Annotated in this window: 45 protein-coding genes (2 of these 45 cut by a window edge); 28 read left to right on the top strand and 17 right to left on the bottom strand. The window is 71.3% G+C overall.

The genetic code is table 11. The annotated features are described in order from the left end of the window. Positions 1–465 carry the start of a LacI family DNA-binding transcriptional regulator gene (locus ACFQVC_RS36445; protein WP_381838844.1) on the bottom strand. Its footprint begins 549 nt before the window's first position, so the window shows 465 of its 1014 coding nt (coding positions 1–465); it begins with the start codon at positions 463–465; the stop codon falls past the left edge of the window. A gap of 269 nt (positions 466–734) precedes the next feature. On the opposite strand from ACFQVC_RS36445, the gene ACFQVC_RS36440 reads away from it, so the two are divergent. Beyond that, positions 735–3332 (top strand): PA14 domain-containing protein, encoded by a 2598-nt coding sequence (locus ACFQVC_RS36440; RefSeq protein WP_381838842.1) that lies wholly within the window; start codon positions 735–737, stop codon positions 3330–3332. A gap of 114 nt (positions 3333–3446) precedes the next feature. Here the strand turns inward: ACFQVC_RS36440 and ACFQVC_RS36435 are convergent, their stop codons facing one another. From ACFQVC_RS36435 to ACFQVC_RS36425, 3 genes are all read right to left on the bottom strand, one after another. Next, positions 3447–3788 carry an SH3 domain-containing protein gene (locus tag ACFQVC_RS36435; RefSeq protein WP_381838840.1) on the bottom strand — a complete coding sequence of 114 codons (342 nt, stop codon included), beginning with the start codon at positions 3786–3788 and terminating at the stop codon, positions 3447–3449. Positions 3789–3985: 197 nt separating this feature from the next. Beyond that, the gene (locus tag ACFQVC_RS36430; RefSeq protein ID WP_381838838.1) at positions 3986–5524 is read right to left on the bottom strand and encodes a serine/threonine-protein kinase; all 1539 of its coding nucleotides are present in this window, start codon (positions 5522–5524) and stop codon (positions 3986–3988) included. Next, on the bottom strand, positions 5521–6372 hold the full coding sequence (locus ACFQVC_RS36425; protein WP_381838836.1) for a serine/threonine protein kinase: 852 nt from the start codon (positions 6370–6372) through the stop codon (positions 5521–5523). Before ACFQVC_RS36425 ends, ACFQVC_RS36430 begins: the two co-directional genes overlap by 4 nt. Positions 6373–6756: 384 nt before the next feature. Between ACFQVC_RS36425 and ACFQVC_RS36420 the strand changes: the two genes are divergently transcribed. Next, a complete protein-coding gene (locus ACFQVC_RS36420) occupies positions 6757–8202 on the top strand; it encodes a wax ester/triacylglycerol synthase family O-acyltransferase (RefSeq protein WP_381838834.1) in 1446 nt (481 codons plus the stop codon). 183 nt (positions 8203–8385) lie between these two features. After that, positions 8386–9870, top strand: a complete 1485-nt coding sequence (locus ACFQVC_RS36415) for an SDR family NAD(P)-dependent oxidoreductase (RefSeq protein WP_381838832.1) — start codon at positions 8386–8388, stop codon at positions 9868–9870. A gap of 44 nt (positions 9871–9914) precedes the next feature. Here the strand turns inward: ACFQVC_RS36415 and ACFQVC_RS36410 are convergent, their stop codons facing one another. The 3 genes from ACFQVC_RS36410 to ACFQVC_RS36400 all read right to left on the bottom strand — a co-directional run bounded on the left by ACFQVC_RS36410 (position 9915) and on the right by ACFQVC_RS36400 (position 12369). Beyond that, complete coding sequence (locus ACFQVC_RS36410; RefSeq protein WP_381838830.1) at positions 9915–10805, bottom strand: NAD(P)-dependent oxidoreductase; 891 nt, start codon at positions 10803–10805, stop codon at positions 9915–9917. A 151-nt stretch (positions 10806–10956) separates the two neighbouring features. After that, a complete protein-coding gene (locus tag ACFQVC_RS36405; protein WP_381838828.1) occupies positions 10957–11745 on the bottom strand; it encodes an SDR family oxidoreductase in 789 nt (262 codons plus the stop codon). 33 nt (positions 11746–11778) lie between these two features. Then, on the bottom strand, positions 11779–12369 hold the full coding sequence (locus tag ACFQVC_RS36400) for an inositol oxygenase family protein (protein ID WP_381838826.1): 591 nt from the start codon (positions 12367–12369) through the stop codon (positions 11779–11781). Between the two features lie 395 nt (positions 12370–12764). On the opposite strand from ACFQVC_RS36400, the gene ACFQVC_RS36395 reads away from it, so the two are divergent. The 3 genes from ACFQVC_RS36395 (at position 12765) to ACFQVC_RS36385 (ending at position 15399) form a co-directional block, all read left to right on the top strand. Further along, positions 12765–13250, top strand: coding sequence for a hypothetical protein (locus tag ACFQVC_RS36395; protein WP_381838824.1), 486 nt, complete (start codon positions 12765–12767; stop codon positions 13248–13250). 384 nt (positions 13251–13634) lie between these two features. Then, on the top strand, positions 13635–14861 hold the full coding sequence (locus ACFQVC_RS36390) for a polysaccharide deacetylase family protein (protein ID WP_381838822.1): 1227 nt from the start codon (positions 13635–13637) through the stop codon (positions 14859–14861). Between the two features lie 367 nt (positions 14862–15228). Continuing rightward, positions 15229–15399, top strand: a complete 171-nt coding sequence (locus ACFQVC_RS36385; protein WP_381838820.1) for a hypothetical protein — start codon at positions 15229–15231, stop codon at positions 15397–15399. Between the two features lie 129 nt (positions 15400–15528). Here the strand turns inward: ACFQVC_RS36385 and ACFQVC_RS36380 are convergent, their stop codons facing one another. Beyond that, positions 15529–16869, bottom strand: a complete 1341-nt coding sequence (locus ACFQVC_RS36380) for an amidase (protein ID WP_381838818.1) — start codon at positions 16867–16869, stop codon at positions 15529–15531. A gap of 212 nt (positions 16870–17081) precedes the next feature. On the opposite strand from ACFQVC_RS36380, the gene ACFQVC_RS36375 reads away from it, so the two are divergent. Together ACFQVC_RS36375 and ACFQVC_RS36370 are read left to right on the top strand one after the other, a co-directional pair. Next, entirely contained in the window at positions 17082–18977 is a 1896-nt protein-coding gene (locus ACFQVC_RS36375; RefSeq protein ID WP_381838816.1) for a family 20 glycosylhydrolase, read from the top strand. Positions 18978–19012: 35 nt separating this feature from the next. Continuing rightward, on the top strand, positions 19013–20638 hold the full coding sequence (locus ACFQVC_RS36370) for an alpha-L-fucosidase (RefSeq protein ID WP_381838815.1): 1626 nt from the start codon (positions 19013–19015) through the stop codon (positions 20636–20638). Positions 20639–20919: 281 nt separating this feature from the next. Here ACFQVC_RS36370 and ACFQVC_RS36365 read toward each other — a convergent pair whose 3' ends face one another. Both ACFQVC_RS36365 and ACFQVC_RS36360 read right to left on the bottom strand, forming a co-directional pair. Further along, positions 20920–22596 (bottom strand): amidohydrolase, encoded by a 1677-nt coding sequence (locus tag ACFQVC_RS36365; RefSeq protein WP_381838813.1) that lies wholly within the window; start codon positions 22594–22596, stop codon positions 20920–20922. Positions 22597–22655: 59 nt separating this feature from the next. Beyond that, positions 22656–24140, bottom strand: a complete 1485-nt coding sequence (locus ACFQVC_RS36360; RefSeq protein ID WP_381838811.1) for an APC family permease — start codon at positions 24138–24140, stop codon at positions 22656–22658. 126 nt (positions 24141–24266) lie between these two features. Between ACFQVC_RS36360 and ACFQVC_RS36355 the strand changes: the two genes are divergently transcribed. Further along, positions 24267–25004 (top strand): TetR/AcrR family transcriptional regulator, encoded by a 738-nt coding sequence (locus ACFQVC_RS36355; protein WP_381838809.1) that lies wholly within the window; start codon positions 24267–24269, stop codon positions 25002–25004. 25 nt (positions 25005–25029) lie between these two features. Here ACFQVC_RS36355 and ACFQVC_RS36350 read toward each other — a convergent pair whose 3' ends face one another. Then, positions 25030–25698, bottom strand: a complete 669-nt coding sequence (locus ACFQVC_RS36350) for a FadR/GntR family transcriptional regulator (protein WP_381838807.1) — start codon at positions 25696–25698, stop codon at positions 25030–25032. A gap of 368 nt (positions 25699–26066) precedes the next feature. On the opposite strand from ACFQVC_RS36350, the gene ACFQVC_RS36345 reads away from it, so the two are divergent. Genes ACFQVC_RS36345 through ACFQVC_RS36310 form a run of 8 tightly spaced genes read left to right on the top strand, consistent with a single transcriptional unit; the run spans position 26067 to position 34177 of the window. Beyond that, a complete protein-coding gene (locus ACFQVC_RS36345; protein ID WP_381838805.1) occupies positions 26067–27125 on the top strand; it encodes a sugar ABC transporter substrate-binding protein in 1059 nt (352 codons plus the stop codon). After that, entirely contained in the window at positions 27122–28693 is a 1572-nt protein-coding gene (locus ACFQVC_RS36340; protein WP_381838803.1) for a sugar ABC transporter ATP-binding protein, read from the top strand. Before ACFQVC_RS36345 ends, ACFQVC_RS36340 begins: the two co-directional genes overlap by 4 nt. After that, positions 28686–29726 carry an ABC transporter permease gene (locus tag ACFQVC_RS36335; protein WP_381838801.1) on the top strand — a complete coding sequence of 347 codons (1041 nt, stop codon included), beginning with the start codon at positions 28686–28688 and terminating at the stop codon, positions 29724–29726. The genes ACFQVC_RS36340 and ACFQVC_RS36335 overlap by 8 nt, the downstream gene beginning before the upstream one ends. 27 nt (positions 29727–29753) lie before the next feature. Beyond that, a complete protein-coding gene (locus tag ACFQVC_RS36330) occupies positions 29754–31151 on the top strand; it encodes an L-fuconate dehydratase (protein WP_381838799.1) in 1398 nt (465 codons plus the stop codon). Next, positions 31148–31906: an SDR family NAD(P)-dependent oxidoreductase gene (locus tag ACFQVC_RS36325; RefSeq protein ID WP_381838797.1), complete on the top strand. Its 759-nt coding sequence runs from the start codon at positions 31148–31150 to the stop codon at positions 31904–31906. The genes ACFQVC_RS36330 and ACFQVC_RS36325 overlap by 4 nt, the downstream gene beginning before the upstream one ends. 59 nt (positions 31907–31965) lie before the next feature. Beyond that, a complete protein-coding gene (locus ACFQVC_RS36320; protein ID WP_381838795.1) occupies positions 31966–32988 on the top strand; it encodes an aldo/keto reductase in 1023 nt (340 codons plus the stop codon). Beyond that, positions 32985–33338 (top strand): L-rhamnose mutarotase, encoded by a 354-nt coding sequence (locus ACFQVC_RS36315; RefSeq protein ID WP_381838793.1) that lies wholly within the window; start codon positions 32985–32987, stop codon positions 33336–33338. The genes ACFQVC_RS36320 and ACFQVC_RS36315 overlap by 4 nt, the downstream gene beginning before the upstream one ends. After that, positions 33323–34177, top strand: a complete 855-nt coding sequence (locus tag ACFQVC_RS36310) for an amidohydrolase family protein (RefSeq protein WP_381838791.1) — start codon at positions 33323–33325, stop codon at positions 34175–34177. The genes ACFQVC_RS36315 and ACFQVC_RS36310 overlap by 16 nt, the downstream gene beginning before the upstream one ends. A 25-nt stretch (positions 34178–34202) precedes the next feature. Here ACFQVC_RS36310 and ACFQVC_RS36305 read toward each other — a convergent pair whose 3' ends face one another. After that, positions 34203–35633 carry a lipase maturation factor family protein gene (locus tag ACFQVC_RS36305; RefSeq protein ID WP_381838789.1) on the bottom strand — a complete coding sequence of 477 codons (1431 nt, stop codon included), beginning with the start codon at positions 35631–35633 and terminating at the stop codon, positions 34203–34205. Positions 35634–35781: 148 nt separating this feature from the next. Between ACFQVC_RS36305 and ACFQVC_RS36300 the strand changes: the two genes are divergently transcribed. The 4 genes from ACFQVC_RS36300 to ACFQVC_RS36285 all read left to right on the top strand — a co-directional run bounded on the left by ACFQVC_RS36300 (position 35782) and on the right by ACFQVC_RS36285 (position 40908). Further along, positions 35782–37086: a DUF6777 domain-containing protein gene (locus ACFQVC_RS36300; RefSeq protein ID WP_381838787.1), complete on the top strand. Its 1305-nt coding sequence runs from the start codon at positions 35782–35784 to the stop codon at positions 37084–37086. A 119-nt stretch (positions 37087–37205) separates the two neighbouring features. Further along, on the top strand, positions 37206–37847 hold the full coding sequence (locus ACFQVC_RS36295; protein ID WP_381838785.1) for a trimeric intracellular cation channel family protein: 642 nt from the start codon (positions 37206–37208) through the stop codon (positions 37845–37847). 88 nt (positions 37848–37935) lie between these two features. Then, entirely contained in the window at positions 37936–40020 is a 2085-nt protein-coding gene (locus ACFQVC_RS36290; RefSeq protein ID WP_381838783.1) for a SpoIIE family protein phosphatase, read from the top strand. Between the two features lie 24 nt (positions 40021–40044). Next, positions 40045–40908: an Fpg/Nei family DNA glycosylase gene (locus tag ACFQVC_RS36285; RefSeq protein ID WP_381838781.1), complete on the top strand. Its 864-nt coding sequence runs from the start codon at positions 40045–40047 to the stop codon at positions 40906–40908. Here the strand turns inward: ACFQVC_RS36285 and ACFQVC_RS36280 are convergent. Beyond that, positions 40891–41103 (bottom strand): zf-HC2 domain-containing protein, encoded by a 213-nt coding sequence (locus tag ACFQVC_RS36280; RefSeq protein ID WP_381838779.1) that lies wholly within the window; start codon positions 41101–41103, stop codon positions 40891–40893. The genes ACFQVC_RS36285 and ACFQVC_RS36280 overlap by 18 nt on opposite strands. 119 nt (positions 41104–41222) lie before the next feature. After that, entirely contained in the window at positions 41223–41747 is a 525-nt protein-coding gene (locus ACFQVC_RS36275; protein ID WP_381838778.1) for a hypothetical protein, read from the bottom strand. Between the two features lie 479 nt (positions 41748–42226). Between ACFQVC_RS36275 and ACFQVC_RS36270 the strand changes: the two genes are divergently transcribed. After that, positions 42227–43420 (top strand): CapA family protein, encoded by a 1194-nt coding sequence (locus ACFQVC_RS36270; RefSeq protein ID WP_381838776.1) that lies wholly within the window; start codon positions 42227–42229, stop codon positions 43418–43420. Between the two features lie 111 nt (positions 43421–43531). On the opposite strand, the gene ACFQVC_RS36265 is transcribed toward ACFQVC_RS36270, so the two are convergent. Further along, the gene (locus tag ACFQVC_RS36265; protein WP_381838774.1) at positions 43532–46549 is read right to left on the bottom strand and encodes a glycoside hydrolase domain-containing protein; all 3018 of its coding nucleotides are present in this window, start codon (positions 46547–46549) and stop codon (positions 43532–43534) included. Positions 46550–46707: 158 nt separating this feature from the next. Between ACFQVC_RS36265 and ACFQVC_RS36260 the strand changes: the two genes are divergently transcribed. The 4 genes from ACFQVC_RS36260 (at position 46708) to ACFQVC_RS36245 (ending at position 51662) form a co-directional block, all read left to right on the top strand. Then, positions 46708–47859: an ROK family protein gene (locus tag ACFQVC_RS36260; RefSeq protein ID WP_381838772.1), complete on the top strand. Its 1152-nt coding sequence runs from the start codon at positions 46708–46710 to the stop codon at positions 47857–47859. A gap of 332 nt (positions 47860–48191) precedes the next feature. Then, positions 48192–49061, top strand: a complete 870-nt coding sequence (locus ACFQVC_RS36255; protein WP_381838862.1) for an ABC transporter permease — start codon at positions 48192–48194, stop codon at positions 49059–49061. Continuing rightward, positions 49058–49978, top strand: a complete 921-nt coding sequence (locus tag ACFQVC_RS36250; RefSeq protein WP_381838770.1) for a carbohydrate ABC transporter permease — start codon at positions 49058–49060, stop codon at positions 49976–49978. Before ACFQVC_RS36255 ends, ACFQVC_RS36250 begins: the two co-directional genes overlap by 4 nt. Before the next feature lie 34 nt (positions 49979–50012). Further along, on the top strand, positions 50013–51662 hold the full coding sequence (locus tag ACFQVC_RS36245; RefSeq protein WP_381838768.1) for an extracellular solute-binding protein: 1650 nt from the start codon (positions 50013–50015) through the stop codon (positions 51660–51662). A gap of 20 nt (positions 51663–51682) precedes the next feature. Here the strand turns inward: ACFQVC_RS36245 and ACFQVC_RS36240 are convergent, their stop codons facing one another. Further along, complete coding sequence (locus tag ACFQVC_RS36240; RefSeq protein WP_381838766.1) at positions 51683–53110, bottom strand: amino acid permease; 1428 nt, start codon at positions 53108–53110, stop codon at positions 51683–51685. 110 nt (positions 53111–53220) lie between these two features. Further along, positions 53221–53682, bottom strand: a complete 462-nt coding sequence (locus tag ACFQVC_RS36235; RefSeq protein WP_381838764.1) for a universal stress protein — start codon at positions 53680–53682, stop codon at positions 53221–53223. A gap of 90 nt (positions 53683–53772) precedes the next feature. Here ACFQVC_RS36235 and lysX point away from each other — a divergent pair, with 90 nt between their 5' ends. Together lysX and ACFQVC_RS36225 are read left to right on the top strand one after the other, a co-directional pair. Next, positions 53773–57120: a bifunctional lysylphosphatidylglycerol synthetase/lysine--tRNA ligase LysX gene (lysX, locus tag ACFQVC_RS36230; RefSeq protein WP_381838762.1), complete on the top strand. Its 3348-nt coding sequence runs from the start codon at positions 53773–53775 to the stop codon at positions 57118–57120. Positions 57121–57281: 161 nt separating this feature from the next. Next, positions 57282–57671, top strand: partial view of a polysaccharide deacetylase family protein gene (locus ACFQVC_RS36225; protein WP_381838760.1) — the 5' portion only. It continues 453 nt past the right edge of the window; only the first 390 of its 843 coding nucleotides appear in the window; it begins with the start codon at positions 57282–57284; its stop codon lies beyond the right edge, outside the window.

The following is a 57671-nucleotide window of genomic DNA, read 5'->3' as shown; positions in this document are numbered from 1 at the left end:
GTGGTCGTACGGCAGGTCGTACTGCCGCTCGCCGAGCAGCACGAGCGGCACATCGTCCTCACGTCCGCTCAGGTCCGAGGCCTCCAGTTCGAGCGGGCTGAGGATCAGGCCGTCGATCACCCGGGCCCGGAAGCCCTGGCTGACCAGGACCTCCTGCTCGCGCTCTCCCCGGGTGTGGTCGAGCAGCACCGTGTAGTCGTGCCGGGCGGCGGCGTCGATCACAGCGCCCGCGAGCTCGGCGAAGTACGGGTTGCCCAGCTCGGGGACGGCGAGCGCGATGATTCCCGTACGTCCCTTGCGTAGGTGACGGGCCGTCAGGTTCGGGCGGTAGCCGAGCTCGTCGATGGCCTGCTGCACCCGGGCCCGCATCGTCGGGGTGACGTGCTGATAGTTGTTCACCACGTTCGAGACGGTCTTGATGGAGACGCCCGCTCGCTCGGCGACGTCCTTGAGGCTCACCCGCACTGCATCTCCTTCAGCGTCCTTCGCGCCCCGTTCACCGGGCTGACTGTCACGACCCTGGACAGAGAGCGGAACCCCGTGCTCTCATGCCAACTGCCGTTCCTTCCAACGTTGTACAGACTCGGGGAACGAGCCGCCACCCTTCCTCGCACCTTCCTCGCACCTTCCTTGTGAAGCGCCAGGCCCTTGCACGGCGTACCACGACGTACTCACGAAGGACGTACTCACGAAGGACGTACTCACGAAGGACGTACTCACGAAGGAGGAGAGCCGTGCGTTCCAGATGTCATCCGGGACCCCTCGCCTTACTGCTCGCCGCCCTGCTCGCCCTCGCCGGCCTCACCGCCGTCGGCCCCGCCGCCACCGCCACCGCCTTGGCGGAGCCGGTCGAAGCGCGCGGTCTGAAGGGCGAGTACTACAGCCAATCGGCCCCCGGCGCCTTTGACTTCGCGGAGCTCAAGGCCACCGGACTCGACCGGAACATCGACTTCGACAACCTCGACCCGCGTCTGACCACCGCCACCGGCAGGGGCGATGACGCCACCGTGCGCTGGACCGGCCAGCTCGTGCCCGAACGCACCGGCGCGCACACCTTCACGATGATCGGTGACAACGGCTTCCGGCTGTGGATCGACGGCAGGCCCGCCATCGATCACTGGGTGGACGACTGGGACAAGGAGCAGACCTCCGCGCCCGTCGAGCTGACCGCCGGCACGGAGTACGACATCAAGGTCGAGTACTTCGAGCACTACGGCGGCTCCAACCTGCACCTGAACTGGATCCAGCCGGGCCGGGACAAGCAGCCGGTGCCGCAGTCCGCGTTCCGGCTGCCCGACGGCTGGGACTACGACGGAGCCCTCGCCGCCACCGTCCTCAAGGACGGCCGTACCCTGCGCCTGGACTTCGCCCAGGAGCTCGCCGCGCCGCCTGCCGGACTCGGCGAGCACATCGAGGCCGTCATCGGCGGCGCGACCTGGCCGCTCGGCGCGATCAAGGCCGACCCGGACGACGCCCGCCGCCTTCTCGTCGAGCTCAACGAACCCGTCGTGGGGCAGGGCGGCACCGCCGATCTGCGCTACGACGGCGAGGGCGCCCTCAGCAGCACGCAGGGGAAGCAGGTCGGTGCCTTCTGGAGCAGCGGCGACAACACATCCGAGTACCAGCTGCGCACCGAGTGGGCCGAAGACGTCGGCCCCGGCACCGCGCACCGCGAGTACCCGCGCCCCCAGCTCACCCGTTCCGCGTGGCGGAACCTGAACGGCAGCTGGCAGTTCCAGGCCGCCGACAAGGGCGAGGCGCCGCCGGTCGGCAAGCGGCTCAAGGAGAAGATCCTGGTGCCGTACCCGGTGGAGTCCCAGCTCTCCGGTGTCACCCGGCACGAGGACCGGATGTGGTACCGGCGCACCTTCACCGTCCCCGAGGGCTGGAAGATCGGCTCGGGCAAGCGCCTCAAGCTGAACTTCGACGCCGTCGACTGGCACTCCGAGATCTATGTCAACGGCAAGAAGGTCACCGAGCACAAGGGCGGCTACGACCGGTTCAGCGCCGACATCACCGATGCGCTGAAGCCGGGCGGCACGCAGGAACTGATCGTCGGTGTCCACGACCCGACCGACTCCAGGGACGGCGAGAACCCGCCCGTCGGCAAGCAGAGCCTCAACCCCGACGTCATCTGGTACACCGCCTCCTCCGGTATCTGGCAGACGGTGTGGATGGAGCCGGTCGCGGCCGATCACGCCGACTCCCTCAAGGTCACCCCGGACGTGGACAAGAAGGAGGTCTCCGTCCAGGCACGCGGCGTCAAGGACGGCCTGCCGGTCACGGCCACCGCGTACGACAAGGGCACACCGGTCGCCACCGCCACGGGCAGCACCGGCACCCCGCTCACCCTGAAGATCGACGAGCCGCGCCTGTGGTCACCCGACGATCCGTTCCTCTACGACCTGAAGGTGAGCGTCGGCGGTGATCGCGTCGGCAGCTACTTCGGGATGCGGAAGATCGAGGTCAAACAGGTGGACGGCGCACCCCGCACCGTCCTCAACGGCACACCGCAGTTCCTGATGGCCACCCTCGACCAGGGCTTCTGGCCGGACGGACTGCACACACCGCCCACCGACGAGGCCCTCGCGTTCGACCTGAAGAAGCACAAGGAACTCGGCTACAACTCCGTGCGCAAGCACATCAAGGTCGAGTCCGACCGCTGGTTCTACTGGGCGGACAAGCTCGGCCTGCTCGTCTGGCAGGACATGCCGTCCACCACACCCGGCGGCACCTTGAACGGCGCCGTGCAGCGGCAGTTCGAGCTGGAGCTGAAGGAGATGATCGACCAGCACGACTCGCATCCCTCGGTCATCATGTGGGTGCCCTTCAACGAGAGCTGGGGCCAGTACGACGTCGCGCGCATCGCCGACCAGGTCAAGAGCTGGGACCCGACGCGCCTCGTCAACAACCAGAGCGGTATCAACTGCTGCGGCTCCGTGGACGGCGGCAACGGCGACATCGCCGACGCCCACGGCTATCCCACGCCCCAGCTCCCCGCACCGGACGGCAGACGCGCCCTGGTCAGCGGCGAGTACGGCGGCCTCGGCCTCGCCGTCCCCGGTCACGCCTGGCCGGTGCGGCACACCTACGTCGGCGTCGAACGCGACAAGTACACCGACGAGTACCTCGCCCAGCTGGGCCGTGTCCGTGAGCTCACCTGCAAGGGCGGCAACGGCGCCGTCTACACCCAGATCTCGGATGTGGAAGGCGAGTTGAACGGCCTGCTCACGTACGACAGAAAGGTCATGAAGCCGGACGCGGCCCGTCTGAAGGCGGCCCACGAGAAGCTGATCGAGGAGGCTTCGGACCCGGGCTCGATGCGGTGCTGAGAGCGCTGTCACGGTCACCAGTGACGAGTCACGGAGCGCCGGTCCCGTGACGCGGCCGTGGCCCGCACCCCAAGGGGTACGGGCCACGGCCCGGTCGTGCGGCAGGCTCTGCCGTCAGCAGTTGTCCAGGTAGGCGGTGTGGATCCAGACACCGGTGTGCCCGCCCCACAGGTTGCCGTGCACCCAGTTGCCCTGGACCCCGATCAGGTCCATGTTCTGGCCCTTGTTGACCTGGCCGAGCACCGGGTACTCGGGGCCGGGGCCGCCGCGGAAGTTGACGCCGTTGTCGTTGACGGTGCAGACCGCGGCCGCCTTGGCCTCCTGAGCCGCGGCGGGCTTGGCCTGTCCGGCCGGAGCGGACGCCTGGGCGGAGCCGCTGGTGGCCGCAAGGGCCCCGGCCGTGGCCGCGGCCACGGCGAATCCTGCGAGAGCCTTCTTGATGCCGGTGTTACGCATGATGGTGGTTCCTTCCCCGTGGAAGAGTTCCCCGTTCCTGAGCCCCCGCGGGCCACTCGGACCTCGACGGGCGCTCGTCCTTACGCACTCCACTTTCGGCCCCGGGAGTGGCCGGTGGTACCTGACGTATGTCAGGGGGGAACTCCGGTACGGGTCACGGGCCCGCCCATGGGCGGCGGCGCCGGGGCCGGAAGGCCTCAACGCGCGTACTCCACCAGGTACTTCTTCACCCGCTCCGTGTGCCGCCGGGTGCGCTCGGGTACTCCGCCCTCCGCCAGGACGACCTTGCCGCTGGTGCGGTAGGCCGCGGCGAGGACGCCGGGGAGGTCGGTGGCCAGGTCGTGTTCGCGGAAGTAGCGGGCGAGATAGCAGAGGTAGGAGCCCATCGTCGCGATGGCGTCGGGCGGTTTCCTGTAGTCCGTGGTGCCGTTGCCGTCGCCGTCGGTGGCCCAGTCCGCGAACACCTTCGGCGTCCACATCGCGATGCCGTACTCCTCGATCGGGATGCCGTCCTTGCCCTTGCGGACCCGGTGCGCAGCGGCGTCGAAACCGCTCTCCGCCTTCAGCATCGCCGCGATCAGGGCCGGAGTGACGGCTTCGTCGGCGCAGCGCATCGCCGTGTTGGTGATGTACGGGCGCAGCGCGGCGGGGACATCGGCGTGTGGGCCGAGTTCCTGGGCCGCGGCCGGGGGCAGCGAGGGCGTGGCCGCCGCACCGGGAGTGGAGCGCTCTCCGATGGCGCCGGTGGAGAGCAGCAGTGCGGAGCCGGTCGCCGCCGCAAGGAGTGTCGCGAGCGCCGCGAGCAGGATCGCCGGCCGCCGTCTGCGCACCCGGCCGGGATGTCTCGTCAACTCGCCCACACGGGTGGCGAGTCGCTCGCCGGTCAGCTCGGCTCGCGAGGCATGGTCGGGCCGCAGGCAGCGGGCGATCAGCTCCCGCCAGCCCTCCGGCACCGACTCGTCGAGGCGCAGCGGTGCCCCGCCGCGGGCATAGGCCTGCGCGGCCAGGGCCCGCGCCCGTGCCGTGGAGCCGGGGAAGGGGTGCAGACCGCCGGTGAGCACCTGGTGCGCGAGGACCCCGAACGCCCAGATGTCCGCGGTCGGACGGATCCTCGTACCGCTCGCGCCGGTGCGCTCCGACCACCACTCGGGCGGCACGTGGTCGAGCGAGCCGAGCGGCGGCACGTAGGCGTGCGTGCCTTCCAGCTCGGCGGTCAGACCGAAGTCGGCCAGCCACACCCGACCCCCCTCCGCCAGCAGGACGTTGGCGGGCTTCAGGTCGCCGTGCACCCAGCTGCGCCCGTGGAGGTAGGCGAGTCCCGCCGCCACGCCGTCCAGGATCCGCGGCCCGAGGGGGAGGGGCCGGCCGGGACCGGCGGCGAGCAGCTCCTGCAGGTTGTGCTCGGCCCGGTCCATGACGAGGGCCGTGAGCCCGTCGAGCGCCGGCCGGCGCGGGTCGCGCACGGTGTGCACCGCGTGGGTGCGTACGACATGCCGGTGGTCGGCCTCCAGGCTGAACCGCGCCTCGCGCTCCACCTGCTCGCTCACCCCGGTGCGCTGTCCCGGCGTGAGCAGGTCGGTGCGCAGGAACTTCACGGCCGCCCGCGCACCGTCCTCGATGTGCTCGGCGGCGTACACGCTGCCCCAACTGCCCGCCCCGATGGGCTCGGTGATCCGCCAGGGCCCCACGCGGTAGCCGGGTGGAACGGCGATCGCGGGAGCGCTCTCACGGCTCATCCCCGGCCGGCCCCCGTGGCCGCCGCGGGCCCGGAGCCGCGTGGGTCGGAGCCGCGTGCGACATAGCCGTGCGGGGCGGGGGAGGTCCGGGTGAGCAGGTCGAGGTGGTGCTCCCGCACCAGGTCGAAGCGGAGCGCGAACGCCACGAGTTCCTCGCGCTTGCCGCCGACCTGTGCGGCCTCGGCCATTCCGTCACGGTCCTCGCGCAGCCGGAGCTTCACCGACGCCAGATAGTCGATGTGGTAGTTGACGGCGGAGCGGCTCAGACCGTCGCAGCCCGGTACGTCACGCAGCCGTTCCAGGACCTCGCCGACACCGGGCACGGCCGCGCTCGACGCCTGCCGCAGCCGTGGTTCGCACAGTGCGAGCAGCACGAGGAAGTACTTCGACGTCGGGTCGAGGGCGAAGGGACTGGTCGTCGGTTCGCCCCGGTGCGGAAGCTGTTCCTCCGAGTCGAGGTAGGCGTGTTCGGGTGCGAAGACCTTGAAGCAGGCCTCGCCCTCCGTGCCCGGCAGCAGCACCCGCGAGAACTCGAAGGGCACCGGAGCGCCGACCCGGCCGGGCGCGACCTTGACGTGCTCGCCCGCGCCTTCGAGGTTCTCCACGACATACGTGGAGTTCTGGCTGAAATTGGACAGCCGCCAGTAGTCCTCGGCGGCCGTGATCTGGCCCGCGCGGCGCGATACGGCCGGGTCGAACAGCGGCACGGGCAGGGGGCCGCCGTCCGGGGCGCCGCGACCGAACTCCGCTGTCTCGCCCGGTCCGAGGCGCAGCAGCCGGGGCTTGCCCGGACGGTCCCTGGGGCGTGTTCCGGGCGGTTCGGGCAACTGCACGATGACGGTGTCCATGCCGTCCCTCCCCCTGTTCAGGCAACTCCCGAGTCTAGGACTCCAAGGGCGGCGGCACGGTTGCTGCAGCGACGAGGAGCGCATGGTTCCGGCCCCCGTCCCGGCCCCGGGCCCCGCCGGAGTGAACGCGTCCGGCGCCTTGACGTACGTCGCGGGTGCGTGGGTGCGCGGGTACGTCGGCGGTGCGTCGGAGTCGGCCACGCTCGACGGCGCCGCCCGCACTCGGCTGACGGGCCGCACCTGCCCCATGGCTCCCGTGCCGCGTGGGAGCCATGGGGCAAGCCTTAATGTGCTCGTAACGGTATGTGTTCTTCAGGTGCTTGACCGTAGTCGTCAACGGGATATTGACTTCTGGCTTCCCCGTCGTCGACGCGAGAGCAAGCCATGACTACTGACCTGCTCGCACCACTCGACCTGGCGTTCTGGAACATCGAGACCGAGCGGCACCCGATGCACCTGGGGGCGCTCGGTGTCTTCGCCGCCGACGCGCCAGGCGCCGCCCGGCACGCGGCCGAGCTGCTCACCGCCCGGGCCGTGGCCGTGCCCGGTCTTCGTATGCGGATCCGCGGGGTCTGGCTGCCCGTCGGCGGCGCCGCACGCGAGCCCGTCACCGACTTCGACCCCGCCCGGCACGTCCAACTGGCCTGTGTGGCAAGGGACTTCCACGCGGCGGCCGGTGAGCTGATGGAGCGGCCCCTGAACCGGGCGCGGCCACCGTGGGAGGCCCATGTGCTGCCCGGCGAGGACGGCACGTCCTTCGCGGTCCTGTTCAAGTTCCACCACGCGCTAGCCGACGGACTGCACGCGCTCACGCTCGCCGCCGGGGTGATGGACCCACCGCCCGCCCGCGCCCCACGCGCGCGTGCCGACGTGCCCGCTCCACGCGCGCGTGGCGACGTCCCTGCTGCACACACGCGTGCCACCGATGACGTCGCCCCTGCCACCGATGACGTCGCGCGTGCCGGCGATGACGCCGAGCGTCCGGTCCGCCGGGGCTTCGGCATCCCCGCCCTGCCGGACCCCCGCGACCTGCCCAACCCTCTCGCGCCCGTCCGCCGCCGGATCGGCGCGGCAGCCCGTGCCCTGGACATCGGGGTGTCCGTCGCCCGCGCCACCTGGGGCGTCCGCAGCACCGCCGCCCTCACGTCGGACGCCACCGGGACCCGGCGCACGGCCGGTGCCGTCATCGACATCGACCAGGTGCACCGGATCCGCAAGAAGACCGGCGGCACGGTCAACGACGTCCTCATCGCCGCCGTGGCCGGCGCCCTGCGCCGCTGGCTGGAGGAGCGCGGCGAGAGCGGCGACGGGGTCGGCCCCCGCGCCCTGATACCCGTCTCGCGGCGCCGCCCACGAGGCGCCGAGCCGGACGGCAACCGGCTCTCCGGCTATCTCATCCGCCTCCCCGTCGGCGAGCGTGACCCGCTGGAGCGGCTGCGCACCGTACGCGGCGCCATGGACCGCAACAAGGACGCGGGTGCGCACCGCGGCGCGGGTGCCGTCGCGCTGCTCGCCGACCACGTCCCGCCGCTCGGCCACCGCATCGGCGGGCCTGTCGTCGCCCAGGCCGCCCGCCTGCTCTTCGACATCCTGGTCACCAGCGTGCCGCTGCCGAGCCTGGGCCTGAAGCTCGCCGGCTGCCCGCTCACGGCGGTCCATCCCTTCGCCCCGCTCGCCCGTGGCCAGTCCCTGGCCGTCGCCGTCTCGACGTACCGGGGCCACGTCCACTACGGCCTGATCGCCGACGCGGAGGCCGTGCCCGACCTGGACCGGCTCGCCGCGGCCCTGCACGCCGAGATCGCCGCCCTCGGGGCGGCGGCACAGGCGTAGAAGCGCGTCCAGGAAGCGGGCGGGAAGCGCGCGTACGCAGGCGCAGGGCGCCGGAAAATCGAGGGCCGGATCCCGGGCCGTTTGGTGTGCACCGCCCGGCCTACGTAAAGTTTCGTGTTTGGAATCTCCCTGCGACCCTGCGCACGCGCGCGTGGGGCATGAGCGAGCACGAGGAACACCGCGATGACGGTTGCCAACGACGAGGCGACGGAACCCCAGACGTTCGGCCCCGGCATCGACCCGGAGCGCCTGGCCGTATGCCTCAGCGTGCTCGAAGAGCTCGACAAGCTGGAGGTCGACCACCCCGACGCGATCGCCGTACGGCGCGCCACGGCGGGCATCTACCGCACCGTGAAGCAGCGCCGCCGCCAGGAGCGCAGGGCCGCCAAGACCGCCCATGACAAGGCCGTCACGCACGCCACCGCGACCGGCTCGGCCGAGCGCATCGACGACGAGACGCAGGGCCTGCTGCCGTCCACGTCGACCGTCGGAGAGATCGCGGGGATACTCCAGCGCCCGCGCTCCTGCTACATCTGCAAGACGCGGTACGTCGAGGTCGACGCGTTCTACCACCAGCTGTGCCAGAAGTGCGCCGCCGAGAACCGCGCCAAGCGTGACGCCCGCGCCGACCTGACCGGCAAGCGCGCCCTGCTCACCGGCGGCCGCGCCAAGATCGGCATGTATATCGCGCTCCGCCTGCTGCGTGACGGCGCCCACACGACGATCACCACGCGCTTCCCCAAGGACGCCATCCGCCGCTTCAAGGCCATGGACGACTCGGCGGACTGGATCGACCGCCTCGAGGTCGTCGGTATCGATCTGCGCGACCCGGCCCAGGTCGTGGCCCTGGGCGAGCAGGTCGCCGCGCAGGGGCCGCTCGACATCCTGATCAACAACGCGACCCAGACGGTGCGCCGTCTGCCCTCCGCCTACGCCGCCCTGGTCGAGGGCGAGAGCGCCCCGCTGCCCGCCGGTGAGCTGCCCGCCCACCACGTCATCGGCGCCTTCAACTCCGGCGCGGTCGACGGCCTGACCGCGCTCCCCGCCGGCGTCAGCGGCCTCGACGCCCAGAAGGTGGCCGACCTCGCCCTGGTCGCGGGCAACGCCAGCGTCGCCCGGCACCTCGACGGCACCGCCATCGACGCGGGCGGCCTCGTCCCCGACGTCGTCGACAGCAACACCTGGGTGCAGAGCATCGAGCAGATCTCCCCCGTGGAGCTCCTCGAGACCCAGCTGTGCAACTACACGGCACCGTTCATCCTGATCAGCGCCCTGCGATCGACCATGGCCGACGCGGCGAAGAAGGCCACGAGCGGACGTGCCTACGTCGTCAACGTCTCGGCGATGGAAGGCGTCTTCAGCCGCGGCTACAAGGGGGCGGGGCACCCCAACACCAACGCCGCCAAGGCCGCGATGAACATGGTGACGCGCACCAGCGGCCAGGAGATGTTCCAGACCGACGGCATCCTCATGACCTCGGTCGACACCGGCTGGATCACGGACGAGCGCCCGCACTACGACAAGCTGCGCCTGGCCGAGGAGGGCTTCCACGCCCCGCTCGACCTGATCGACGGCGCCGCCCGCGTCTACGACCCGGTGGTGCGCGGCGAGGCGGGCGAGGACCTGTACGGCGTCTTCCTGAAGGACTACGCACCCGCCAAGTGGTAGCCGCCCCCCCGCGGGCAGCGTTCCGCGCCCCTTTGCGCGGGCGCTCAGTCCTTGCCGGACCGCAGATGGCGCACCGTGACCGGGGCGCTCCACTCCTTGTGGCCCGCGGCCAGCAGCGCCTTGAGTATGGCCGTGCCGGGCGCCAGCTCCGCCGTGCTGACACCCGCCTCCCGCGCCGCCTCCCGGATGTTGACGTCCGCGGCGAGCTGGACGTCGAGGCCCTGTGTGATCGCGGGCTCGGCGCCCTCGCGCCGGTCGGCGTCGACGTCCGCGGCGAGGGCGGGCAGCACCTTCGCCATGTTCGTCAGCCATGTCACGAGCAGCTCCGTGAACTCCACGGCACTGGCGCCCTCGCGGGACAGGACCATGGCGACGGAGTGGTGGAAGCCGTTGAACAGAAAGCCCATGCCGTCGAGCAGCGCCAGGTCGTACAGGGAGGCGATGCCGATGTCGGCGCCGAGGTACTTCGCCGCTCCGAACACCTCGAACGTCTCGCGGTGCGCGGCGAACACCCGCTCGTCGCCGCTGTAGAGGACGAACGCCTCCTCGGTGGCGATGGTCGTCGGCACGGCCATGATGCCGCCGTCCAGATAGTCCGCCCCCTGCCCGGCGACCCAGGCCGCCAGCTCGGCGGCCTGCGCCGGGCTGCCGTTGGTGAGGTTGACGACCGTCCTGCCGCGCAGCCGTTCCGCCACAGGTTCGAGGGCCGCGCGCACCGTGGCGTAGTCCAGGAGGCAGACCACCACCAGCGGGCTCGCGGTCACGGCGTCGGCGACCGAGCCGGCGCGGACGGCGCCCCGGCCGGCCAGCTCGTCGGCCTTGGCGGCCGTCCGGTTCCATACGGTGGTGGGGTGGCCGGAGCCGAGCAGGGCGCCGGCCAGGGCCTGCCCCATCTCGCCCAGGCCGATCACGGTCACCGGTGTCTTGCTGTTCATGTCGACTCCTGTCCGCAGGGCCGGGGACCGGCCCGCAATCGGACGGGCTTGGGGGATCACTCCGGCCCTGTCAGCCTGGTCGAGCCCGTGACCTGCGACAAGTACGCACAATTTAGTGCGCACGCACCAAAAGGTAAGCAGGCGGCGGCAGTTACGCGGGCCGGGCGCGGCGGACCCGGGTGCCGCCGTCCACCAGGAGATCGGCCCCCGTGACCCACGCCGCGGCGTCGGACACCAGCCACAGCACGGCGCGCGCGATGTCCACGGGCTCCCCGAGCCTGCCGAGAGGAAGGCCCGCGGCGAGCGCGGGCTCGGCGCCGTCCCACACGAAGCGCGCCATCTCGGTGCGCACCAGGCCGGGGGAGACCGCGTTGACCCGTACCGACGGGGCGAGTTCGCCCGCGAGCTGCTGGGTGAGCCGCAGCAGGGCGGCCTTGCTGGTGAGATAGGCGCCCAGATGCGGCCCGACGTGAGTGGCGCCCTCGGTGCAGATATTCACCACGGCACCGCCGTGCTCGCGCATCCAGGCCCGCCAGGCCGCTTGGACGAGACGCAGCGGCGCCTCCACGTTGACGGCGAACGCGGCGCTCCAGTCCTGTGGATCGGCCTCCATCAAGGGGCCGTAGGGCGTGTTGGTGCCGGCGTTGTTCACCACGATGTCGATGCGGCCGAACTCCGCCGTCGTCCGCTCCACGCACGCGTGCAGATGTGCGGGATCCGCCACGGAGCCGGCCACACCTACCGCGCGCACCCCCGTGTCCCGCAGCCGTCCCACGGCGGCCCGCAGCGCTTCGGCGTCGCGGGCCGTGACGCACACACCGGCGCCGGCGGCGCCCAGCTCCTCGGCCACGGCGAGCCCGATCCCGCGCGAGGCGCCGGTGACCAGAGCGGCCCGGCCGACGAGTGCACCATCTGCGCCATCTGCACCGTCAACTCCCATGCAGCCACACTCTCATGACGGAGTGTCAGAAAGTTAGGGGTGTGCGGGGTGGGTGTACTCCCGGGGCACCGTCGCGTGCGCCGCGGCCACGAGTTCCAGGACCGAGCGCCAGTCCTCGAGTACGCCCGCGTCGAGCCCCACCACCTTGCCCGCGTCATCGGCCTGGCGCAGCGTCACGGCATCGTCGGCGCAGGGATCGGCAAGGAACGCCTCGGCCTCGGCCGCGGTCATCACGCCGCCCTGTGCGCGCAGCGTGAGAGCGCTCTGCGGGGACAGGCCGCGGCCGGGTTCGACGGCGGCCAGATACCGCTTGGCGGGAACGTGTAGACGTACGAGCCGTGAGACCCGCTCTCCGAGCAGCGGCCGCACGGCGTCCGCGGCGTGGTCGGCGTGCCCGGCGTCGTCCCCGGGGCGCAGCAGATGACCCAGGTCATGGACGAGCCCCGCGATCTGCAGCTCTTTGTCGCTGGGGTGGGAACGGCGTAGGAGTGCCGCGGTCTGCAGGGCGTGATCGTGCAGGTCGACCGGGTCGCCACTGCGGTCGGGGGTGTCCCACGCGCCGCGGCAGGCGTGCAGGAGATCCATCAGCTCGTCGACGGTGCGCGGCGCCCTCTGCGGCGCCATCCATGGCTCCATGCGCGGCTCCCTCCGGGCCTCGGTGCCGGTGCGTTGCAGCAGATCATGGCCATCTGACGGTTCAACCAACGCGGTGTTAACCGTGCACACCGGGCGAGCGGACCAGGCGAGCGAGCGAGCGATCGGGCAGGCAAGCAGGGCGGGCAGGCAGGCCGGGCAGACAGGTCGGGCGGGCAGGGCGGGCGGGCAGGTCGGGTGTGCGCGCACCGGGCGGAGCCCGGCCCCCGTCGGCGCGGCGGCCATCCATGTGGAGTACCGCGTTCCCGTCTGGCCCTCTCCACAGCGCGGGACTCCACGGTGCCACTTAGCGTTTCTCGGCGTCGGGAGCATTTCTGATGAAAGCTCAGAAATGCCATCTGCGCTGATAAAAAGGGGAGTTGTTGATGCAAGCGATAGCACGGGCCTCGGCGGGTGTGGCGGCGGCGTGTGCGCTGACCGCGGCCACGGCGACGTCGGCGGCAGCGGCCGACACGTCGTGGCAGGTGAGTGTGGAGCCGCGGACGGTGGCGCCCGGCGGGACGGTGACGCTCACGTCGAGCGGCTGCCAGGTACCGACGGTGACCGCGGACGCGGGTGTGTTCGACACCACCGAACTCAACGAGGGCCACTCGGCCACGGCCAAGGTGTTCGAGGACGCCAAACCGGCCGCCGAGTACGACGTGACGTTCACCTGCAACGGTCAGACCAAGAGTGCCCCGCTGATGATCGCCGATCACGGCAGCGGAGTGCACAAGGGCGTCAAGGCGGGCGGGGGCGGTTCCTTCGCTTCGTTCAGCGTGACGCAACTGGCCCTGGGTGGCGCCCTGGTGGCGGGAGCCCTGGGTGTCGCGGTCCACTACGCACGCCGCCGAGGCTTTGACGAGAGCTGAATAAAGGAACTGGTCGCACGAGGGCCGGTGCCGCGTCCGTACGACGATGCGGCACCGGCCCTCGGCTGTGCGCGCCCCTTTCGTATCCGTCCAAGTGGGTGGTGGCGGCACCCTGCGCGCCCACGCCCTGCGGCACGCTCCGCCGTCAACTCACCTGACGCACCGTTACCTCACCGGCTCTCAGTTCCGTTCGTCCTCCCTCACTTTCCGCCCTCGCGGGCGCGGAGGGACCCGAGATGCCTCACGCACTGTGATCAGGCGCCACGGCACTGCCGCGCGGCGGAGCGGAACCGCGCAAGGCAATGGGCCCGCTTTATGTGATTAAGAGAAGTTTCTCCCGTCTACAGATGGGGCGACCGGGCGTCGAGTGAACGGAGCGGTTGCATGCGGGCTGTGGGGCGAAGGCACCTTCTGGGGCTGGGACTCGGGGCGGCGGCGGGTGCGGGTCTCGCCGGCTGCGGCACCGAGACGGCGTCCCCGGGGCACGGGGCCGGCGGCCACGACAGGACCGCGGGCCGGCAGGGCCGGCAGGGCGGGCACGGAAGCGGGAAGGTCAACCGGCCGATCGGGGACGGCTCCACCGCGTTCACCGGCGTCCAGCCGCGGCAGCCCGACCGTCCGGTGCCCCTTGAACCGGGCCAGACTCCGCCGCAGTTCGTGGTCTTCTCCTGGGACGGCGCCGGCGAAGTCGGCAACGGACTCTTCCCGCGCTTCCTCCAACTCGCCCGCGACCACGGCGCGCACATGACGTTCTTCCTCTCCGGGCTCTATCTGCTGCCCGAGTCGAAGAAGCGCGTCTACCGCCCGCCGAACAACCCCGCGGGCGCGTCGGACATCGGTTACCTCACCGACAGCCACATCAAGGAGACCTTGCAGTACGTGCGCCAGGCCTGGCTCGAAGGCCATGAGATCGGCACGCACTTCAACGGGCACTTCTGCGGCGGCACCGGTTCCGTCGCCAACTGGACGCAGCGGGACTGGCGCAGCGAGATCGACCAGGCCAAGTCCTTCGTGAAGAAGTGGCGGACCAACACGGGCTGGAAGGACCTTCCCTCGCTGCCGTTCGACTACGACAAGGAACTCGTCGGCGGCCGCACCCCGTGTCTGCTCGGCCAGGACAATCTGCTGCCCGTGGCGCGCGAGCTCGGCTGGCGCTACGACGCGTCCTCGCCCGGCGGGCTGCAGCGCTGGCCACGGAAGAAGCTGGGCGTATGGGATCTGCCGCTGCAGGCCATGCCGTTCCCGGGGCACCGCTTCGAGGTCCTGTCGATGGACTACAACATCCTCGCCAACCAGTCGAAGAACTCCACCCGCGCTCCGGCCCACAACTACCCGGCCTGGCGCCGGCAGGCCACCGAGTCCTATCTCGCGGGATTCCAGCGCGCCTACGAGACCAACCGGGCGCCGCTGTTCATCGGCAACCACTTCGAGCAGTGGAACGGCGGCATCTATATGGACGCCGTCGAGGAGACCCTGAAGACCGTCGCGGACAAGAAGGACGTACGCCTGGTCTCCTTCCGGCAGTTCGTGGACTGGCTCGACGCCCAGAAGCCAGAGGTGCTCGCCGGGCTGAGCGCGCTCCAGGTGGGGGAGCGCCCCGTCCGCCGCTGAGCCCGACGGCTCAGGCCGGAGTCCTGACACCTCTCCTCCCTGACGCTGACGCCTCTCCTCCCGGGAGAGGCGTCGATCATGGCTGAATAGCGGCGACGAAGGCTGATAAATCGGGCAGCTTTCGGCCCCATCGAGCAGGGAGCCGCTCATTTGGTTACCCTAGATGGGACGGACAGCCAATTTGGGTCCCACCAACACCCATGGCCCGTCCCGGGGCAAAGCCGGTCACCACGGCTGCGTCCCGTTTGCGTACCGGCGCCACCGCGTCCGAACTGCCCAGATCGAAGCCCTCGTCCAGCGGCTCGGCGCCCGGTACCGGGACGCGCCGCGAGCGACCGGGGGTTACCCGACACATAAGGAGTGCGCGGTGACACCAGAGAAGTCGAAGAGCGATCAGCACCCGAAGGAGCGCGGAGAGCGCAAGGGCCGGCCCAAGGAGCTGGGCAGTCTCGACGTGTGGGCCAGGTCGGCGCCTATCAGACTCGCGGGATACGAAGACGATCTCGCGGAGCCGCACATCCTGCAGGGCATCGACTAGCAGGGCATCGACTGATCGAAGACGGCCCCCGCGGACACCGTCCGCGGGGGCCGTTCTGTCTGCCCGCCCGTCCGGCAGCCCGCCTCCGTCTGGCCGCCCGCCTGCTCGTGGGCGTGGCGCGGGCGTGCCTCAGCGTGGCGCCGGTGCCGTGCGCTGCCAGGGCCTGCGCTCCTCCAGCTCGGCTGCCACGGCGAGCAGTTCGTACTCCTTGCCGGGCGCGCCCACCAGCTGCACCGCACACGGAGCGCCCGAGGACAGATAGCCGAACGGCAGGGTGAGCGCGGGCCAGCCGGTCAGGTTCCAGGGCGGAGTCAGCGGCGAACAGCGGGTGTTGGTGAGCAGATTGCGCACCCAGCCCCGCTCGTGCCAGGGCCCGGCGTGCGGGCCGCGCCGGGCGAGCGCCGGAGTGAGCAGTACATCGTGCGCGGTGAAGAACGGCTCAAGGCGGCGGCGCAGCTGTTCGCGGCGTTCGCCCCGTTCCACCGAGCCGACCATGCGCGCGCCCATGGCGGCGTGTTTGCGGGTGCGCGGGGCGAGCCGCTGCGGATCGAGTCCTTCGGCGTCCCTGTGCGTACCGGCCGTCCAGTGCGCGAGCGCGACCGCACCCAGCCACACCGGGTACGGCGGATCGGCGGCCGCGACGCGGTGACCCACCCCGGCCAGCACCTTGCCGGCCTCCCGCGCAGCCGTCGCGTACGCATGCGTGACCGGGACTCCCGCGAGCGGGCTGCGGGTGGAGACCGCGATCCGCGGCGGGGCCGGTGAAGCGCCGGGCGGCGGGGTGTCCGCGAGGACCGAAAGCATCAGCCGGGCGTCCTCGGTGGTCGTCGCCAGTGGGCCGTTTTCAGACATTCCGAACCAGCCGCCGCCGAGGTCGCGCGGCACCGTGCCAGGACCCGGCTTCAGGCCCACGAGGCCGCAGTTGGCGGCCGGGATGCGCAGTGAGCCCATACCGTCGTTGCCGAGGCCGAGCGCCGCCATGCCCGCCGCCACCGCGGCCGCGCTGCCCCCGGACGAGCCGCCCGCCGTGCGCGTGGTGTCCCAGGGGTTGCGGGCGGTGCCGTGCACCCCTTCGGTCGTGCCGAAGACACACAGTTCCGGCACGTTGGTCACGCCGATGACGAGCGCGCCCGCGGCCCGCAGCCGGGCCACCGTCACATGGTCCTCCGGCGCGGGCTCGGTTGACGTGGCCGCCGAGCCGTTGAGGGTGGCCTCACCGCGGACCGGCAGATTGTCCTTGACCGCCACCGGCACGCCCGCGAGCGGCAGTTCGGCCAGATCGGCGCGTGCGGCGAGCTCGTCGGCCTCGCGCAGCGTCGCGGCCGCGCGCACCGTGCGGAATGCGCCCACCCGGGCGTCGAGCAGCTCGATCCGCGCGAGATGGTCGGACACCACCTCGCGCGGTGACACCTTCCCCTCGCGTACGGCGGCGGCGATTTCGGCGGCGGTACGGCCGGCCCAGCTGGTCACGGTGGCTCCTCGGCGCGAAGTGCTGACGACGTACGGGGCAGATTACGCGGCGAGCCCGTGCTCGTCGGCCCCAGGACAGAGCCGTGCCGCCTGGTCATCGGATGACTTTCCGAACTCCCATCCGCGCACCGCCCATTGACACCGCACCACCGCCCCTCAATCATCAGACATCCGATGAATCTCGACGCGAGGCCGCTCTGAGGGAGTGCTGCATGCGTACGTCGTTCACCGCTGTGCCGCGGCTGTTCGGAGCCCTGGTAGTCCTGGTCGTCCTGGCGCTGCTCACCGCCCTGCCGGGGCCACTCGCGCGGGCCGCGCCGGCCGCCGGAGTGCCCAAGGTGCTGCCCGCGCTCGGCAACTGGTCCCCGTCGCAGGGCACGTACCGGTTCGAGGCGGACCGTACCCGGATCGTCGCCGAGGGCCGCACCGCACGGCGTACCGCCGAGACCCTCCGCGAGGACCTGCGCGCCGCCGAGAAGGGCCGTATCCCCGTGGTCGGCGGGGTCACCCCGCGCCCCGGTGACGTGGTGATCGGTGTGGCGGAGGGCCGCAAGGGCGAACTCCGGGACGAAGGCTACGAGTTGCGCACGGCGGGAGGCGTGGCGCGGATCACCGCCGCCACCGAAGCAGGCGCCTTCTACGGCACCCGCACCCTTCTGCAGCTTCTCGCCCAGGGCGACAGCGTGCCCGCGGGCACCACCGTCGACATCCCGCGTTACAAGGAACGCGGAGTCGGTGTCTGCGCGTGCTACATCCACATCACGGCCGGCTGGCTGGAGAACCTGGTGCGCGACATGGCGTACCACAAGCTCAATCACCTCCTCCTGGAACTGAAGGTGAAGAGCGAGCGCCACCCCGAGGCCAACTCCTGGGGCTACTACACCAGGCAGGAGATCCGCAGGCTCGTCGCCGTCGGCGAGAAGTACCACGTCACGATCGTCCCGGAGATCAACTCCCCGGGCCATATGGACCCCTGGCTGGAGCACAGGACCGATCTGCAGCTCACCGACTCCGACGGCAAGGCGCAGCCCTCCCGCCTCGACGTCACCAAGGACGAGGCCTTCGCCTACTACAGCAGCCTCGTCGACGAGTACGCCGAGGTCTTCAAGGCCCCGTACTGGCACATGGGCGCCGACGAATACATGCTCGGCTCGGACTTCGCCAAGTACCCGCACATCCTCGAGTACGCCCGCGAGAAGTACGGGCCCGGCGCCACCCCGCAGGACGCCTTCATCGACTTCGTGAACCGCGTCCACGCCCACGCCGCGTCCAAGGGCAAACGCCTGCGCATCTGGAACGACGGGCTCACCGGCGACCACACCGTCCCCGTACGTCCCGGCACGACCGTCGAGCACTGGCTGAAGGTGAAGACGACGCCCGGCCAACTCCGGGCCCAGGGCTACCCGTTGATGAACGCCTCGTACTCCCTCTATCTCGTCCGCGGCGGCTTCCACATGGACACCGCCAAGCTGTACGGGCAGCAGTGGGACCCGCGCAGCTTCGAGGGCGAGAAGCTGGACTCGGCCGCAGGCATCACCGGCGCGAAGATCAGCCTGTGGCCCGACAACGGCCGTGCCGAGACCGAGAACGAAGTCGCCGCGTCGCTGCGGATGCCCCTGCGCTTCCTCGCCCAGACGACCTGGGGCGCCGCCCGTCCCGACCCGGCGTACGCCGCTTTCACCGCCCGCGCCGGTGCCGTCGGCTCCGCGCCCGGACTGCGTGACCTCACCCGGGTGCCGGTGCCCGACGGCACCTACACGCTGCGGGACAGCGAGGGGCGGATCCCCGCCGCCGACTGGACGGTGACCCGCACCCCCGACGGCTACGCCACGCTCAAGAACGCCGCCACCGGCCGCTGCGCCGAGACCCGCAGCGGCAGGCTCACCCTCAACACGCCTCTGGAGCCCGGCAGTTCCGTCACGCAGGAGACCTGCGACCCGGCGAACACCCTGCAGCGCTGGGACCTGGAGCGGGCCGGCGGCGGCCTCCGACTCACCAACGCCCTGACCCGGATGTCCGTGCACCTCGCCGACGACGGGCGGCTCGTGCAGTACCCGTCCGACCAACGGCCGCCCGCCGTCTGGAAGTTCACCCCCACCGCACGCTGACCCCGCCCCCCCCCACAGACCCCGGAGGCCCGCCCATGGCCGTCAGCCGACGCCTCTTCCTCGCCGCGACCACGGCGACCGCGCTCGCCGCGTCCAGGCCGTCCCTCGCCCTCGCGGACGGCGGGACCGCCGCGGCCGCGCCGCCCGCCGAGCCGTACTACCGCATTCCCGTCAGCCCCGCCGACACCCCGAGGGAGATCGTCGAGAAGGCCGCGCGGGTACGCCCGACGGAGCGTCAGATAGCGTGGCAGAGGCTGGAGAAGACGGCGTTTCTGCACTTCGGCGTGAACACCTTCACCGGTCTCGAATGGGGCACCGGCGACGAGGATCCCGAGGTCTTCCAGCCCGTGGGCCTCGACACCGACCAGTGGGCGCGCGCCCTGCGCGACGGGGGCTTCGAGCTTGCCATCCTCACCGTGAAACACCACGACGGCTTTGTGCTCTACCCCTCGCGCTACACCCGGCACAGTGTGAAGTCGAGCAGCTGGCAGGGCGGCCGTGGCGATGTCCTGCGCTCCTTCGCGGACTCCATGCGGCGCCACGGGATCAAGGTCGGCGTCTATGTCTCGCCCGCCGACGAGAACCAGTATCTGCACGGCGTGTACGCCAACGGCAGCCCCCGCGCGGCCCACACCATCCCCGCCCCGGTCGAGGGCGACGACCGCACGGACCCGCGCACCTTCACCCTCGACGCCACCGACTACGGCGCCCACATGCTGAACCAGCTCCACGAAGTCCTCACCGAGTACGGGCCCGTCGACGAGGTCTGGTTCGACGGCGCCCAGGGCCGGATCCCGCCGGACAAGGTGGAGAAGTACGACTGGGACAGCTGGTACACACTGATCCGCGCCCTGGCCCCCGACGCCTCGATCGCGGTGTCGGGACCCGATGTCCGCTGGGTCGGCAACGAGGGCGGGCTCGCCCGTGAGGACGAGTGGAGCGTCGTCCCCGTGAAGGAGCAGGACTACGGCCGCACCGACTACGCCCTCGCCTACGACGCCCCCGACCAGGGCAGCCGCGACGCCCTGGTGAAGGCGCGCGAGGTGGCCACGCATCTGCAGTGGTGGCCCGCCGAGTGCGATGTGTCGATCCGGCCCGGCTGGTTCTATCACGAGGACCAACAGCCCAAGTCCGTCGACCAGTTGACGGATATCTGGTTCCGCTCCGTGGGCCGCAACTCCGTACTGCTGCTCAACATCCCGCCGGACAAGCGGGGCCTGCTGCCGGACGCGGACGTGGCCCGGCTGCGGGAGTTCCGCGCACGGGTCGAGGCGGAGCTGCCCGCGGACCTGGCGCGCGGCGCACGGGCCGACGGCGACGGCTCGGGCGCGGCACGCGCCGTCGACGGCGACCCGGACACCGCATGGTCCGCGCCCGCCCCCGGCAAGGGCACCCTGACGCTCGACCTCGGCGCGGAAACCGAGGTGGACCGGATCCGGCTCGCGGAGGACATCCGGCACGGCCAGCAGGTCGAGAAGGTGGCGGTCGAGGCCCGGATCGCGGGCGCCTGGCGCACCGTGGCGGAGGCAGGCGTGGTGGGAGCCGGCCGCATCCTGCTGCTGCCCGCGCCGGTGACGGCGCGGTCGTGGCGGCTGCGGATCACGGGCTCGCGGCGGGCGGCACGGATCGCGGAGTTCGGCCTCTACCGGTCGCGGGTCTGACGGCGCACGGTGCGGGAGCGGGCGGGGCGGCCGTCGCCGTAGCGGTGCCGGACCTGTGCCGGTGTCGGAGCCGCGCTACCCGCCCTCGCACCGGTTTCGGAGCCGCCGCATCCACCCCTGTACCGGTGTCGGAGCCGCGCTACCCGCCCTTGCACCGGTTTCGGAGCCGCCGCATCCACCCCTGTGCCGGTGTCGGAGCCGCGCTACCCGCCCCCGCACCGGTGTCGGAGCCGCCCCGTCCGTCCCTGCACCGGTGTCGGGCCGCCCGCCCCGTCCGTACCTCACCCGGCCGCGTACACCCGCTGTCCTTCCACGAAGGTCTGCTCCACGCGTGTCGCCCCGATCTCGTCCGCGGGACCCGCGAACGGGTCACGGTCGAGGACCACCAGGTCCGCGAGGTATCCCGGCGCGATCGTGCCGGTCTCCGCGTCCAGGTGGTTCACATAGGCACTGCCCGCCGTGTACGCGGCCAGGGCCGCGCCGAGGTCGATGCGCTGCTCGGGCAGGAACACCCCGGTGCCCTCGGGTGCTCCGGGCAGCCGGCGGTTGACCGCGACATGGATGCCCTGCAGCGGGTCGGGGCTGCTCACCGGCCAGTCGCTGCCCGCCGCGAGCGTCGCACCCGAGCGCAGAAGCGCCCCGAACGGGTACTGCCAGGCGGTGCGTTCGGGCCCGAGGAACGGAATGGTCAGCTCGTCCATCTGCGGCTCGTGCGCGGCCCACAGCGGCTGCATGTTCGCGCTCGCCCCGAGCTGCCGGAACCGGCCGATGTCATCGGGGTGCACGACCTGCAGATGGGCCAGATGCGGGCGGGTGTCGGAGAAGCCGTTGGCGAGCCGCGCCGCCTCGACCGCGTCCAGGGCCTCGCGCACGGCCCGGTCGCCGAGCGCGTGGAAGTGCACCTGGAAGCCGTGCGCGTCCAGCTCGGTGACGTACTTCCGCAGCTCGTCGGGCGGTACGAAGCTGATGCCGCTGTTGTCCGACGTACAGCCGCAGCCGTCGAGGTACGGACCGAGCAGCGCGGCCGTGCCGTTCTCCGCGACACCGTCCTGCATGATCTTGACGGTGGTGCAGCGGAGGCGGCCCCGTGCCCCCGCCTCGCGGCGGGCGATCAGCTCCTCGATCTGTTCCGTGCCGCGGGCCCGGTCCCACCACAGGGCGCCCACGACGCGCGCCGTGAGCCGGCCGTCGTCCGCCGCCGCGAGATAGGCGTCCGTGGGGTCGGTCAGATTGGCGTGCTCGCCGAGAATCGCGTCCTGCCAGGCCGTGATGCCGAGCGAGTGGAGCAGCTCCTGGGCGCGCAGCAGACCTGCGGTCTTCTCGCGCAGGGTGACGGGCGGAAGCAGCCGGCCGATCAGGTTGGCCGCGCCTTCCTGGAGCATCCCGGTCGGGGCGCCGGCGGGGCCGCGCTCGATCCGCCCGTCGGCCGGGTCGGGGGTGCGCGCGTCGAGCCCGGCGCGTTCCAGGGCACGGGAGTTGACCCAGGCGCCGTGGTGGTCGCGGTTCACGAGGTACACGGGCCGGTCGGGTATCAGCTCGTCCAGCTGCGCGGCCGTGGGAAGCCCGCCGGGGAACGCCTCCATGGCCCAGCCGCCACCGGTGATCCACTCCAGACCGGGGTGCGCCTGCGCGTAGGCGGTGATCCGGCGGCGGTACTCGTCCAGGGTGGTCGCGCCGCTCAGGTCGCACTGGCCGAGTTCGAGGCCGCCGCCGACCGGGTGCGCGTGCGCGTCCTGGAACCCGGGGATCAGCAGCCTGCCCGCCAGGTCGACCACTTCCGTACGGGGGCCGGTCAGTTCGCGCACCTCGTCGTGGCCCACGGCGACGATACGGCCGCCGCGGACGGCCACCGATGTCGCGCGGTGGCGCGCGGGGGAGAGGGTGTGGACCGGGCCGCCGGTGAAGACCAGGTCGGCGGGGGCGGAGTCGGCGGGGGATGCGGGGGTGGTGCCGGGCATGCGGTGGCTCCTTGCGGGGTGCGGTTCTCGGAATGTGCGTGGATACGGGCGTACGCAGGTCAGACGGTCTCGGGTGCGGGCTGCTCGGCCGCCTCCTCCTCAGCCGTGCCCCGGCCGTGCGTGAAGTACGCGGAGCGCCGCCCGTACTTCGCCCACGCCGCCATCAGCAGGCCGGAGACGACGACGGCGGTGGGCACGGTCAGCATGAACCAGCCGTTGTCCGGGCTGAGTTCGAAGTGGTCGCTCCTGGTGAGATACGAGTGGCCGAGGTAGCCGCCGATCCCGAGCAGCGCGAACCCCGAGACGGCGGGCGCGACCACGGCCCGCAGCGCCTGCGCCGGGCGGGCGCGAAGGAGCGGCCGGAACCGGGCGGCGCAGGCGAGCGAGGTCAGGCCGTAGTACAGGGCCACGGTCAGGCCGATCGAGTTGACCGCGGCGAGGATCATCTCGTTGAGCTTCGGGATCGCCAGGGCGAGCACCGCGACCCCGGCGGCGATCGTCATCACGAGGACCGTGCCGATGGCCGGGGAGCCGAAACGCGGGCTGACCCGGGTCCACACCCGGCCCATCGTGCGGTCCCGGCCCATGGCGAGCAGGCCGCGCGCCGTGGGGATGACACTGGACTGCAGCGACGCCACCGCCGAGCACATCAGGGCGAGCAGCGGCAGGCTCGCCCAGGGCTCGGCGGCGAGCTGCGCCCCCAGATACGTCAGTCCCTGCGGACCCTCCGCGATGAGCTCGGGCACGCTCAACTCCCGCTGGAACGCGATCGATCCGTAAAGGAACAGCGCGAGCATCGAGAACAGCGCGATGAACCCGCCGCGGCCCACGTCGCGCACGTTCCTGGTCTCCTCGGTGACGCTGAACGCGGCGTCCCAGCCCCAGAAGAAGAACACCGCGAGCACCAGGCCCTGCGCGAACCGCGTGCCGTCGGCCACGGCGAAGGGGTTCAGCCACGACCACTGGAAGCCGTGCTCGCCGCCGATCAGGGCGAGGCCGCAGAACACCAGGAGCACCGCGTACTCGAAGACGAGGAGCCAGGTCTGGAACCGGGTGGCCTTGCGCACCCCCGTGACCGCCGTGACCGTCACGGCGACCAGGACCAGCAGGCCCACCGCCGTACTGAGCGCCGTCGAGTCGGGGTCGAGCCCGAGACCGAACAGTTCGCGCAGACCCGCCTTGGCGGCGAACTGCAGCACCACGGAGCCGGTCACCGCGCTGGTGTACGCCATGAAGATGACGGTGCCGACCAGGGTGACCCAGCCGGTGAGGAACCCGAGCCAGGGGCCGAGCGACTTGCCGACCCACACATAGCCACTGCCCATGTTGGGCTCGTCGCGGCTGAGCCGGGTGTACGCGGCGGCGATGCCCAGGATCGGCAGGAAGGCCACCAGGAGGACGGCCGGCGCCTGGGCGCCCACGGTCGCGGCAAGGGCGCCCATGCCGATGCCGACGCTGGTGGTGGCGGCGGTGCTGGACGCCGCGAGCGCGACGCCGTCGACGACGCCGAGTGAGCGCCGCAGACCTGGCGGTTGGCTGTTCATGGGCACGCTCCTCTGGCCGGGGAGTGGGAGAGGGGGAAGAGCCAACCGGCTTGCCAGGGTTGCGTCAATGGTGTTGACATAAGGGTGCGGGGCGGGGCGGCGGAGTGCTGTGCGAGGGAGGAAGCTGTGGCCGATGGGCGGATTCCGGCGGAGCGGCGGCGGCGTAAGCCCACCAAGTCAGGGGTGGTGCTGTCGGAGGAACTCATCGTCGACTGCGCGCTGCGACTGGTGGGGCAGCATGGCCCCGACGCCCTGAGCGTGCGCCGCCTGGGCGCGGCGATCGGCTGCGACCCGAGCGCGGTGTACCGCTACTTCCACGACGCCGACGATCTGCTGCTCGCCCTCGCCGACCGGCTCATCGGTGACGCGCAGCGCGGGTTCGAGCCGGGGGACGACTGGGTGGCGGGGCTGCGCGAGATGGCCCGGCGGATCCATCGTGGCTACCGTGCGCATCCGCGGGTCGCCGCGATGGCCGCGTATCGCGTGACGCGGCGGCTGCATGAGTTCCGGGCCGTGGAGACGGGGATCGGGCTGCTGCGGCGTGCGGGGTTCGCCGAGGCGGACGCGGTGCGGCATTACGCGGCGTTCATCGACACGGTCCTTGGGCATGCGGCTCTGGACGCGGCGCATCTGGCGTTGGCGCCGGAGCGGCGGGCGTCCGACGACGCGGCGTGGGCGAGCGTGTATCAGTCGCTTCCTGCTGCGGAGTACCCCGAACTCGCCGCTGTCCGGGAGGAGTTGCCGCTCATGGCGGGGAGTTCGTTCGACGTGGCGCTGGAGCTGGTGCTCTCGGCTCTGGTGGCGCGGGCGCCCGGGGCGACTGGGGCGTCCGGGGAGTCCTCGAGCGCCGGACGGGCTGATTGACCGCCCCGGCTGCACCCGGCATTGACTAGCCCAGCTGCCCCCGCAGCCACTGCTCCACCTCTCCGACATGTGCCGCCGCCGCGGCGCGGGCCGCCTCCGGGTCACGGGCGGCGAGGGCGCCGTGGATCCGGGCGTGTTCGCGGCGGGTGCGCTCGAAGGCGCCCTCCTCCTGGTAGCCGCGCCAGACCCGGGCCCTGAACGTCCGTGAGGACAGACCCTCCAGGATCGCCGCCATCGTGTCGTTGCCCGCGGCGGCGGCGATGGCGCGGTGGAAGGCCAAGTCGTGGGAGAGGATCTCCTCCGGGTCGTCGGTCGCGTTCATGGCGGCCAAGTGGCCCTGGACCTCGGCCAGTTGTGTGTCCGTGATGCGGGCGGCGGCCAGCGCGGTGGCGGTCGACTCAAGGACCCGGCGCACTTCGAGGAGTTCGACGAGACGTGGGCCGCGGGAGAGGTCGGCGACCACTCCGAAGGTCTCCAGGAGGTCCCCGGCCTCCAGCTGCGTGACGTAGATCCCGGAGCCGTGCCGTGCCTCGAGGACGCCGAGGACGGTCAGGGCGCGGATCGCCTCCCGCATGGAGCTGCGCGAGATGCCGAGCCGGGCGGCGAGATCGCGTTCGGTGGGCAGGCGCTGCCCGGGTTCGAGGCGTCCCTCGCCGATCATCGCCTTGATCTGCTCGATGGCGCGCTGCGTCACGGTGCTCTTCTGCGGGGCCAGTTGCCCTTCCTGCGCGGCCGGTTGACCCGCCTGAGGCGCCGGTTGCCCTTTCTGCGGGCTCGGTTGCCCTTCTCCCAGGGCCACTTGGCCGGCTTCCTCAGCCGGCTTTCCGAGCTGCTCCACGGTCGCCCTCCCTCCGTCGGGGACCGGTTCCGCCGGGCCCGAGTGCGCCGCAGTCTAATCGCCCCAGTGGTCGGACCACTACAGCCCAATTCGCGGAAAAGTTGCGGCACGAGGGTGTCGAAGCCCCGAAGTGGTCTGATAAATATTCGCCGACCCCGCAGATACGTCGCTCGATGAGGAGCCGTCGGATGAGCCCTCGCGTGAACCCCCGGACGAACCGTCGGATGCTTGGCAGAACCATGCGGAAGAGCCTGCGCGCGGTGGCGGCGGCCGGTTGCGCCACGCTGCTGCTCGCCGCGTGCGGCAGCACCAAGGACACCGCCGCGGGCGCCGGTGGCGGCGACGCCTCCGGCGGCAAGGTCGGTGTCATCGTGCCGCTGCTGACCTCGCCGTTCTGGCAGTCGTACAACGACTACGTACCCAAGATGGCGAAGACGCAGGGCGTCGACGCGCTCAAGACCGTGAACTCCAACAGCGACTCGGCGCAGCAGATCACGGACATCAACAACCAGCTGAACCAAGGTGTGCGCGGTCTTGTCGTGGCGCCGCTCGACAGCGCGGCCATCTCCGCGGGCCTCGACCAGGCCGAGCGCAAGGGCGTTCCCGTGGTCGCCGTCGACGTCGCCCCCGAGAAGGGCAAGGTCGCGATGGTGGTGCGCGCCAACAACGTGGCGTACGGCCAGAAGGCCTGCGAGTACCTGGGCTCGCAGGTCAAGAGCGGCAAGGTCGTACAGATCATGGGCGATCTGGCCTCGGTCAACGGCCGGGAGCGCTCGGAGGCCTTCCGGTCCTGTGTGAAGAAGAAGTTCCCCGCGCTGAAGGTCCTGGAGATCCCCGCCAAGTGGGAGTCGGACACGGCGGCTTCGAAGCTGGACACGCTGCTCAACGCCAACCCCGACATCAAGGGCATCTACCTGCAGGCGGGCGGTGTCTATCTGGCGCCCACGCTGCAGACCCTGAAGTCCAAGGGGATGCTGAAGAAGGCCGGCGAGAAGGGCCATGTCTCGATCGTGTCGAACGACGGGATCCCGCAGGAGTTCGCCGCCATCCGCAAGGGCCAGATCGACGCGACCGTCTCGCAGCCCGCCGACTCCTACGCCGAGTACGGCATGAAGTACATCAAGGCGGCGATGGCGGGCAAGACCTTCAAGCCGGGGCCGACCGACCACAACTCGACCATCGTCAGGCTGCCCAGCGGCATTCTCGAGGACCAGCTGCCCGCCCCGCTGGTCACGAAGAAGAATGTCGACGACCCCGAGCTGTGGGGCAACACGGTCGAATGAGCACCCCGACGCGGAACAGCGTGCCGCCGCTCGTCGAAGCCGTCGGCATCACCAAGAGGTACGGTCCCACGACCGCCCTGCAGGACGGACAGCTCACCGTTCTGCAGGGCGAGTCCCACGCCCTCGTCGGCCGCAACGGCGCGGGCAAGTCCACCCTCGTCCAGATCCTCACCGGCCTGCAGGCCGCCGACGCGGGCACCGTCCGCTTCGACGGCGCGCCCGCACCGGCGCTCGCCGACCGCGACGCCTGGCGCGCCAAAGTGGCCTGCGTCTACCAGAAACCCACGGTCGTACCGGAGTTGACGGTCGCCGAGAACCTCTTCATCAACCGGCAGCCCACCGGTCGCGGCGGCTTCATCAGCTGGCGCCGCCTGCACGCCGAGGCCGCCGAGGTCCTCGACACCTGGGACGTACGGGTCGACCCCGATGTCCGCACGGCGGAGCTGTCCGTCGAGGACCGTCAAATGGTGGAGATCGCAAGGGCATTGAGCTTCGGTGCGCGCTTCATCATCCTCGACGAGCCCACCGCGCAGCTCGACAACCGGGAGATCGAGCGGCTCTTCGACCGTATGCGCGCCCTCCAGGAATCCGGGGTGACCTTCCTGTTCATCTCGCATCACCTCCAGGAGGTGTACGAGGTCTGCCAGGCCGTCACCGTGCTGCGCGACGCCCGCTGGATCACCACCGCCCCGGTCGCACAACTCCCGCGCCCCGCCCTGGTGGAGGCCATGGCGGGCGAGGCCATCGCGGACCGCGCGCGTGCCGCACGGCCGCCCGTGCCCGATGGCGCACCCGTCCTCCTCGACGTCCGCGCGCTGAGCGGCGAGGTGTACGAGGGCATCGACCTGACCGTACGCAGCGGCGAGGTCGTCGGGCTCGCGGGATCCAGCGGCAGCGGCAAGATCCGGCTCGCCGAGACCCTCGCCGGACTGCACAGACCGCGCTCCGGGAGCGCTCGACTCGACAGCGTGGAACTGCCGTTCGGTGATGTCAACGCCACCCTGCGGGCAGGCGTCGGCTGTGTCCCGCGCGACCGGCACGAGCAGGGCCTCGTCCCCGGCATGACCATCGGCGACAACGCCACCATGAGCGTCCTCGACCGGCTCGGCCGGAGCGGCTTCGTCGGCACCGAACGCCGTCGCGCCTTCGCCGCCGACCTGATCGAGCGCCTCGACATCCACGCCGAGGGCCCGCAACAGCCGGTGTCCGACCTGTCGGGCGGCAATGCGCAGAAGGTCGTCATGGCCCGCGCCCTCGCCTCGGAGCCGAGGCTGCTGATCCTCATCAACCCGACCGCCGGCGTCGACGTGAAGTCCAAGGAGTCCCTGCTCGCCCGGATGGACGGCGCCCGCGAGGACGGCACCGCCGTGCTCGTGGTCTCCGACGAACTCGACGACCTGCGCCGCTGCGACCGTGTCCTGGTCCTCTTCCACGGCCGGATCGTCGCGGAGCACCCGGCGGGCTGGCACGACCACGAGCTGATCGCCTCCATCGAGGGCGTCGCAGCGGACGCCGCACGCCAGGCAGGCGCCCCACGCCAGGCAGCAGAAGGAGAATCCCGTGGCTGACCTCAAGGCCCCGTCGGCCGCGGCCGGCACCGACCCGACCCCAGTACCCGCCAAGGCCCCGCAGAGCCGTTCGGTGCTGCTTCGCCGGGCTCGTGAACTCGCCCTCGTACCGGCCCTGTTGCTGCTTCTGCTGCTCGGGTCCCTGGTCAATGACTCCTTTCTCACCGAGCGCAATCTGATCTCCATCCTGGGGGCGTCCGCGGCCCTCGCGATGGTCGTGCTCGCCGAGTCCCTCGTCCTGATCACCGGCAAGTTCGATCTGTCTCTGGAGTCCGTGGTCGGTATCGCGCCAGCGGCCGGCGCGCTGCTCGTGCTGCCCGCCGCGCAGGCCGGGTTCGGCACCGAGTGGCCCGCCGCGACGGCACTCCTCGCGATCGTGGTGACCGGCGCGGCGATCGGCGCCTTCAACGGCGTACTCGTCGTGAAGTTCAAGCTGAACGCGTTCATCGTGACGCTCGCCATGCTGATCGTGCTGCGCGGACTGCTCGTCGGCGCGACCGAGGGCAAGACCCTGTTCGGTCTGCCCGAGGCCTTCTACACCCTCGCGACCTCGACCCTGATCGGGATCCCGATGTCGGTGTGGGTGGCCGCGGGGGCCTTCGGCGCCGCCGGGTTCCTGCTGAAGTACCACCGCGTCGGCCGGGCGCTCTACGCGATCGGCGGCAACCAGGAAGCGGCACGGGCCGCCGGGATCCGGGTCGAGCGCGTGATGCTCGGGGTGTTCGTCGTCGCGGGCGTACTCGCCGCGGTCGGCGGCCTGATGCAGACCGGCTATGTCGGTGCCATCAACGCCAACCAGGGCCAGAACATGATCTTCACGGTGTTCGCGGCCGCGGTCATCGGCGGTATCAGCCTGGACGGCGGCAAGGGCACCATGTCCGGCGCGCTCACCGGCGTCCTGCTCCTCGGCGTCGTACAGAACCTGCTCACCCTGGCCCAGGTGCCGTCCTTCTGGATCCAGGCGATCTACGGCGGAATCATCCTCGTCGCCCTGATGATCGCCCGCGTCACCACCGGCCGCGCACAGGACTGACCTGTGCGCCACTCTGAGAGGGCCCCTGTGGCTGCAACTGCTCCGTCTGCCCCGACTGCGCCCCGTATCACGGCCGTCGACACGTACGACATCCGCTTTCCCACCTCGCGGGAGCTCGACGGGTCCGACGCCATGAACCCCGACCCGGACTACTCGGCGGCCTATGTGGTGCTGCGTACCGACGCCGGCGACGGGCACGAGGGGCACGGCTTCACCTTCACCATCGGGCGCGGCAACGACGTACAGGTCGCCGCGATCGACGCACTGCGCTCCCAAGTGCTCGGCCGCCCGGCGGACGAGCTGTGCGCCGACCCGGGCACCCTCAGCCGCGATCTGACCGGCGACAGCCAACTGCGCTGGCTCGGGCCCGAGAAGGGCGTGATGCACATGGCGATCGGCGCCGTCGTCAACGCCGTCTGGGACCTGGCGGCCAAGCGCGCCGCGAAGCCGCTGTGGCAGCTGCTCGCCGAGGCCGAGCCCGAATGGCTGGTCTCCCAGGTCGACTTCCGCTACATCGCCGACGCCCTCACCCGCGACGAGGCCCTCGGCCTTCTCGTGCGCGGGCGCCAGGGCGCGGCGGAGCGGACCGCCCTCCTGCGCGAGCACGGCTACCCGGCGTACACCACCTCACCCGGCTGGCTCGGCTACGGCGACGAGAAGCTCACCCGGCTCGCCCGGCAGGCGGTGGCCGACGGATTCACCCAGATCAAGCTGAAGGTCGGCGCGGACCTCGCCGACGACCTGCGCCGGATCCGCGTGGCCCGCGCGGCCGTCGGCGACACCATCCGGATCGCCATCGACGCCAACCAGCGCTGGAACGTCGACGAGGCCATCGAGTGGACCCGCGCCCTCGCGCCCTTCGACCCGTACTGGATCGAGGAGCCCACCAGCCCCGACGACGTACTCGGCCATGCGCGAATCCGTGCGGCCGTCGCCCCCGTGCGGGTCGCCACCGGCGAACACGTCCACAACCGCATCGTGTTCAAACAGCTGCTGCAGGCCGGGGCGATCGATGTGCTGCAGATCGACGCGGCCCGGGTCGGCGGCGTCAACGAGAACCTCGCGATCCTGCTGCTCGCCGCCAAGTTCGGCATCCCGGTGTGCCCGCACGCGGGCGGCGTCGGCCTGTGCGAACTGGTCCAACATCTGTCGATGTTCGACTACATCGCGCTCACCGGCACCACCGAGAACCGTGTCATCGAGTACGTCGACCATCTGCACCAGCACTTCCTCACCCCGGTCGCCGTCCGCGACGGCCGCTACACGGCGCCCGTCGCCCCCGGCTTCTCGGCGGCCATGCGGCCCGAGTCCATCGCCGAGTTCCGCTACCCGGACGGCACTTACTGGGCGGCGGAGCTCGAGCCGCGGACCCAGGAGCCGCGTACCGAAGAGCCGCGTACCAAGCAGAAGGGAGCAGCCGCATGACGGACTTCGAGGGGCTCAAGGCCCTGGTCACCGGGGGCGCGTCGGGCATCGGCCGCGCCACCGCCGAACTCCTGTCGGCCCGCGGCGCCCAGGTCACCGTCCTCGACCTCGACCCGGGCGCTGTCACCAAGCCCCTGCTCGCCCGGCGCGCCGACGTGACCGACGACACCTCCGTGCGGACGGCCGTCGTCGCCGCGGCCGACGAGATGGGAGGCCTCGACATCCTCGTCAACAACGCGGGCATCGGCGCCCAGGGCACCGTCGAGGACAACGACGACGCCCAGTGGCAGCGCGTCCTGGACGTCAATGTGCTCGGCGTCGTCCGCACCAGCCGCGCGGCCCTGCCGTATCTGCGCGGCTCCCGGCACGCGGCGGTCGTCAACACCTGCTCCATCGCCGCCACCGCGGGCCTGCCCCAACGCGCCCTCTACAGCGCGTCCAAGGGCGCGGTCCTGTCCCTCACCCTCGCCATGGCCGCCGACCACATCCATGACGGCGTGCGCGTGAACTGCGTGAACCCCGGCACCGTCGACACCCCGTGGGTCGGCCGGCTCCTCGACGCCGCCGCCGACCCGGCCGCCGAACGCGCCGCCCTCGAGGCCCGCCAGCCCACCGGACGCCTCGTCACGGCCGAGGAAGTCGCCGCCGCCATCGCCTACTTGGCGAGCCCGGCGGCTGGCGCCACCACCGGCACCGCACTCGCCGTCGACGGCGGCATGCAGGGCCTGCGTCTGCGCCCGAAGGAGACTTCGTGAGGACGGGCGCGGGGACGAGGACGAGTACGGGGGCGGGGGCGATGCCAGGGGCCGGGCCGATGGCCGGGCTCGCGCTCGGCGGCGCGGCGCTCGGCAATCTCTTCCAGGAGGTCACCGACGAGGAGGCCCAGGCGACCGTCAGCACCGCCTGGGACCTCGGCATCCGCGCCTTCGACACCGCACCCCACTACGGCCTCGGTCTCTCCGAACGCCGCTTCGGCGATGCCCTGAGGGAGCGTCCCCGCGCCGAGTTCACCCTGTCCACCAAGGCAGGGCGGCTCCTTGAGCCCCGCGCGGGCGGAGGGGACGACCTGGCAGCCGGGTTCGCCGTGCCCGCGACCCACCGCAGGGTCTGGGACTTTAGCGCCGACGGCATCCGCCGCTCCCTGGAGGCCAGCCTCACGCGCCTCGGCCTCGACCGCGTCGACACCGTGTACCTCCACGACCCCGACGAGCACGCGGGACAGGCCTTCTCCGAGGGCTATCCGGCCCTTGAACGGCTGCGCGCCGAGGGCGTGGTGACGCGGATCGGCGCGGGTATGAACCAGGCGGCCATGCTCACGCGCTTCGTACGCGACACGGACGTGGACGAGGTGCTGTGCGCGGGCCGCTACACCCTCCTCGACCAGAGCGCCCTCGCCGAACTGCTCCCCGCGGCCCTGCAGCGCGGCACCGGCGTCGTCATCGGCGGCGTGTTCAACTCGGGCCTGCTCGCCGATCCGAAGCCCGGGGCTCCTTACGACTACGAGCGCGCCCCGGCCGAACGTCTCGACCGCGCAGGCAAGTTGGCGTCCCTGGCCCGGCGCCACGGCATCACGCTGCGCGCGGCCGCCCTCGCCTTCCCGCGCGGCCACCCGGCGGTGACGACCGTCCTCGTCGGGGCGCGCACGCCGGAAGAAGTCCGGGACGCCGTGGCGCAGGCGGGCACGCCGGTGCCGGACGACTTCTGGAAACAGGCAAGGGCGGAGGGCCTGCTCCCGGCAGATGTGCCCGTACCGCCACGGCAGGCACAGGCACAGGCACACGTACCCGAGGAGCCCATGGCACCCGAGGAGCCCACAGCGCAGGAGGATGCCGGATGAGGATCGCCCTGCACACCAAGGTCCGCGCCGGCCGCGTCGCGGAGTACGACGCCGCCCACCGTGAGGTCCCCGAGGAGCTGGTGCGCGCCATCCGCGCCGCGGGGGCGAAGCAGTGGACGATCGGGCGATGGGGGTACCCCCTGCTCGAGTGCAGCCGAGAGCTTGGGGGAGGCACCGACCTCTTCCACGTCCTGGAGTGCGAGGACTACGCCCGTCTCCTCGCCGCACTCGAAAAGCTCCCGGTCAATGTCGCCTGGCAGGCGCGGATGGCCGAACTCCTCGACGTGGTGCACGACTACTCCGGCGAGGGCGCGGACGCCGGTCTTCCCGTCGTATGGGAGCTGCCGTGAGGATCGTCGACGCCCACCACCACGTCTGGGACCTGTCCGTACGCGACCAGGACTGGATCACCGGCCCCGAACTCCGTCCCATCCGGCGGGACTTCACGGTCGCCGACTTCGAACCCGAGGCGCGGGCGGCGGGCGTCGACCGCACGGTCCTGGTCCAGACGGTCACCGTGGCCGAGGAGACTCCGGAGTTTCTCGCGCTGGCCGCGGCGCACGAGCTGATCGCGGGTGTCGTCGGCTGGACCGACCTCACCCGCCCCGACATCGCCGACGAGCTGGCCCGGCTGCGGGAACTCCCCGGCGGCCGGTACCTCAAGGGCATCCGCCACCAGGTCCAGGGCGAGGCGGACCCCGAGTGGCTGCTGCGCCCCGACGTACGCCGCGGCCTCACCGCCGTGGCCGCCGCGGGTCTCGTCTACGACCTCGTGGTCCTGCCGCACCAACTGCCCGCCTGCGTACGGGCGGCCGAGGCGCTGCCGCAGCTCACCTTCGTCCTCGACCACCTGGGCAAGCCGCCCATCGCCTCCGGCGCCCTCAAGGCCTGGGGGGCCGACCTCCGCGCCCTCGCCGCCCGCCCCAACACCGTCGGCAAGCTCTCCGGCCTGGTCACCGAGGCCGCCCCGCAGTCCTGGGCGGTGGCGGACCTGCGGCCCTGCGCGGATATCGCCCTCGACTCCTTCGGCCCCGGGCGGCTGATGTTCGGCTCGGACTGGCCGGTGTGCACCCTGGCGGCAACATACGGACAAGTCACCGAAGCGGCGCGGGAGTTGACGGCCGGACTGACGGTGGATGAGCGTGCGCAGCTCTTCGCGGGTACGGCGAGCGGCGTCTACGGGTTGTGAGCCGGACGTTCCTTCCGGACGTCTCTCACCGGCGCGCCGCGGGCGTATCGAGACGGGTCGGCGGCCAGAACTCGCGTACGTACGTCCGGTGCCACCACGCCCCCGTCTCCCGCAGCTCACGCCAGGTGGTGTAGCGGTACCGGTACAGACGGGCGCGTACGTACGCCGGCGGCTGGTCAGGGAACGGGTTGTGTCGCAGCAGCCGCACCGTGTCCGGGTCGTTCTCCAGGAGCCGCTCCGCGAACGCGCCGAACCAGGGCCGCGCGTAGGCGGGGGAGAGGCCCGCGAACCACATCTGCCAGTCCAGTCGCAGATGGTAGGGCGCGAACTGGCGCGGCAGCCGCCGTACATCCCCGGGCTTGCCCTTGAACTCGTAGGCGTGCCAGCCGGAGTCGTCGGGCAGCGGCACCGCCTCGGCCGTGCCCTCGACCACGACCTCCGTGCGGACCCGGCCGATGCTGCCGAAGGCACCGTAGGTGTTGACCAGGTGCAGCGGATCGAAGGAGGAGTTCATCAGCTGCCGCCGGGACAGCAGATTGCGGGCCGGGCGGTAGCTGAGCACCGCCACCAGGGCCGTGACGGCGCACACGGCGATCGCGTACCAGAGCGGGGTGTCCGCGAAGGCGGGAGGCGCGCCGGCCACCGGGCCGTAGTCGATCGCGGACAGCGCCAGGGCGACCGTCAGCCAGTTCAGCCAGGAGAAGTTGCCGGACAGGATCAGCCAGAGCTGGGTGAGGGCCATCAGCGCGGCGGCGCCCGAAGCGACCGGCTGCGGCGTGAACAGCAGGAAGGGCACGGCGAGTTGGGTGACGTGGTTGGCCGCGACCTCCATCCGGTGCAGGGGCCGGGGGAGGTGGTGGAAGAACCAGCTCAGCGGCCCGGGCATCGGCTGGGTCTCGTGGTGGAAGTACAGGCAGGTCAGATCGCGCCAGCAGGCGTCCCCGCGCATCTTGATCAGACCGGCGCCGAACTCGAGCCGGAACAGCACCCAGCGAAGCAGCCAGAGCACGAGCACCGGCGGCGCGACGCTGCCGTTGCCGAGGAACACCGCCAGGAAGCCCACTTCGAGCAGGAGCGACTCCCAGCCGAAGCCGTACCAGAGCTGTCCGACGTTCACGATCGACAGATAGAGAACCCACGGCACCGCCCAGATCAGCATGGCCGCCCACAGCGGGACCAGGCCGTCGAGCCCCGCGAGCAGCGCCGCCGCGAACAGCGCGCCGGTCCAGGCGGTGGCCGCGAACAGCCGGTCGGAGTACCGCAGTTGGAACAGGCTCGGCGCCCGCCGCCACGGCACCCGCGCCACGAACCGGGGCACCGGGAGCATGCCGCGCTCGCCGATCAGCGCCCGGAACTGCAGGGCCGCCGAGACGAACGCGACCAGATACACGGCGGCCACCGCCCGCTGGAAGACGAGGCGGGCGAGCCAGTAGCCGGGTTCGGTGAACCACTCCACGTCACTCATTGTGACGCAGCGGCCCCGTGCCGCCCCATGGGCCCGGCGCCGCTCCGTACGGCCCTCGTACCGCTCCGCTTGCGGGCCCTCACCGCCCCCTGCAGACAATGAGGGACGAAATGCCCGGAAACAGGCGGGAGTATCAGGCGTGTACGTACCGACCAGGCGCTCGGCGACGGCCCTCGCGATATCCGCGGCCCTCCTGGTCGCAGGCTGTTCCGGCAGCGGCGACAAGAGCTCCACGGCCTCCGGATCGGACCAGGAACTGTTCCTGCAGCCCGTCGCGGCGGCGGGCCCCGACCCGTTCACCGAATCGACCGCGAACTCCGACGCGGCATCCCCGCCCGTCACCCGAACGCCCCAACCCTCGCCGAGCGGCACCAGCCCCTCGGCCACCCAGCAGGGCATCCGCTCCATCTCCGGCGCGACCCCCGGCCTCTACGGCGGTACACAGAACGTCGCCAGCTGCAATGTCGAGAAGCAGATCGACTTCCTCACCGGCGAGCAGGCCAAGGCCCGCGCCTTCGCCCAGGCCGCCGGGATCAAGCAGGACACCATTCCCGGCTATCTGCGCGGTCTGACGCCGGTACAGCTGCGCGGCGACACCCGAGTGACCAACCACGGCTACCGCAACGGGCAGCCCACCAACTTCCAGTCGGTCCTCCAGTCGGGCACCGCCGTCCTGGTCGACGGCCGCGGCATGCCCCGGGTGCGCTGCGCCTGCGGCAACCCGCTGACGCCGCCCGCCGCCCTGAAGGGCAACCCGAGCCACCAGGGCAAGGCGTGGAACGGCTACCACCCGACGAAGGTCGTCGTGGTCACCCCGGCGCCGACCGTCATCAACAACATCACCATCATCAACATCACGAACAACACCTGGATCGAGCGGCCGATCGGTGACGACGGCAACAAGGACAAGGTCGTACCGAAACCGAAGCCGACCCCGCCCTCACCGCCCCCCACGGACCCGACCCCGACGGACGAGACGACGGACCCGACGGACGAGCCCTCCGACGAGACCACCGACCCCACGGACGATCCGACGGACGAGACCACCGACCCCACCGATGAGCCCACGGACGAGCCCTCGACGGAGTCCACCGAGCCCACCGCGCCGACGACTCCGTGCCCGACCGTGCAGCCCACCGACGCGGCGGGACAGCCCTCGCCGGTGCCGGACGGCTGCCCGCCGGTCACGTCGGAGCCGGTGCCTCCGCCGGCGCCGGACGACAACACCGAGCAGCCGTCACCGCCGCCGCCGGACGAGAACACGGCACCGGCGCCGGAGGACCGCACCGACGTGCCCAACGAGGAGACGGTCCCGGACCAGCCCACGCAGGACACGGTCCCGGACCAGCCGACCGAGGAGACCGTCCCGGACCAGCCGACCGACGAGGGCATCCCCGACCCGCTGATCCCCGAGCCCTCGGAACCGGACACCTTCAACGGCTGACGGAAATCGTCCTTCCGGCCGATGCGCCCCGGCCGGAAGGGCGAGGCACGCGACGCGCGCTCTGTGTTCTCATGGCTGCTTATGCCTGTACGCAGCGGCTGTGAGGGGAAAAGCGTTCCGTGCTGCACGTCCTGTACCTCATCGGTGTCGCGTCCTTCGCGGCGAGCGGTGTGCTCGCCGCGCACCGCGCCAACATGGACCCCTTCGGGGGCCTCGTGCTCGCCTTCGCCGCGTCCATATCCGGCGGCACCCTGCGCGATGTGATCCTCGACCGGCACCCGCTGTACTGGACGCACGACTGGGTGCTGCTCACCGTGATCAGCTGCACGGCCGTCGCCACCATGCTGTACCTGCGCCGCTGGGAGCTGCCGCAGCGCTCCCTGATGACGGTGGACGCCCTGGGCCTCGCCGTGGTCACCGTGATCGGCGCCCAGGCCGCGATCTCCGCGGGTGTCACACCGTTCGCCGTGATCCTGCTCGCCGTCCTCACCGGCGTCACCGGCGAAGTCGTCCGTGATGTGCTCTGCGGCGAGCTGCCGCCGCTGCTCCTGCGCGAGGACGTCTACGCCACGGCCGCCTTCGCGGGCGCCGTCACCTATCTGATCCTCGACCGCCTCGGCGTCGGCGCCACCACCGCCACCGTCGTCGCGGCGGGCCTGGTCTTCGTCCTGCGTATGGCGGCGATCCACCGCGACCTGCACCTGCCGGGCCTGCAGGAGCCCAGGCTCCGCCCCGTCTCCCGCAAAGCCGGGTCCAAGTAGCGCCCGCCGGGCACTCCGCGCGGCCCGTGCGTGCCCGAGCCAGGCAGCCCCGAATGCGGCCCCCCGAGGCTCCGCATAGCGTGGGCCCATGAACGCCGGCGCAGCGAGGAGCGGTGCGGGCCGCTTCGAGGAGCCACCGGCAGGGGTCGGCGGCGGCTTCATGGAGACCTACGGCAGCAAGCTGGGCCTCGGCACCTTCGACTGGGACCTCGACAGCGGCCAGATGCACATGGACGCCCGCGCCCACGAGGTCTTCGACATCCGCCCCGACGAGTACGACGGCGACCCCACGACCCTCGCGGCCCGAGTGCCGCGCTCCGAGGGCCACCGCCTGGACGCCATGGTCTCCGAGGCCCTGAAGAACGGCAGCGAGAACTACGGGGTGTACTTCCGCGTCCGCCGTCGCGACGGCAGCCTGTGCTGGACGCATACGCAGGGATACATCCGGCGCGACGAGTCGGGCCGCCCACGGCGCATCATCGGCGTCGTCAGGGATGCGACGCAGGAGCTCGGCGACATCCGGGTGCGGATGGTGCAGGCCGCCGAGACCCGCCGCCAGACCAGCATCGTGGAGGGCACCACGGCGGCCCTGGCATACGCCCGCACCGTGCAGGACGTCATCGACGTACTCAAGGACAACGAGGGCCTCGCGCACCTGGGCGCCGCCAGCCTCGTCATGGGCCTGGTCGAGGCGGGCCGTATCCATCTGGTCGCCGAGGGCCCGGCGGGCGCCTTCGTGCCCGGTACCCGCTTCACCCGGATCGACGAGCCGTACCCGATGAGCGAGGTCGTGCGCACCCTCGCCCCGCGCTTCATCGAGAGCCGCGAGGACTTCGCCGCCTCCTATCCGCTGCTGTGGCCGCACATCGAAGGCCTGGAGGTCACCTCGGCGGCCTATCTGCCGCTGATAGCGCAGGCCAGGCCCATCGGCGCCCTCGGCCTGCTGTACCGCGACAAGACCGGTTTCACCGCCGACGAGCGCAACCTCCTGGTCGCCCTCGGCAGCGGCATCGCCCAGAGCCTGGCCCGCGCGATGCTCTACGAACAGGACAAGGACCTGGCCCAGGGGCTGCAGCAGGCGATGCTGCCGCGCTCCATTCCCGGGATCCCCGGCGCCGACATCACGGTCCGCTACCGCTCGGCGAAGCTCGGCCGTGACATCGGCGGCGACTGGTACGACGTGATTCCGCTGCCCGGCGGCCTGGTCGGCGCGGTCATCGGCGACGTACAGGGGCACGACACGCATGCCGCCGCCGTGATGGGCCAGTTGCGTATCGTGCTGCGCGCCTACGCCGCCGAGGGTCACACGCCCTCCACCGTGATGGCCCGCGCCTCCGTGTTCCTGCACGAGCTGGACACCGACCGGTTCGCCACGTGTCTCTACGCACAGGCCGATCTGACCACCGGTGTCGTGCAGTTCGTGCGCGCCGGGCACATCGATCCGCTGATCCGCCGGATCGACGGCACCTGCCGCCGTGTGCCCGTCGACGGCGGCCTGCCGCTCGGCCTCTCCGCCGAGTTCGGGCGCCTCGAATACCCGGTCACCACCGTCGAGCTCGATCCGGGGCAGACCCTGCTCATGTGCACCGACGGCCTGGTGGAGGAGCCGGGCGCCGACCTCGACGACGGTATGCAGCGGCTGTCCCGGCAGGTCTGCGCCGGGCCGCGCGACCTCGGGGAGCTGGCCGACCGGCTGTGCGAGGCGGTCGAGGACCGTGACGGGGCCGACGACGCCGCGCTGCTCCTGCTGCGCCGCCGCCTCAGCGACGCCCCCACCTCCGGCGGCCGGCTCAAGGAGCATGTCGCGCCGAACGACCCGGAGGCGCTGACCGAGGCCCGGCACATGATCCGCGCCGCCGTGCGCGCCTGGGGTTCGGGGGACCGGGCCGACGAGATCGAGCTGGTCGCCGACGAGCTGATCACCAACGCCCTCATGCACACCGAGGGCGCCGCCGTCGTCACGCTCAGGATCCTCAGCGGCGCCGACCGCCGCCTTCGCGTCGAGGTCGAGGACTCCTCCAGCGCCCTGCCGCGCCGTCGCGAGGCCGGTGACTCCGGGGTCTCGGGCCGCGGACTGCTCCTGGTGGACCGTCTCGCGGACGTATGGGGCGTGGAGTCCCGCGGCAGCGGCAAATGCGTATGGTGCGAGTTCATCGTCCCGAAGAGGGACTGATCCCGCGTGCGGAGGTGACCGGAGATGCCCGAACTGCCCGAGGTGGAGGCGCTGCGGGAGTTCCTGACGGAGCGGCTCGACGGACTGCGGATCGTCCGGGTGCTGCCCGTCGCGGTGAGCGTCCTGAAGACCTACGACCCGCCGCTGACGGCACTCGAAGGCGAGGTCGTCGAAGCCGTCACCCGGCACGGAAAGTTCCTCGGCCTCACGACGGCCGGCGGCCTCCATCTGGTCACCCATCTCGCCCGCGCGGGCTGGCTGCAGTGGAAGGACCGCCTCCCCGACGGCCCGCCGAAGCCCGGCAAGGGGCCCCTGGCCCTGCGCGTCGCCCTGGAGGACGGCTCCGGCTTCGACCTCACCGAGGCCGGTACGCAAAAGCGCCTCGCGGTGTACGTGGTCCGCGACCCCGCCGACGTACCGGGTATCGCCAGGCTCGGCCCCGACCCGCTCGCCGCGGACTTCGACGCGGCGGCACTCAGGGCGCTCCTGCACGGTGAACGGCGGCAGATCAAGGGCGCGTTGCGGGACCAGAGACTGATCGCCGGGATCGGCAACGCGTACAGCGACGAGATTCTGCACGCGGCGAGGATGTCCCCCTTCAAACTGGCGGCGAGCCTCACCTGCGAGGAGGTGGGCGGCCTCTACGCGGCGCTGCGCGAGACACTGCTCGGTGCCGTCGGGCGCTCGCGCGGTCTGGCCGCGGGCCGGCTCAAGGCCGAGAAGAAGACGGGCCTACGGGTGCACGGCCGCACCGGCGAGCCCTGCCCGGTGTGCGGTGACACGATCCGCGAGGTCTCCTTCAGCGACTCGTCCCTGCAGTACTGCCCGACGTGCCAGACCGGCGGCAAGCCCCTCGCGGACCGGCGGATGTCACGGCTGCTGAAGTGAGCGCGTGGGTCGGACGGGCGGCCGCCGCGCTCCGGCGAGCCGGCCCAACACCCTGATCACCGGCATGAACTGAGTCACCGTCACCGCGCAGCGCCCGCACCGCCCCAGATGCCGCTCGAAGCGGGCGGCTTCCGGAGCGTCGAGCACCCCGAGTGCGTAGGCGCCCGCGTCGCGGTGCCGGGTCAGGGCCCTCATGGCGCTCCTTCGTAATCCGACTGCTCCGGCCCTCTCGTACGCAGCGGACCGCGCCGGCGCTCAACGCGCCGGTGCTCAACGTGCCGGCGCGCAACGCACCGGCGAGGAAGCCGGAACCGTCAGAACAGATGGATCGCCAGATGCCCGAGGGGAAGGCCGAGCTGCCAGGCCGGCGTCCAGACCTTGGGGGCCTCGTCCTCGTCGGGCACGCTCTCCAGGAGCGCCGCGTCCAGATCGGGGGCGAGCAGCTCCGTCTCCTCCAGCCAGCGCCAGGCCGCCCGCGCCAGCTCCAGGTCGGGCCCCGCGCCGCCCGCCGCCACGGCCTCCGCCTCGAAGAGGTCCATGCGCTCGCCGACCCAGTCCTCCCACGCCTTGTCGTACGCGGTCAGCGAGAGCCAGGTCTCCAGCTGGGTGACGACGCGGATCCCGGACAGCTCGCCCTCCGAGTCGGAGAGGAAGATCGTCAGGGCGAGGGCATCGCGTCCCGCCCGGTACTCGAACGACGTGGGCGGCATGAGCTCCCCGGTGCGAAGGAGCTCGTCGGCGATGTACTCGGCGTAGAGCCAAGCCATCGGCACCGTCAGCTCGCCTGGGCTGCCGGCGTCGCCCTGGCCGTCGGCGCCGTTCGTGCTTCTGTGCGGCATCCTGATCGCCTTCCTCAGGTTCCTCCGGTATCTCCGGACCGTGCGCGGGCGAGGCCCCCTGCCCTCTCACCGGACACGCCTTGGAGTAGCCGATTACTCAATTCGGCCGCGAGCAAGGGGTTTTACGGAGGCTTGACCGGGCCGCCGGTTTCACCGCAGGTCGGTGGCGCACAAGTGTGCCGCGCCTCGGGAGGACTCGCCGCCGTGCGCCCGGGTGGCCGCGCGCACGGCCCCTCACGGTACCGGTACTGCAGCGCTCCGATGGCACGTACTCCCTCGTCTACGCCAGGCGGTCCCCGGCCCGTGGACACGGGTGTGACCGGTGGGCCGCCCCGTGATGACGTGCCGCCAAACATCGGGCAACCGGACGCACTTGACGGCTTATCAGAGGTAATGCCGGTATTGCGGCTTGACTAGCTGTCTGTGGCAAATGTGGATTCGTAGGGCCATCACCCCCCACGAACCACGGAGCCTGGCCGATGACACAGCGCCACACGCGCACACGACAGGGTGCGGCGGCTCTCGCAGCCGTACTGATCGGAGCCACCGCGTGCTCAGCACAGCAGGACGGGGCGGCCCCCGGGCCGCGGGCCGCCACCCCGCCGCCCGTACCGTCCCCGGCGGGCGGCGCCGGGCAGCAGGCGCGCGGCTTCACGCTCGCCGCGACCGGAGACGTCCTGCCACACGCCTCGATCATCCGGCAGGCCGCGGCCGACGCGGACGGCGACGGCTATGACTTCTCGAAGATGCTCGCCGGCGTCAAGCCGGTCATCTCCAAGGCCGACGTGGCGCTCTGCCACATGGAGACGGTCTACGGCGAGAACGGGAACTACACCGGCTACCCCACCTTCAAGTCCCCGCCCCAGGTCGCCACCGCGCTCGCGGCCACCGGCTACGACGGCTGCTCCACCGCCTCCAACCACACCCTGGACGACGGCCCCGACGGACTGCGCCGCACCCTGGACGCGCTCGACAAGGCGCGCGTCAAGCACGCGGGCTCGGCACGCACGCAGAAGGAGGCGCTCACCCCCACGATCCACCGGGCGGGCGGCGCCAAGGTCGCCCATATCGCCGCCACTTACGGCACCAACGGCTATCCGCTGCCGAAGGGCCGCCCCTGGGCGCTCGACCTGCTCGACAAGGACAAGGTCATCGAGAAGGCGCGGGCCGCCCGGAAGGCGGGTGCCGACGTCGTCGTGTTCTCGCCGCACTGGGGCACCGAGTGGCAGGACCAGCCGGACGCCAGGCAGCTGCGCCTGGCCAAGGAGCTCACCGCCTCGCAGAGCGGCGGCCGCCCCGACATCGACCTGATCATCGGCACCCACGCCCATGTCCCGCAGGCCTACGAGAAGGTCAACGGGACCTGGGTCGTGTACGGCATGGGCGACCAGATCGCCGGCGACATGATCAACCATGCGGGCTCGCACGACGGCCGCGGCAACCAGGGCACGATCGGCCGCTTCACCTTCGTGCCGCCGAAGAAGCCCGGCGGCCGCTGGGAGGTGGCCAAGGCCGAGTACATCCCGCAGTTCTTCGACACGGACTCGGGCCGGGTGCTCAACCTCAACGCCGCCATCAAGCGCGGCGCCGAGTACACCGACGTACGCGACCGCATCCGCCGCATCGTGCTCGGCCGCGGCGCCGCCAAGCAGGGACTGATCATGGGCCAGTGACGGCCCACGGGGCCGATCACGGAGCCCGGTCCTGGGCAGGTGACGGCTCACGGAGCCTGGTCCTGGACCGGTGACGGCTCACACGGGGCCCGGTCCTGGGCCGGTGACGGCTCACGGGGCCATGTCGGCCTCCTGGAGGGCGAGCAGCCAGCCGCGTCCCGGTGCCACCGGGACCGGCTCGCCCGCCGCGAAGGAGCGCTCCGCCTGGAAGCCCTCGATCGCGGGCGCGTACGCCGCCACCGGCCGGCCGCCGCCCGCGTCGAGGACGACCTCCACCGGTCCGGGCGCCCACGAGGCGAGAGCCGTCACCGTCCCGCCCGGGCCCCGCCAGGCCGACGCCGGGACGTCCGCGCGCCCGGTCCTTACCGGCACCTCGTCGCCGGCCCACCAGCCGGTGAACTCGGCGTCCGGAAGGCGCAGTTGGTCGAAGGCCCGCCACAGTGGCCGCACATCGGTCATCGGCGCCCGCGCCGTCATCCCGAAGACGAGCCCCCGCCACGGGTTGCCGCCGCCCTGCAGCATCTCGCCCATCACGCCGAAGGCGACACCCGAGATCTCGATCAGCCAGTACGCCGGGTCCGCCCCGTCACCGGGTCCACCACCGGTGCCGCCGCCCCGCACGTCGCCGTCGTAGTCGAAGAGCTCCCCGAGCCACACCCGGTCGGTGTAGGGCAGCAGCTCCGCGTACAGATTGGCGCTGGAGGCGAAGCCGTCGGCCACGCGGAACTGGTTGCAGGAGTGCAGATCGATCAGCGGGGCCGAACTCCCGTGCCGGGCCAGGGCCTTGCGCACCCGCTTCATCGTCGTACGGTCGAACGCCACATCGTCCAGATAGAGCCCGTCGATCCCCACGCGCCGCCGCAGCCGGTCGATGCCGCACACATACGCGTTGTGCCAGCGGGAGTCGCCCGAGGTGACCACGGCCACGTCCTCGACGTCCGGTGCCACCCAGCCCGGCACATAGCCCTCGCCCAGATGCTCCCGCAGCCAGGCGTGCCCGCCACCGGGACCGGGGGCGAGCACCTCGTCGCCGAGCGCCGCCAGGACCGGCAACTCCGGTGTCCTCCGGGTCAGTTCGCGCACCGTGTCGTACACCTTCACGCGGATGCCGAGCCGGTGCGCCGCGTCCGTGTAGGCGCGCAGCGCGTCGGCGGCCAGGAGCGGGTCGTTGATGTACGGGTTGGGGGGAGTGGCGTGGTGCAGGTTGATCACGTTCGCGCCGTAGTCGGCGACCTCCCGCGGATCGGCGTACGCGTGGAAGTAGCGCTCGGCGAGCTGGCGGCCCGGCTCGATCGGCTTGAACGGCGTGAGCAGCAGCCGCAGTTCGAAGCACCGGCTCTCACCGGCGGCGAGCCGCACGGGGCCGCTGTGCGCGGTCACCGTCCGCACCCCGTCCGCGGTGCGCAGGCGCACCCCGCCGAGCCCCGTGTCGCCCGCCCATGAGCGCGGGGTGACCAGGGGCTTCTCCCGGTAGTAGTTGGTGTTGAGGGGCCGGGCGTAGTGCTCGTCGCGCAGCGACAGCTGCAGCCCGGCCGCCGGGTCGCCGAGCCAGAGCGCGTCCTGGTTGCGGGTGGCGGTGTCCCAGGTCCAGTCGTACGCCGCCGGGCAGGCGCCGCCCTTGATGCCGAGGCCCATCGCGTACCGGGCGATCTCCTCGCGCACCGGCACGTCGAGGCGTACGTCGTCGAGCTCGGTGTCGCCCCCCGCCGTCACGGTCGCGCGGACGACGAGAAAGCCGTCGGCCTCCAACTCGCCCTCGGTGCGCACCCGCAGACCGCTGCCTGCGGCGTCCGTGGCGTCCGTGGCGTACGTGGCCTCCGTCGACCAGCGCACCCGACCGGGCCCCGGCTGGTCGAACGCGAGCGGGGTCCGGCTTTCCTGGCTTCGGCCCACGTCCAGCGTGACGGGCCCGGCGAGCAGTTCGCGGGCCGGTCCCTCGGTGCTCGTGACCGCCGGGGTGAAGGTGGAGGTCAGGCCGCGGGGGAGTCCGTCATCGCCGAGCTCCACCGAGCGGCCGAGGATGCCCAGGCGCAGGCCGTCGGCCTTGACCGGAGTGAAGGGCGCCACCGTCTCGTCGTCCTGGGCGAGTGCCGAGTCCAGCCAGCCGAGCCGGGCGAGCCGGTGCAGATCCCCGGCGCCCCGGTCCTCGACCCTCTCCTCGCCGACGGTGAGGCGCAGCGGCAGCACCCGCTCCGGCAGGCCCTCCGCCCGTACGGCGATCCGTCCCTCGTACACGCCGGGCGGAGCGTCAGCCGGTATGTCCACCAGGCACCACAGCGCCTGGGTGCGGCCGGCTGCGACGTCCACGCGGCTGGTGAAGGACCGGCCGCGCGCGTCCGTGCCTTCAGTGTTCAAGCACCGTGCGGGGAAGGGCAGTTCACGTACTTCGGCCCGGACGCCGGTGAGGTCGTGGACCGCGAGCACACCGGTCTGCAGCGCGTAGCACTCGCCCCGCGCGGCCCGCGCCGTGAACGCGGCGAAGGGCCGGGCGCGGGCCCAGCGCGCGGGCAGATGTCCGGTGGGGTCGAGCGGGTGGGCGCGGTCTTCGGCGAACAGCAGGAACGGCTCGCCCTCGTGGGCCGCGAGCAGCGCCCCGCGCTCCTCCTGCGTGGCGGTGAACCCCAGGGGTGCGAAGGAGTCGGCGGCGCTCGCGGCCTCGTAGCGGAACGCCTCGGCGCGCGGCAGGGCCGCGAGGCCCGCGGGCTCGCCGGTGGGCGATTCACCCGAGAGCGCGGGACGGTCGAGGCCGCAGCGGTGCACCCAGGCCGGGTCGGCGGTGGGCGCGGGGCGGCGGTAGGCGGCCTGCGGGTAGTAGGGGCGGCCGGTGTGCGCGTACGGCAGATAGTGCACGGCGTAGTCGCCCGCGCCCTCGACCGGCTCGAAGGCGATCAGACCGCGCTCCGCGGTGACGTCCACGCGCACCGTGTTGCGCACCCGGCGCCCCGACGGGGCGAGCACCACCACATCGACCTCTGTGGGCTCCGGATCCCGGCGCCGCCAAGGGAGTTCGGCGTGGACCGCGGGTGCCCGCGTGACGTCGACGCGTACGAGAATGCGATGGTTGCCGTACACGTCGTGATCCCAGGAGCCGATGCCGCACTCCAGCTCGGGATGGTCCTTCTCACCCATGCGTGCTCCCCCAAGGGCGCTATTTATTAGGTAAGTTTTCCAATCTCCTGGGTCACCCTGGAGAGAAGACGATCACGCTGTCAAGGGGGCGTCATGGATCGGTGCAGGGACCGCGGCCGGGATCGGGGCCGGGGCGGCCGCCGCGAGCGGGGCCGCGGATGAGCGGCGCCAAGGGCGGGGCCAAGGGCGGCGCCAAAAGCGGTGACCCCTCGCTCCTGCGCAGGCTGAACGCCGCCGCCGCGCTCAAGGCCCTGCGCACCAGGCCCGAGGTGACCGTGCCGGAACTGGCCGCCCTGATCGGTGTCTCCAAGCCCACCGCGCAGGACCTGACGGCCCAACTCCTGCGCGAGGGACGCCTGGTGGAGCTCGCCCCCGAGGGCGGCGGCGTGGGCAGGCCCGCACGCAGGTTCCGCTTCCGCGCCGAGGCCGGGCATGTGCTCGGTGTGGACATCGGCGCCCACAAGATCCTGGTCACCGCCGTCGATCTGCTCGGCCGCACCGTGGCGGGCGCACGGCTCGCCGTCAGCCCCGGCCTGCCGGCCGCCGAGCGGCTCGCCGCCGTGCGCAGGGCGATGGCGGACTGCCTCGCCATGCCCGGTGCGGCCGGGGTGTGCCCGCTGGCCACCGGCGTCGGCACCACCGGGCTCGTCGACCCCGCGGGCCGGGTCACCAAGAGCACCGCGCTGCCCGGCTGGACCGGCCTCGAACTGCGCGCCGCACTCGCCGAGTTCGCGCCCGGCCAGGTGGTCGTCGGCAATGACATCCAGCTGGCCACGCTCGCCGAGTGCACCGGGGGAGTGGCCGTCTCCCTCAAGGACTGCGTCTACCTCTACGTCGGCAACCGGCCCGGCATCGGCCTGTGGCTGCACGGCCGGCTGCACCGCGGCCACCACGGCACCGCCGGTGAGCTGCTGCCCTTCGACGCCTGGGCCGGCGCCTACCAGCGGCTTCTCGACTGGTCGGCGGGCCACCGCGGCGTCGAGGCGCCCACGCGCGAGTCGGCCGTGCGCGATGTGGTCGTGGCGGCGGCGGACGGCGACGGCGGCGCCCGCTATGTGCTGCGCGCCTTCGCCGAGGCCCTGGCCGAGTGCGCGCTGCCGCAGGTGGCCGCGCTCGACCCGGAGGCGGTGGTCGTCGGCGGTGGCGTCTCGCGCGCGGGCGCCCTGCTCAGTGAGCCGCTCGCCCGGCGCCTTGCCGAACTCTGCCCGAGCCCGCCCGTGGTACGGACCTCCACACTCGGCGAGGAATCCACCGCAATCGGGGCAGCGCTGCTCGCACTGGAACACATCGAGCGGGACACAACGGCATAGCGGACCGCAAAGGTGGCACCGGGCTCCCCGGCACCAACGGCCCCGGAATCACGGGGGGTTGACGGGTCCCGCCACCGACCGCATGATGTGGCCACTTATTTCGGCAAGTTGGTTTCCGAATGTGGTGCGCGGACCGCTCCGCGCAGCCCGCCATGAGGAGCCGCCCTGCCGCGTCCGCCGTGCCGTGAGGCCAGGGAGCGCGTGTGACCACCCCTGCAACAGAGCGTCGGCCCCAGGCCGCGTCACCGCCCGTGTCCAAGAAACCGGAACGAGAACCGCGACCACCTCGCCGGCGCCATCCGCTGCGCCGCCGCCTGCGCGACAACTGGGTGATGTTCGCCCTGATGGCGCCCGGCCTGGTCTTCTTCGTGCTGTTCTTCTACGTCCCGATGCTCGGCAATATCGTTGCCTTCCAGGACTACCAGCCCTTCATCGGCTTCAAGGACAGCCCCCTGACCGGGCTCGCCAACTTCCAGGAGCTCTTCGCCGACCCGGCGTTCTGGGAGTCGGTCCGCAACACCCTGGCCTTCGCCGCGCTGCAGCTGGTCTTCTTCTTCCCCGCGCCGCTCGCCCTCGCCCTGCTGCTCAACTCCCTTGTCTCCAGCAGGATCAAGCGCTTCATCCAGAGCGTCGTCTATCTGCCGCACTTCATCTCCTGGGTCCTGGTCGTCGCCCTCTTCCAGCAGGTGCTCGGCGGCGCGGGCCTGCTCAGCAACTTCCTGCGCGACCACGGGCTCTCGCCCCTGGACGTGATGAACGACCCCTCCACCTTCCCGCTTCTGATCACCGCCCAGGTGATCTGGAAGGACATCGGCTGGGGCATGATCATTTACCTGGCGGCGCTCGCCAACGTCGACCAGAGCCTGTACGAGTCGGCGGCCGTGGACGGCGCGGGCCGCTGGCGCCGGATGTGGCATGTCACGCTGCCCGCTCTGCGCGGCGTCACGGTGATGCTGCTCGTGCTGCGCCTCGGCGACGTACTGTCCGTCGGCTTCGAGCAGTTCCTGCTGCAGCGCGACGCGGTCGGCGCCCGCGCCGCCGAAGTCCTCGACACCTACGTCTACTACCACGGCGTCGTCTACGGCGACTGGGGCATCGGCGCCGCCGCAGGCCTGGTCAAGGGCGTCGTCGGGGCCCTGATGATCTGGGGTGCCAACCGGCTCGCGCATGCCTTCGGAGAGCAAGGGGTGTACACCAAGTGACCTTTTCCCTGGCCCTGTTGAAGCCCAGGCCCGAGGACGCACGGCCGGCCTGGGAGGAACAGCCGTCGTGGCTCGGCAAGGCCTCGAAGGCGGTGGTGCTCACACTGATCGTCATCGCGATGACCCTGCCGTTCCTGACGGTCCTGTCCACCAGCCTCGCATCGCGCAAGGAGATCACCGAGGCCGGCGGGTTCGTGCTCTTCCCGACGGATCCCACCTTCGAGGCGTACACGACGATCCTGTCCGGCGGCCTGGTCACCCGCGCCGTCCTCGTCAGCGTCGGCATCACCGTGACGGGCACGGCGCTCTCCCTGCTCACCACGATCGGCCTGGCCTACGCACTGAGCAAACGCGGAGTGCCGGGCAGCAAGCCCATCCTCCTGATGGTCCTGTTCACACTGCTCTTCGCGCCCGGCATGATCCCGATGTACGTCCTGGTCAAGGAGCTCGGGCTGCTCGACTCCTACTGGGCGCTGATCCTGCCGGGCCTGATCAGCGCGTTCAATCTCGTCGTCCTGCGGGCGTTCTTCATGAACATCCCCGAAGAGCTGTACCAGGCGGCCCGGATCGACGGCGCGGGCGACTGGCGCGTCCTCACCCGCATCGTGATGCCGCTGTCCAAGGGCGTCATCGCGGTCGTCGGCCTGTTCTACGCGGTGACGTACTGGAACGCCTTCTTCAACGCGATGCTCTACCTCAACGACTCCGGCAAGTGGCCGATCCAGGTCGTCCTGCGCAGCTATGTCGTGCAGGGCAAGCAGATCACCGGCGATCAGCTCGGCCTCGCCCATATGCCGCCCCAGCAGTCCATCTCCATGGCGGTCGTGATGCTCGCCCTCATCCCGATCCTGCTGCTCTTCCCGTTCCTGCAGAAGTACTTCACCAAGGGCGTGCTCACCGGCGCCATCAAGGGCTGACCCCGAACCCTCCCCCCCTACTGCGGAGATCCCCATGACCACCGGTATGTCCCGACGCAGGTTCCTGGGCCTGAGCACCGCCGTGGCGGCGGGCGCCGCCGCCACGTCTCTCACCGGCTGCGGCTCCTCCGCCGCGGGTAAGGGCGAGGCCGCGTCGGCCAAGGTGAAGCTGCCCTCGTATGCGCCCTTCACCAAGGTCAAGCCCGACCTCGCGGCGAACGCCAAGGGCCTGTCGGCGGGCTTCCTCTCGTACCCCGAAGAGCTGGTCCGCAGTGTCACCAGGACACCGGGCGACGGCTCCAAGGTCACGATGCTCACCGAGATCTGGGTGCAGCCGCCGCTCTCCAAGGGCTCCAACGACCACTGGCGGCAGGTCGACAAGGCCCTCGGCGTGGAACTCACCGCGATCCTCGGCACCGACCCCGGCTACGAGGAGAAGTTCCCCGCCATCGTGGCCGCGGGCGATCTGCCCGACCTGATGTGGATACCGCCGAACCAGGGCCTGCAGCACATCGCCCAGCTGCTCGAGGGCAAGATGGCCGACCTCACGGAGTATGTCTCCGGGGACGCCGTCAAGGACTATCCGAACCTCGCCAACATGACGCCCGCGCACTGGAAGACGGCCGTCGTCAACGGCCGTATCTGGGGCGCCCCGAGCCCCTACCCGGCCCTCGGCCAGGTCTACGGCGGCAACCCCGAGATCTGGCAGAAGGCCGACGGATTCTCCGCGCGCAGCACCGAGGAGTTCCTCGACAAGTGCAAGGAGGTCACCGGCGGCAATGTCTGGGCCCTCGAACCCATCTACGTCAACGCCGTCAGCGTCCTGAGCCAGTGCTTCGGCGGCCCCAACAAGTGGGCCCGCGCCAAGGACGGTTCAGTCTCGTACCACATGGAGTCCGAGGAGTTCCTGGAGGCCCTGAACTTCGTCGTCAAGCTCAAGAAGGCGGGCGTCTTCTACCCCGGCGACCCCAAGATGGCCGACGCCTACGTCAAGATGGCGCAGGGCAGGATCGGCGCCTGCGTGTACGCCAACCCGGCCGGCGCCCGCAAGGACACCCGCATCAACGACCCGGCCCTCGGCGCCGAGATCCTCATCCCCTTCGACGCCGACGGACACAAGGCCAACGCCCACCTGCACGCCTTCGGCACCATCGGCTACACGGCGATCAAGAAGGGCAGCGAGAAGCGGGTACGGATGCTCCTCGACGTGCTCAACTACCTGGCGGCGCCGTTCGGCACCAAGGAGCGCGAGTTCCTTGAATTCGGCACGGAGGGCACGGACTTCACGTACGACAAGGACGGCTTCCCGCAGCGCACCAAGCAGGGCAAGCAGCAGGTCGAGGGCCTCTACAGCGGCCTGACCACGGCCACCACGGCGCCGTTCGTACTGCAGCCCGCGAGCTTCCCCGGCGACGAGGGCGTCCAGGACGTGCGCGACATCTACGCCGTCGAGAAGAAGCTGCTCGCCACGGCCGTCCCGAACGCCACGATCGGGCACTACTCGGACGCGTACACCGAGCGCTTCGGCCGGATGCAGACGGAGTCCAACGACCTCGTCAACGACATCGTCGCGGGCCGCCGCAAGATCAGCGAGTGGAAGCCGTTCTGGCAGGAGTGGGGCCCCAAGGGACTCGACCGGATGAAGGAGGAATTCCGGAAGTCCCTCGAGGCCGCGGGGGAGTGACGGGACGGGGCGCGCGGTGATCAGGGAGCGTCGGCGGCCTCGTCGGGGCGGTTCATCTTCGACGCCCGGTACGAGTACGCGAAGTAGACGACGAGCCCGACCGCGAACCACACCGCGAACCGCGCCCACGTCTGCCACTGCAGGAACGTGATCAGCCAGAGCGAGAACACCACACCGATCGCGGGCACGAACGGCATACCGGGGCAGCGGAAGGAGCGCGGCAGCTCGGGCTGCCGGTAACGCAGCACGATCACCGCGATACACACCACCACGAACGCCAGCAGGATCCCGATATTGGTCAGTTCGGCCGCCTCGCCGATCGGCAGGAACCCGGCGATGGCGGCCGAAGCGACCCCCACGATCCAGGTGACCCGGGTCGGCACATGACGGGTCGGGTGCGTCTTGGCGAACCACTGCGGCAGCAGTCCGTCACGGCTCATCGAGAACCACACACGCGTGACGCCCAGCATGAACGTGAACATCACCGTGAGGATGCCGATGATCGCGCCGATGGCGATCACATCGGCGAGACCGCCGAGCCCCACCGACTTGAAGGCCGTGGAGAAGCCGCTCTCCTTGTCGACCTCCTTGTAGTTCTGCATGCCCGTCAGAACCAGGCAGGCCAGGACGTACAGCACCATCGAGATGGCCAGCGAGTACAGGATCGCCTTCGGCATATGGCGCTGGGCGTCCTTGGACTCCTCGGCGGCCGTCGACATCGCGTCGTACCCGAAGACCGCGAAGAAGACCGTGGCCGCACCGGTGAACGCCCCGCCCACGCCGTACGGGAAGAACGGGTTGTAGTTGGCGGTGTCGATATGGAAGACGCCCACGGCGATCACGAGCAGCACGACCAGGACCTTCAGGACCACCACGACGGTCTCGAAGCGCGCCGCGTTCTTGATCCCGAGGGTCAGCAGATACGCGATGAACAGACACAGGACGGCCGCGAACAGATCGACCTTGTGCCCGGCGCCCGTGCCCGGCGCCCCCATCATCCAGGCCGGCAGCTCGGCGCCCAGCTCCTCGACCAGGAAGCCGAAGTAGCCGGAGATACCGATCGCGACCACCGCCACGATCGCCGTGTACTCCAGGAGCAGATCCCAGCCGATGAACCAGCCCGCGAGCTCACCGAGCACGGCATAGCCATAGGTGTACGCGGAGCCCGCCTTCGGGATCATGCCCGCGAACTCGGCGTACGAGAACGCGGCGGCGGCGCTGGCGACGCCGGCGATCAGGAAGGAGAGCAGCACCGCGGGGCCCGCGGTGCCGTTGGCGACGGCACCGGCGAGGCTGAAGATGCCCGCCCCGATGATGCCGCCGACGCCGATGGCGGTGAGCTGCCACAAGCCGAGCGATTTGCTCAGCTGAGAGGCTGCGCCGCCCTCTTCGATCTGTTCGATGGGCTTGCGGCGCAGAACGCCCTGTCCCATGCGGAGCCCGGCCATGAGCCTCACCTCGTCGCGGACGGCAGTGGCTGACGGCGGATCATGATGGCCGAGATGGGCCTGTGACGGAAGACGGCACACGTGTCCGCGGCAGAGAGTTGCCCGGACGGCTAGGGAACCACCGTCACGGGCCAGCGGCCCGCCTTCACGAGGCGTACCGCCACGGAGCCGATCAGACGGTGGCCCGCCTGCTCCGAAGCGCCGACCACCACGGCGTCCGCGGTGAGCTCGTTCGCGGCCTCGACCAGGCCGTTGTAGGGGTCGCCGCGGAAGGTGTGGAACTCCCAGCGCACGTCGTATATGTCCTTCACCCGCTCGGCCGCATCGCGGATCTCGGTGATGAGGGACTCGGCGATCTCGTCGGTGGCCTCCGCGACCGGTGCGCCGAGCGCCGCGCCCGCCGTGATCACCGGCTGTACGTAGACGACCGCGAGCAGCGCCCGCTGGCGCCGGGCGAGCCCGGCGGCATAGGCCGCGGCCCGCAGCGACGAGTCGGAGCCGTCGATGCCCACGACGATCACTTTGGGGCCGTCGGTACCCCGCTCGAACTGGTGGGACTTGTCTTCCGTCACAGCCGTGAGGCTAGCGGAGCAAGGGCTGCGGGTAACCCACCGGGCCCCGCTCGACGGGCGGGGCGGCTGTCTCGTTCTTAGAGTCGGACCATGAGTGCCAGCGTGGAGGAATCCGGCCGTCCGATAGCCGACGCGGCCACCGGCCCGTCACGGGAAGTGACCCCAGGACCCCGTGACCCCGGCTGGCTCGGCAGGGTCCCCGAGGTGTTCGGGACCTTCTTCGCACTGCTCGGCGTCTACTGCGCGGCCATCGCGATCATCGCCCCGCTACGCCGGCTGCTCCTGCCGGTCACCCGCGGGCTCGACCACGCCACCGTGCCGGTCAGCGGCAACCTCGCGTACGCCGTGTTCCTGTTCCTCCTGGCCGCGGCCTGTGCGTCCCGCAAGACCATCGCCTGGCGGCTCGTCGTCGCCTATCTGTCGATCCTGCTGATCTGGGACGGCGTCATGATCGCCCAGGGGGACTGGGCGGCCGCCCTGCCCTCCGCGATCGTCTGCGGTATCGCCCTCGTGGTGTTCGTCCTGGCCCACAGAGAGTTCTACGCGTCCACCCGGCGCGGCGCGTTCCTGCGGGCCCTCGGGGTGCTCGCCGCCGGACTCGGCACCTCCATCCTGGTCGGCTGGGGCCTGGTCACGCTGTTTCCCGGCACCCTCGTCACCGGGCAGCGGCTGTTGTGGGCTGCCAACCGGGTGCTCGGCGGCCTTGTCTCCAGCCGGCAGTTCGACGGGTTCCCGCCCCGGTTCCTGCACTTCCTGCTCGGCCTGTTCGGTGCGCTCGCCCTGATCCACGCCGCGCTCACCCTGTTCCGCTCGCAGCGCATGGAAGCCTCCCTGCACGGCGACGAGGAGCCCCGCATCAGGGCGCTGCTCGGGGCGTACGGCGAACAGGACTCGCTCGGCTACTTCGCCACCCGGCGCGACAAGGCCGTCGTCTTCTCGCCCAGCGGCAAGGCCGCCGTCACCTATCGCGTCGAGGCCGGCGTCTGCCTGGCCAGCGGCGACCCCGTGGGGGACATGGGTGCCTGGGACCAGGCCATCGAGAAGTGGCTGGAAGCCGCCAAGCGGTACGCCTGGGCGCCGGCCGTGATGGGCGCCTCCGAAGAGGGCGCGAAGGCCTTCGCGCGGCACGGACTCGGCGCCCTGCAGCTCGGCGACGAGGCGATCCTGCACGTCCAGAAGTTCGACCTGGACGGCCGCGACATGCGGGTCACACGCCAGGCCGTGAACCGGGTCAAGCGCACCGGCGCGACCTGCCGGGTGCGCCGGCACTCCACCCTCTCCGACGCGGAGATGGAGGAGATCATCGACAGGGCCGACGCCTGGCGTGACACCGAGACCGAGCGCGGCTTCTCCATGGCCCTCGACCGGCTCGGCGACCCGCAGGACGGCGACTGTCTGCTCGTCGAGTGCCATGACGCCGACGGCAAGCTCCTGGCCCTGCTCTCCTTCGTGCCGTGGGGCAAGGACGGCATCTCGCTCGACCTGATGCGCCGCGACCGCAGTGCTCCCAACGGCGTCATGGAGTTCATGGTCGCCGAACTGTGCGCCGTTGTCGGCAAGTTGGGGGTACGCCGGATCTCCCTGAACTTCGCGGTGTTCCGCTCCGTCTTCGAAGAGGGCGGCCGCATCGGCGCGGGCCCCATCCTGCGCCTGTGGCGCAAGCTGCTGCTGTTCTTCTCCAAGTGGTGGCAGTTGGAGGCCCTCTACCGCTCCAACGCCAAGTACGACCCCGAGTGGTACCCGCGCTTCATCTGCTACGGCGACGCGGGCTCCCTCGCCAGGATCTCCCTGGCCTCCGGTATCGCCGAGGGCTTTGTGTCCGTGCCCAGCATGCGCAAGCTGTGGGGCAACGGGCACCAGGCCCGGTTCGTGCAGCCCTCGACCACCGCGGGCCTGCCGTCCATCGACGAACTCGGCCTGGGCGCCCAGGAGTCCGCCGCCGACAAGGACCCCACCGCCGGCCTGCCCGAGCAGGTCCGGATCCGCCACCGCAAGCTGCAGCGGCTGCAGGACCAGGGCATCGACCCCTACCCCGTGGGCATCGCCCAGCGCACCCACAGCCTCGCCGAGATCCGCCATGCGCACGCCACCCTGCCGCCCGGTTCCCGCACCGGTCAGACGGTCACCGTCGCGGGCCGTGTGATGCTCGTCCGCGACCTCGGCGGCGTCGTCTTCGCCGTCCTGCGCGACTGGTCGGGCGATCTGCAGCTCGCCTTCACCCGTGAGCACGCCGCGGCCCTCGACGGCTTCACCGCCGCCACCGACATCGGCGACCACATCACCGCGAACGGCGAGATCGGCACCTCCGACAAGGGCGAGCTGTCGGTCTTCGTCACCGACTGGCAGCTCACCGGCAAGTGCCTGCGCCCGCTGCCCGACAAGCGCCGCGGACTGTCCGACCCCGAGGCCAAGGTGCGCCGCCGCTATGTCGACCTGGTCGCCAACCCCGACGCCCGCGACGTCGTACGCCACCGCTCGACGGCCGTACAGGCGCTGCGCCAGGGCCTGTTGGAGCGCGGCTATCTCGAGGTCGAGACGCCGATGCTGCAGCAGATCCACGGCGGCGCCAACGCCCGCCCCTTCACCACCCACATCAACGCCTACGACCTCGACCTCTATCTGCGCATCGCCCCCGAGCTGTATCTGAAGCGCCTGTGCGTGGGCGGCCTGGAGAAGGTCTTCGAGATGGGCCGCACGTTCCGCAACGAGGGCGTCTCCTACAAGCACAACCCCGAGTTCACGATGCTGGAGGCCTACCAGGCCTTCGCGGACTACGACGTGATGCTCAACCTCACCCGCGAGCTCATCCAGGGCGCCGCGACCGCCGCGTTCGGCCGGGCGGTGGCCCACAAGCCGGACGAGAGCGGGAAGCTGGTCGAGCACGACATCTCCGGGAAGTGGCCCGTCAAGACGGTCTACGGCGCGATCTCCGAGGCCCTCGGCGAAGAGATCACCGCCGACACCGAACTGCCCGAGCTGCACCGCCACTGCGACCGCGCCGAGGTGCCGTACACCGTGGAGAACGGCCGCGGCGACGTCGTCCTCGAAATGTACGAGCGACTGGTGGAGGAGAAGACCAAGCTCCCCACGTTCTACAAGGACTTCCCGACCGATGTCTCCCCGCTGACCCGCCAGCACCGCACCGACCCGCGGCTCGCCGAACGCTGGGACCTGGTCGCCTTCGGCACCGAACTGGGCACGGCCTACTCGGAGTTGACCGACCCGGTCGAGCAACGGCGGCGCCTGACCGCGCAGTCACTGCTCGCCGCGGGCGGCGACCCGGAGGCCATGGAGCTGGACGAGGACTTCCTCGACGCCCTCGAATACGCGATGCCGCCCACCGGCGGCCTCGGCATCGGCGTCGACCGGCTCGTCATGTTCCTCACCGGCCTGACCATCCGCGAGACGCTGCCGTTCCCGCTGGTGCGCCGCCGCTGAAAGCCACCGCCCGGCACGCCTGAACCCTCGTGCCCGGTACACCTGAACCCTCTACCCCGGTACGGGAGATCGCGCATCCCGAGCCGGTCCCATCAGGTGCTTTCCTGCCCTGCCCCGTGTTGATGTGAGGCGCCGGGGCACGGCCGTGCGACGCATTAGTCATGAAAAAGGAAGAATTGCCGGGGCGTCGTGTACTCCTGCGCGGCGCCGCCCTGTTCGCCCTGACGGCCACCGCGGGCTGCGTCGGCACCGACCGGTCCGGAGCACCCGCCCGCCCCTCCTCCTCACCCGGCCCTGCCGCGGGCGCGCAGGCCGCCCGCCCGCAGAAGCCCTCCACGTACCGCCTGCAGCCCATGACGGGCTCCGGACCGCAGCGCTCGGCGGCCGGCCGAACCCCCGTGCGCAGCAAGCCGATTCTGCGGATGGGCGGCCGCTCCCGTGCCATGGTCCTGACCTTCGACGACGGCCCCGACCCGAACTACACCCCCGACATCCTGCGCACCCTGCGCAAGCACGATGTGCGCGCGATGTTCTTCGTGTGCGGCGAGATG

Source organism: Streptomyces monticola, assembly GCF_042665355.1.
In the GTDB taxonomy this organism is placed as follows: Bacteria; Actinomycetota; Actinomycetes; order Streptomycetales; family Streptomycetaceae; genus Streptomyces; species Streptomyces monticola.
This window is presented reverse-complemented; position numbering and strand designations above follow the sequence as displayed.

Excerpts from the sequence above, each read along its gene's own strand:
- ACFQVC_RS36325 (WP_381838797.1), top strand. The coding sequence starts at position 31,148 with ATGACGGACTTCGAGGGGCTCAAGGCCCTGGTCACCGGGGGCGCGTCG.
- ACFQVC_RS36265 (WP_381838774.1), bottom strand. The coding sequence starts at position 46,549 with ATGGGTGAGAAGGACCATCCCGAGCTGGAGTGCGGCATCGGCTCCTGG.
- ACFQVC_RS36290 (WP_381838783.1), top strand. The coding sequence starts at position 37,936 with ATGAACGCCGGCGCAGCGAGGAGCGGTGCGGGCCGCTTCGAGGAGCCA.
- ACFQVC_RS36425 (WP_381838836.1), bottom strand. The coding sequence starts at position 6,372 with ATGGACACCGTCATCGTGCAGTTGCCCGAACCGCCCGGAACACGCCCC.
- ACFQVC_RS36240 (WP_381838766.1), bottom strand. The coding sequence starts at position 53,110 with ATGGCCGGGCTCCGCATGGGACAGGGCGTTCTGCGCCGCAAGCCCATC.
- ACFQVC_RS36275 (WP_381838778.1), bottom strand. The coding sequence starts at position 41,747 with ATGCCGCACAGAAGCACGAACGGCGCCGACGGCCAGGGCGACGCCGGC.
- ACFQVC_RS36315 (WP_381838793.1), top strand. The coding sequence starts at position 32,985 with ATGAGGATCGCCCTGCACACCAAGGTCCGCGCCGGCCGCGTCGCGGAG.
- ACFQVC_RS36320 (WP_381838795.1), top strand. The coding sequence starts at position 31,966 with ATGGCCGGGCTCGCGCTCGGCGGCGCGGCGCTCGGCAATCTCTTCCAG.
- ACFQVC_RS36375 (WP_381838816.1), top strand. The coding sequence starts at position 17,082 with ATGCGTACGTCGTTCACCGCTGTGCCGCGGCTGTTCGGAGCCCTGGTA.
- ACFQVC_RS36285 (WP_381838781.1), top strand. The coding sequence starts at position 40,045 with ATGCCCGAACTGCCCGAGGTGGAGGCGCTGCGGGAGTTCCTGACGGAG.
- ACFQVC_RS36310 (WP_381838791.1), top strand. The coding sequence starts at position 33,323 with ATGGGAGCTGCCGTGAGGATCGTCGACGCCCACCACCACGTCTGGGAC.
- ACFQVC_RS36280 (WP_381838779.1), bottom strand. The coding sequence starts at position 41,103 with ATGAGGGCCCTGACCCGGCACCGCGACGCGGGCGCCTACGCACTCGGG.
- ACFQVC_RS36395 (WP_381838824.1), top strand. The coding sequence starts at position 12,765 with ATGCAAGCGATAGCACGGGCCTCGGCGGGTGTGGCGGCGGCGTGTGCG.
- lysX (WP_381838762.1), top strand. The coding sequence starts at position 53,773 with ATGAGTGCCAGCGTGGAGGAATCCGGCCGTCCGATAGCCGACGCGGCC.
- ACFQVC_RS36420 (WP_381838834.1), top strand. The coding sequence starts at position 6,757 with ATGACTACTGACCTGCTCGCACCACTCGACCTGGCGTTCTGGAACATC.
- ACFQVC_RS36415 (WP_381838832.1), top strand. The coding sequence starts at position 8,386 with ATGACGGTTGCCAACGACGAGGCGACGGAACCCCAGACGTTCGGCCCC.
- ACFQVC_RS36360 (WP_381838811.1), bottom strand. The coding sequence starts at position 24,140 with ATGAACAGCCAACCGCCAGGTCTGCGGCGCTCACTCGGCGTCGTCGAC.
- ACFQVC_RS36365 (WP_381838813.1), bottom strand. The coding sequence starts at position 22,596 with ATGCCCGGCACCACCCCCGCATCCCCCGCCGACTCCGCCCCCGCCGAC.
- ACFQVC_RS36435 (WP_381838840.1), bottom strand. The coding sequence starts at position 3,788 with ATGCGTAACACCGGCATCAAGAAGGCTCTCGCAGGATTCGCCGTGGCC.
- ACFQVC_RS36260 (WP_381838772.1), top strand. The coding sequence starts at position 46,708 with ATGAGCGGCGCCAAGGGCGGGGCCAAGGGCGGCGCCAAAAGCGGTGAC.
- ACFQVC_RS36245 (WP_381838768.1), top strand. The coding sequence starts at position 50,013 with ATGACCACCGGTATGTCCCGACGCAGGTTCCTGGGCCTGAGCACCGCC.
- ACFQVC_RS36400 (WP_381838826.1), bottom strand. The coding sequence starts at position 12,369 with ATGGCGCCGCAGAGGGCGCCGCGCACCGTCGACGAGCTGATGGATCTC.
- ACFQVC_RS36270 (WP_381838776.1), top strand. The coding sequence starts at position 42,227 with ATGACACAGCGCCACACGCGCACACGACAGGGTGCGGCGGCTCTCGCA.
- ACFQVC_RS36390 (WP_381838822.1), top strand. The coding sequence starts at position 13,635 with ATGCGGGCTGTGGGGCGAAGGCACCTTCTGGGGCTGGGACTCGGGGCG.
- ACFQVC_RS36255 (WP_381838862.1), top strand. The coding sequence starts at position 48,192 with ATGTTCGCCCTGATGGCGCCCGGCCTGGTCTTCTTCGTGCTGTTCTTC.
- ACFQVC_RS36405 (WP_381838828.1), bottom strand. The coding sequence starts at position 11,745 with ATGGGAGTTGACGGTGCAGATGGCGCAGATGGTGCACTCGTCGGCCGG.
- ACFQVC_RS36340 (WP_381838803.1), top strand. The coding sequence starts at position 27,122 with ATGAGCACCCCGACGCGGAACAGCGTGCCGCCGCTCGTCGAAGCCGTC.
- ACFQVC_RS36410 (WP_381838830.1), bottom strand. The coding sequence starts at position 10,805 with ATGAACAGCAAGACACCGGTGACCGTGATCGGCCTGGGCGAGATGGGG.
- ACFQVC_RS36345 (WP_381838805.1), top strand. The coding sequence starts at position 26,067 with ATGCTTGGCAGAACCATGCGGAAGAGCCTGCGCGCGGTGGCGGCGGCC.
- ACFQVC_RS36430 (WP_381838838.1), bottom strand. The coding sequence starts at position 5,524 with ATGAGCCGTGAGAGCGCTCCCGCGATCGCCGTTCCACCCGGCTACCGC.
- ACFQVC_RS36370 (WP_381838815.1), top strand. The coding sequence starts at position 19,013 with ATGGCCGTCAGCCGACGCCTCTTCCTCGCCGCGACCACGGCGACCGCG.